Annotated in this window: 48 protein-coding genes, 3 rRNA genes and 2 pseudogenes (1 of these 53 running past the window's edge); 28 read left to right on the top strand and 25 right to left on the bottom strand. The window is 48.7% G+C overall.

Annotation, left to right across the window (positions count from 1 at the left end; genetic code table 11):
• The 4 genes from MJO57_RS07540 to MJO57_RS07525 all read right to left on the bottom strand — a co-directional run.
• Nucleotides 1-14: the 5' end (the start) of a transposase gene (locus MJO57_RS07540; protein WP_252024190.1), read on the bottom strand. The gene continues 790 nt to the left of window position 1, outside the view; only the first 14 of its 804 coding nucleotides appear in the window; the start codon lies at nucleotides 12-14; the stop codon falls past the left edge of the window.
• Between the two features lie 21 nt (nucleotides 15-35).
• Nucleotides 36-836 carry a hypothetical protein gene (locus tag MJO57_RS07535; protein WP_252024188.1) on the bottom strand — a complete coding sequence of 267 codons (801 nt, stop codon included), beginning with the start codon at nucleotides 834-836 and terminating at the stop codon, nucleotides 36-38.
• 210 nt (nucleotides 837-1,046) lie between these two features.
• The gene (locus tag MJO57_RS07530; protein ID WP_256491761.1) at nucleotides 1,047-2,324 is read right to left on the bottom strand and encodes an IS4 family transposase; all 1,278 of its coding nucleotides are present in this window, start codon (nucleotides 2,322-2,324) and stop codon (nucleotides 1,047-1,049) included.
• 212 nt (nucleotides 2,325-2,536) lie between these two features.
• Nucleotides 2,537-3,211 (bottom strand): hemolysin III family protein, encoded by a 675-nt coding sequence (locus MJO57_RS07525; protein WP_252024186.1) that lies wholly within the window; start codon nucleotides 3,209-3,211, stop codon nucleotides 2,537-2,539.
• Nucleotides 3,212-3,670: 459 nt separating this feature from the next.
• Between MJO57_RS07525 and MJO57_RS07520 the strand changes: the two genes are divergently transcribed.
• On the top strand, nucleotides 3,671-4,402 hold the full coding sequence (locus MJO57_RS07520) for an META domain-containing protein (RefSeq protein ID WP_256493249.1): 732 nt from the start codon (nucleotides 3,671-3,673) through the stop codon (nucleotides 4,400-4,402).
• A gap of 163 nt (nucleotides 4,403-4,565) precedes the next feature.
• Here MJO57_RS07520 and MJO57_RS07515 read toward each other — a convergent pair whose 3' ends face one another.
• On the bottom strand, nucleotides 4,566-5,174 hold the full coding sequence (locus MJO57_RS07515) for a C-GCAxxG-C-C family protein (RefSeq protein WP_252024184.1): 609 nt from the start codon (nucleotides 5,172-5,174) through the stop codon (nucleotides 4,566-4,568).
• 278 nt (nucleotides 5,175-5,452) lie between these two features.
• Between MJO57_RS07515 and yedF the strand changes: the two genes are divergently transcribed.
• From yedF to MJO57_RS07460, 11 genes are all read left to right on the top strand, one after another.
• On the top strand, nucleotides 5,453-6,163 hold the full coding sequence (gene yedF, locus MJO57_RS07510) for a sulfurtransferase-like selenium metabolism protein YedF (RefSeq protein WP_252024182.1): 711 nt from the start codon (nucleotides 5,453-5,455) through the stop codon (nucleotides 6,161-6,163).
• Nucleotides 6,160-7,356, top strand: a complete 1,197-nt coding sequence (locus MJO57_RS07505) for an aminotransferase class V-fold PLP-dependent enzyme (protein ID WP_252024180.1) — start codon at nucleotides 6,160-6,162, stop codon at nucleotides 7,354-7,356. Before yedF ends, MJO57_RS07505 begins: the two co-directional genes overlap by 4 nt.
• Nucleotides 7,353-7,571, top strand: a complete 219-nt coding sequence (locus MJO57_RS07500; protein ID WP_252024178.1) for a DUF3343 domain-containing protein — start codon at nucleotides 7,353-7,355, stop codon at nucleotides 7,569-7,571. Before MJO57_RS07505 ends, MJO57_RS07500 begins: the two co-directional genes overlap by 4 nt.
• A 21-nt stretch (nucleotides 7,572-7,592) precedes the next feature.
• Nucleotides 7,593-8,096 carry a selenide, water dikinase SelD gene (selD, locus tag MJO57_RS07495; protein ID WP_252024176.1) on the top strand — a complete coding sequence of 168 codons (504 nt, stop codon included), beginning with the start codon at nucleotides 7,593-7,595 and terminating at the stop codon, nucleotides 8,094-8,096.
• On the top strand, nucleotides 8,083-8,661 hold the full coding sequence (gene selD, locus MJO57_RS07490; protein ID WP_252024174.1) for a selenide, water dikinase SelD: 579 nt from the start codon (nucleotides 8,083-8,085) through the stop codon (nucleotides 8,659-8,661). The genes selD (MJO57_RS07495) and selD (MJO57_RS07490) overlap by 14 nt, the downstream gene beginning before the upstream one ends.
• Nucleotides 8,662-8,796: 135 nt before the next feature.
• Nucleotides 8,797-9,654, top strand: a complete 858-nt coding sequence (locus tag MJO57_RS07485) for a S1 RNA-binding domain-containing protein (protein ID WP_252024172.1) — start codon at nucleotides 8,797-8,799, stop codon at nucleotides 9,652-9,654.
• Between the two features lie 263 nt (nucleotides 9,655-9,917).
• The gene (locus MJO57_RS07480; RefSeq protein ID WP_252024170.1) at nucleotides 9,918-10,250 is read left to right on the top strand and encodes a PBPRA1643 family SWIM/SEC-C metal-binding motif protein; all 333 of its coding nucleotides are present in this window, start codon (nucleotides 9,918-9,920) and stop codon (nucleotides 10,248-10,250) included.
• A 185-nt stretch (nucleotides 10,251-10,435) separates the two neighbouring features.
• Nucleotides 10,436-11,644 (top strand): aromatic amino acid transport family protein, encoded by a 1,209-nt coding sequence (locus MJO57_RS07475; RefSeq protein ID WP_252024168.1) that lies wholly within the window; start codon nucleotides 10,436-10,438, stop codon nucleotides 11,642-11,644.
• A gap of 90 nt (nucleotides 11,645-11,734) precedes the next feature.
• Nucleotides 11,735-12,085 carry a GIY-YIG nuclease family protein gene (locus MJO57_RS07470; RefSeq protein WP_371924799.1) on the top strand — a complete coding sequence of 117 codons (351 nt, stop codon included), beginning with the start codon at nucleotides 11,735-11,737 and terminating at the stop codon, nucleotides 12,083-12,085.
• Between the two features lie 129 nt (nucleotides 12,086-12,214).
• On the top strand, nucleotides 12,215-13,930 hold the full coding sequence (locus MJO57_RS07465; RefSeq protein ID WP_252024166.1) for an AMP-binding protein: 1,716 nt from the start codon (nucleotides 12,215-12,217) through the stop codon (nucleotides 13,928-13,930).
• 677 nt (nucleotides 13,931-14,607) lie between these two features.
• A complete protein-coding gene (locus MJO57_RS07460; protein WP_252024164.1) occupies nucleotides 14,608-15,042 on the top strand; it encodes a hypothetical protein in 435 nt (144 codons plus the stop codon).
• 76 nt (nucleotides 15,043-15,118) lie between these two features.
• Here the strand turns inward: MJO57_RS07460 and MJO57_RS07455 are convergent, their stop codons facing one another.
• Nucleotides 15,119-15,856 carry a DsbA family protein gene (locus tag MJO57_RS07455; protein ID WP_252024162.1) on the bottom strand — a complete coding sequence of 246 codons (738 nt, stop codon included), beginning with the start codon at nucleotides 15,854-15,856 and terminating at the stop codon, nucleotides 15,119-15,121.
• A gap of 324 nt (nucleotides 15,857-16,180) precedes the next feature.
• On the opposite strand from MJO57_RS07455, the gene MJO57_RS07450 reads away from it, so the two are divergent.
• Nucleotides 16,181-16,453: a hypothetical protein gene (locus MJO57_RS07450; protein WP_252024160.1), complete on the top strand. Its 273-nt coding sequence runs from the start codon at nucleotides 16,181-16,183 to the stop codon at nucleotides 16,451-16,453.
• Between the two features lie 268 nt (nucleotides 16,454-16,721).
• On the opposite strand, the pseudogene MJO57_RS07445 reads toward MJO57_RS07450, so the two are convergent.
• The 3 genes and pseudogenes from MJO57_RS07445 to MJO57_RS07435 form a co-directional block, all read right to left on the bottom strand.
• Nucleotides 16,722-18,080: pseudogene (locus tag MJO57_RS07445) on the bottom strand (DUF1302 domain-containing protein); the annotation flags it as partial.
• A 27-nt stretch (nucleotides 18,081-18,107) separates the two neighbouring features.
• Nucleotides 18,108-19,553: an IS4 family transposase gene (locus tag MJO57_RS07440; RefSeq protein WP_252024158.1), complete on the bottom strand. Its 1,446-nt coding sequence runs from the start codon at nucleotides 19,551-19,553 to the stop codon at nucleotides 18,108-18,110.
• Nucleotides 19,534-20,118, bottom strand: coding sequence for a DUF1302 domain-containing protein (locus tag MJO57_RS07435; protein WP_371924796.1), 585 nt, complete (start codon nucleotides 20,116-20,118; stop codon nucleotides 19,534-19,536). The genes MJO57_RS07440 and MJO57_RS07435 overlap by 20 nt, the downstream gene beginning before the upstream one ends.
• A 222-nt stretch (nucleotides 20,119-20,340) precedes the next feature.
• Between MJO57_RS07435 and MJO57_RS07430 the strand changes: the two genes are divergently transcribed.
• Nucleotides 20,341-21,690 carry a hypothetical protein gene (locus tag MJO57_RS07430; protein ID WP_252024154.1) on the top strand — a complete coding sequence of 450 codons (1,350 nt, stop codon included), beginning with the start codon at nucleotides 20,341-20,343 and terminating at the stop codon, nucleotides 21,688-21,690.
• Between the two features lie 314 nt (nucleotides 21,691-22,004).
• On the opposite strand, the gene MJO57_RS07425 is transcribed toward MJO57_RS07430, so the two are convergent.
• Nucleotides 22,005-22,469 carry a hypothetical protein gene (locus MJO57_RS07425; RefSeq protein WP_252024152.1) on the bottom strand — a complete coding sequence of 155 codons (465 nt, stop codon included), beginning with the start codon at nucleotides 22,467-22,469 and terminating at the stop codon, nucleotides 22,005-22,007.
• Between the two features lie 388 nt (nucleotides 22,470-22,857).
• Here MJO57_RS07425 and MJO57_RS33180 point away from each other — a divergent pair.
• From MJO57_RS33180 to MJO57_RS07405, 4 genes and pseudogenes are all read left to right on the top strand, one after another.
• A pseudogene (locus tag MJO57_RS33180) lies at nucleotides 22,858-22,992 on the top strand (LysR family transcriptional regulator); the annotation flags it as partial.
• 362 nt (nucleotides 22,993-23,354) lie between these two features.
• Entirely contained in the window at nucleotides 23,355-24,869 is a 1,515-nt protein-coding gene (locus MJO57_RS07415) for an IS66 family transposase (protein WP_252017330.1), read from the top strand.
• 9 nt (nucleotides 24,870-24,878) lie between these two features.
• Nucleotides 24,879-25,418, top strand: a complete 540-nt coding sequence (locus tag MJO57_RS07410) for a LysR substrate-binding domain-containing protein (protein ID WP_371924869.1) — start codon at nucleotides 24,879-24,881, stop codon at nucleotides 25,416-25,418.
• 324 nt (nucleotides 25,419-25,742) lie between these two features.
• A complete protein-coding gene (locus tag MJO57_RS07405; protein WP_252024146.1) occupies nucleotides 25,743-26,813 on the top strand; it encodes an MFS transporter in 1,071 nt (356 codons plus the stop codon).
• A 403-nt stretch (nucleotides 26,814-27,216) separates the two neighbouring features.
• Here MJO57_RS07405 and ilvM read toward each other — a convergent pair whose 3' ends face one another.
• The 3 genes from ilvM to MJO57_RS07395 all read right to left on the bottom strand — a co-directional run bounded on the left by ilvM (nucleotide 27,217) and on the right by MJO57_RS07395 (nucleotide 30,822).
• Nucleotides 27,217-27,477 (bottom strand): acetolactate synthase 2 small subunit, encoded by a 261-nt coding sequence (gene ilvM, locus MJO57_RS33175; RefSeq protein ID WP_371924795.1) that lies wholly within the window; start codon nucleotides 27,475-27,477, stop codon nucleotides 27,217-27,219.
• Nucleotides 27,474-29,129 (bottom strand): acetolactate synthase 2 catalytic subunit, encoded by a 1,656-nt coding sequence (ilvG, locus tag MJO57_RS07400; protein ID WP_252024144.1) that lies wholly within the window; start codon nucleotides 29,127-29,129, stop codon nucleotides 27,474-27,476. The genes ilvM and ilvG overlap by 4 nt, the downstream gene beginning before the upstream one ends.
• Before the next feature lie 361 nt (nucleotides 29,130-29,490).
• Nucleotides 29,491-30,822, bottom strand: a complete 1,332-nt coding sequence (locus tag MJO57_RS07395) for a BamA/TamA family outer membrane protein (protein WP_252024142.1) — start codon at nucleotides 30,820-30,822, stop codon at nucleotides 29,491-29,493.
• 196 nt (nucleotides 30,823-31,018) lie between these two features.
• Here MJO57_RS07395 and MJO57_RS07390 point away from each other — a divergent pair, with 196 nt between their 5' ends.
• Nucleotides 31,019-32,791: a SufS family cysteine desulfurase gene (locus MJO57_RS07390; protein ID WP_252024140.1), complete on the top strand. Its 1,773-nt coding sequence runs from the start codon at nucleotides 31,019-31,021 to the stop codon at nucleotides 32,789-32,791.
• 106 nt (nucleotides 32,792-32,897) lie between these two features.
• Complete coding sequence (locus MJO57_RS07385) at nucleotides 32,898-33,416, top strand: hypothetical protein (protein WP_252024138.1); 519 nt, start codon at nucleotides 32,898-32,900, stop codon at nucleotides 33,414-33,416.
• A 95-nt stretch (nucleotides 33,417-33,511) separates the two neighbouring features.
• Here the strand turns inward: MJO57_RS07385 and tcdA are convergent, their stop codons facing one another.
• From tcdA to MJO57_RS07370, 3 genes are all read right to left on the bottom strand, one after another.
• Nucleotides 33,512-34,309, bottom strand: coding sequence for a tRNA cyclic N6-threonylcarbamoyladenosine(37) synthase TcdA (tcdA, locus tag MJO57_RS07380; RefSeq protein WP_252024136.1), 798 nt, complete (start codon nucleotides 34,307-34,309; stop codon nucleotides 33,512-33,514).
• Between the two features lie 58 nt (nucleotides 34,310-34,367).
• The gene (locus MJO57_RS07375) at nucleotides 34,368-35,393 is read right to left on the bottom strand and encodes an ankyrin repeat domain-containing protein (RefSeq protein WP_252024134.1); all 1,026 of its coding nucleotides are present in this window, start codon (nucleotides 35,391-35,393) and stop codon (nucleotides 34,368-34,370) included.
• A gap of 400 nt (nucleotides 35,394-35,793) precedes the next feature.
• Entirely contained in the window at nucleotides 35,794-38,187 is a 2,394-nt protein-coding gene (locus tag MJO57_RS07370) for a Lon protease family protein (RefSeq protein WP_252024132.1), read from the bottom strand.
• A 207-nt stretch (nucleotides 38,188-38,394) separates the two neighbouring features.
• On the opposite strand from MJO57_RS07370, the gene dacB reads away from it, so the two are divergent.
• The 4 genes from dacB (at nucleotide 38,395) to rrf (ending at nucleotide 46,195) form a co-directional block, all read left to right on the top strand.
• Nucleotides 38,395-39,804, top strand: coding sequence for a D-alanyl-D-alanine carboxypeptidase/D-alanyl-D-alanine-endopeptidase (gene dacB, locus MJO57_RS07365; RefSeq protein WP_252024130.1), 1,410 nt, complete (start codon nucleotides 38,395-38,397; stop codon nucleotides 39,802-39,804).
• Nucleotides 39,805-40,390: 586 nt separating this feature from the next.
• Nucleotides 40,391-41,942, top strand: a 16S ribosomal RNA gene (locus MJO57_RS07360).
• 322 nt (nucleotides 41,943-42,264) lie between these two features.
• A 23S ribosomal RNA gene (locus tag MJO57_RS07355) occupies nucleotides 42,265-45,884 on the top strand.
• 195 nt (nucleotides 45,885-46,079) lie between these two features.
• Nucleotides 46,080-46,195, top strand: a 5S ribosomal RNA gene (rrf, locus tag MJO57_RS07350).
• Together the 16S, 23S and 5S rRNA genes form the textbook arrangement of a ribosomal RNA operon.
• A 72-nt stretch (nucleotides 46,196-46,267) precedes the next feature.
• Here rrf and MJO57_RS07345 read toward each other — a convergent pair.
• The 3 genes from MJO57_RS07345 to MJO57_RS07335 all read right to left on the bottom strand — a co-directional run bounded on the left by MJO57_RS07345 (nucleotide 46,268) and on the right by MJO57_RS07335 (nucleotide 48,275).
• Nucleotides 46,268-46,528 (bottom strand): helix-turn-helix domain-containing protein, encoded by a 261-nt coding sequence (locus MJO57_RS07345; protein ID WP_066017891.1) that lies wholly within the window; start codon nucleotides 46,526-46,528, stop codon nucleotides 46,268-46,270.
• A 106-nt stretch (nucleotides 46,529-46,634) separates the two neighbouring features.
• Entirely contained in the window at nucleotides 46,635-47,882 is a 1,248-nt protein-coding gene (locus tag MJO57_RS07340; protein WP_252020720.1) for a hypothetical protein, read from the bottom strand.
• A 69-nt stretch (nucleotides 47,883-47,951) separates the two neighbouring features.
• Complete coding sequence (locus MJO57_RS07335) at nucleotides 47,952-48,275, bottom strand: hypothetical protein (RefSeq protein WP_066017883.1); 324 nt, start codon at nucleotides 48,273-48,275, stop codon at nucleotides 47,952-47,954.
• A 165-nt stretch (nucleotides 48,276-48,440) separates the two neighbouring features.
• Between MJO57_RS07335 and MJO57_RS07330 the strand changes: the two genes are divergently transcribed.
• Nucleotides 48,441-49,970, top strand: coding sequence for a transposase (locus MJO57_RS07330; protein ID WP_252024127.1), 1,530 nt, complete (start codon nucleotides 48,441-48,443; stop codon nucleotides 49,968-49,970).
• Between the two features lie 201 nt (nucleotides 49,971-50,171).
• On the opposite strand, the gene ssb is transcribed toward MJO57_RS07330, so the two are convergent.
• The 6 genes from ssb to MJO57_RS07300 all read right to left on the bottom strand — a co-directional run bounded on the left by ssb (nucleotide 50,172) and on the right by MJO57_RS07300 (nucleotide 55,276).
• Nucleotides 50,172-50,684, bottom strand: coding sequence for a single-stranded DNA-binding protein (gene ssb / locus MJO57_RS07325; RefSeq protein WP_252020718.1), 513 nt, complete (start codon nucleotides 50,682-50,684; stop codon nucleotides 50,172-50,174).
• A gap of 27 nt (nucleotides 50,685-50,711) precedes the next feature.
• Nucleotides 50,712-51,272, bottom strand: a complete 561-nt coding sequence (locus MJO57_RS07320; protein WP_252024125.1) for a transposase — start codon at nucleotides 51,270-51,272, stop codon at nucleotides 50,712-50,714.
• Nucleotides 51,245-52,285 carry an IS1595 family transposase gene (locus MJO57_RS07315; protein WP_252024123.1) on the bottom strand — a complete coding sequence of 347 codons (1,041 nt, stop codon included), beginning with the start codon at nucleotides 52,283-52,285 and terminating at the stop codon, nucleotides 51,245-51,247. Before MJO57_RS07315 ends, MJO57_RS07320 begins: the two co-directional genes overlap by 28 nt.
• A gap of 60 nt (nucleotides 52,286-52,345) precedes the next feature.
• A complete protein-coding gene (locus tag MJO57_RS07310) occupies nucleotides 52,346-53,242 on the bottom strand; it encodes an IS66 family transposase (RefSeq protein WP_252024121.1) in 897 nt (298 codons plus the stop codon).
• Nucleotides 53,239-54,501, bottom strand: a complete 1,263-nt coding sequence (gene ltrA / locus MJO57_RS07305; protein WP_252017357.1) for a group II intron reverse transcriptase/maturase — start codon at nucleotides 54,499-54,501, stop codon at nucleotides 53,239-53,241. Before ltrA ends, MJO57_RS07310 begins: the two co-directional genes overlap by 4 nt.
• A gap of 565 nt (nucleotides 54,502-55,066) precedes the next feature.
• On the bottom strand, nucleotides 55,067-55,276 hold the full coding sequence (locus tag MJO57_RS07300) for a DUF6444 domain-containing protein (RefSeq protein ID WP_252017356.1): 210 nt from the start codon (nucleotides 55,274-55,276) through the stop codon (nucleotides 55,067-55,069).
• On the opposite strand from MJO57_RS07300, the gene MJO57_RS07295 reads away from it, so the two are divergent.
• The 3 genes from MJO57_RS07295 to MJO57_RS07285 all read left to right on the top strand — a co-directional run bounded on the left by MJO57_RS07295 (nucleotide 55,275) and on the right by MJO57_RS07285 (nucleotide 57,657).
• Nucleotides 55,275-55,415 carry a hypothetical protein gene (locus MJO57_RS07295; RefSeq protein WP_252024119.1) on the top strand — a complete coding sequence of 47 codons (141 nt, stop codon included), beginning with the start codon at nucleotides 55,275-55,277 and terminating at the stop codon, nucleotides 55,413-55,415. The genes MJO57_RS07300 and MJO57_RS07295 overlap by 2 nt on opposite strands.
• Nucleotides 55,366-56,400, top strand: a complete 1,035-nt coding sequence (locus tag MJO57_RS07290; RefSeq protein ID WP_252026978.1) for an IS110 family transposase — start codon at nucleotides 55,366-55,368, stop codon at nucleotides 56,398-56,400. Before MJO57_RS07295 ends, MJO57_RS07290 begins: the two co-directional genes overlap by 50 nt.
• Before the next feature lie 99 nt (nucleotides 56,401-56,499).
• Nucleotides 56,500-57,657 (top strand): IS4 family transposase, encoded by a 1,158-nt coding sequence (locus tag MJO57_RS07285; RefSeq protein WP_252024117.1) that lies wholly within the window; start codon nucleotides 56,500-56,502, stop codon nucleotides 57,655-57,657.
• The last annotated feature ends 14 nt before the right edge of the window (nucleotides 57,658-57,671 follow it).

Genomic DNA, 57,671 nt, shown 5'->3' with positions numbered 1-57,671 from the left:
AGATCATTTTTCATGCCACCAATAATGGCTGATTTTCAGCAAGGTGCGTAACTTGAGTATTTAATTTCAATTTTCCTGACAAATTCACTTCTTACTGGTTTGTGCTCTGTTAAAATTTCATGGTCACAATATGAAAGCCCATAACCATGAGCTCCAGAAAATGATATGTTTCTGAGAATGTGGTCTTCTTGAAAAACATAATGAACAACAATCTCCAGAAGATTGTATGGAGTATCCCACATAAAAGATTCAGGGTTAAAGGCTCCTGACAACTTTTTAGATAGTAGATAGTGATTAAATTCCCTGTCCTCCCATAGCTGATATTGATGCATAATATCTTTAACCATATTTCTGATCGGTTCTGACCGTAGATAGCTGCTTACATTTCGAGTGTCACAGCTAGCATGGTTTGGGAATTGTCTCTGGTACCTGGAACTGGGGATGCCAGCCAGTGTTATCAATTTATCCCTAAGTGCTTTAGTTGCCTGGTCATCGGGTTTGTTAATGGTGGCAGAAGGTAGAATTAGCTGATGAGAATGGCTGATTTCGGCGGGTGTCAGTTTTGGACTTTGTTGAGCAGATCTGCCTGAAAGCTCCCCGGTAATAATCCGAATACCCGGCAGTCCGGAATGGTGTGGCCGTGTTTTTTCATCAAATAAGTCAAAAGATGAAGGTGGCATAGCTTGTTGCAAGGTTGAAGGTATCGGTGACATCTGTTTGACAAGGTGGCCATTAGAATCTGTTGTCTCTTTACAAGAAGCAACCTGTTCATTTTTTAAAGAGACGTCTGTCCACTGAGCAGTATAATTAGTCTGAGGTTTCTCTGAGGGGTTCATATAAATTAGGCTCTTTTCGGGTTACAGACTGCTCTGCAATGAAAATTGGCCAAAGGCCTTGATATACAATGCCTTCAGGAAACTGCTGGCTAAATATTGCCAAGCCCTGCCACAGGAGGATTCCAGCCTGATTTATGAAATCAGCAGTCTGCAATACGAAAAGAGCCATAAATTAATGTTCTCACTAAGTACGTCATCTTAAGGTAGACATTAAGCTCCACCCACTGCACAGAAGCCTAATCTTGTACGCCCTGAACAACCATCCCGTGCAGGGTGTTCTCGTTTCGCATTATTTCCCCAGAAGTCCAGTAGCTTTTTAATGCATGAGACCAATGACTTTCCTGCATTCATCAACGATGAAATCACATTACCAAACAGGTGAGTCCCACTTTTCATCACCTTGTGCGTCGAGATTTCCTCAATGCTCCCACTTTCACAGAGGTTCGCCTGTGCAGCATGGGCAAGGTACCTTTTCAACGTCACAACCACAAAGGACATCAGAATCAGGCTAAACACCAGTGTCGCTGATTTGGTGTTAAAACGATGCCACCCTGAATAGGATTTGATCTCTTTGAAAATCAGCTCTATCTGCCACCGTAGACGATAGGCCTGGAGCACATCACTCAAGGTGAACTCCACCCGGTTCAGGTTGGTCACAACGAAAACCCACTTCTGTTTTTTGTCATTCCAGCGGACAACCAAGCGGAATGGCCAGGCTTTGAATCCCGGCCATTCTACATCCAGGTCGAGGCACTGGTCTTTGGGGAAGCCAGACAGTACATCCTTCAGTTTTTGTCCTTTGTAGCGATTGAGATTCTTGCCATCCTCCCGTACCGCGCTGAGTATCGTCGGGTTGATACTCTGAGGTGCCTTGCAGATAAAAGAACCCTCCCTGTCATCAATAGCGGCAAAGAGTTCCAGCTCAAAATAACCGGCATCCATTAGCATCAGGATATAGGCCATGGATGTTGGCAGTGGTGGCAGACAGTCTCTTTCTGAACGGGTATCTTCAGTCAGCTGCACCCGCACCAGGTTGTTGGTGAGAAGATCCATTGTCGTATGAAGCTCGACGGCAGCAGGACTGACCGTTGAGAACCTGCCGGGAAATGCTTCTTTCAGGGCATCATAGACAGCTTGTGACGAACCGTCCTGAATCAGAATGTGCTCAAACTCTGAAAATGGACTGTCTTCATCAAACGCCATGACTTTGCGGGAAAATATTTCCAGACACTGCACCCATAGCCACAGGATAAGAGTAGGCAGCGCGTCCTTTTTAGCTTGATTTGCCCAAGAACGATAAGAGACATTCAGCCCCGTCAACTCGTTAAATTTACGGTGTAGATCCGCCTGGGTATCGCAGTTTCCATCACCAGCGAGGGCATCGATCAGTGAGAGGATAAAATCCAAAGGACGGATATCTCGCTGTCGTATAGTAAAACCAAGCTGTTCCGCCATACTTAGGAGTTCTGACCGGTCGAAACAGGTCAACAGTTTTTTTCAACTAATCTACTATTTGCAGTACTCATCTTGTTCAGCCATTGATAATGGTTTCGAAGCTTTATTGTGGCTGTTCAAGGTGGGTTCTGCCGCCGGAAACGAACCTTTTTTGAGCTTAATGTCTACCCTAAGAGTACGTCATTACTATACAGACTGAGTGATCATCAAAAAGTTTCCAGAGAAACTGAAAAAAACATTTTTAGTCAAGCGGCTGGTAATACATGAAATAAAACCGAAAAGAAGTGGCAGGCCGAGCCACCTAATACAAAGAGGTGCCAGATGGCGTGATTAAAGGGCAGCTTTTTCCATAAATAAAAAACAACGCCAGCTGTATAAAGAAATCCACCGGCAACCAGCCAGTATATTCCACCGGTTGACAAGTTATCCGCCAGCTCTCCGGAAGCAATCAGCACCAGCCATCCCATAAGAACGTAAGTACTGACTGATAACTTTTTGTATTTTGATCCAAACACGACTTTAAAGATGATACCCGCTACTGCCAGCGTCCATATCACAGCAAAAAGAATCCAGCCTGTGACGCTTCTCATGCTCACCAGAAGAAAAGGCGTGTAGGTTCCGGCAATCAGCAGATAAATGGAGCAGTGATCCAGTATTTTGAAGACTTTCTTGGTTTTTGGATGCTGAAAGCTGTGGTAAAGCGTAGAGGCAAGAAACAGCAGAATCATGGTAGCGCCGTAGATGCTGAAGCTGACGACTCGCCATACATCAGCCTGATGAGCAGCAAAGGTAACCAGCAGCGTCAGACCGGCAACACTCAGCAGCGCTCCCAGACCGTGAGTAATGCTGTTGGCGATCTCTTCAGCCAGACTGTAGCCCCGGCTGATAAGTTTGTTGCCTGCTGTAGATTTCGGAACCATATATCGGGTGTTTATCCAGAGTTTGTGTTTCTGATCATACTGAATCTTACGTTGAACTGCATATTAATTATACTCATCAGTTTTCTGAGTTAATAGCTGTCATGACTGACAGTGGCAAGTCAACGGTCGGGTTATACTGAATATTCGTCAATACACGAGTAATTGATAAACGAACGTACAAGATAATCGACTTTCAGCAGACCCCCTGGCTAATAAAATAGAATGGCGGCAATACCTGATGATCGACTACTTTAATTCTGTCAGTTTGTGATTTTCCGGTTGATCAAAGGGTCAGGTTTTGTGGAGGTCAGGCCACTCTTTCCCGGACCGTCACCCCCTACAGGCTATCGCTGATGGCCTTCCCGCAGGAGGCCTTTGAACTTAAGACGATCCTCGCTGCAGACGCTTAAGTCCGACAGTCTTCAGGTTTATCTTTTATTCCCGTAGCTGGAGTATGACATGAAAAGGTTGATCCACTCTTGTATTGTTTTGGCGGCAGGTATTGCTCTGATCGGGTGCAGTTCCCATCAGCTGAAAGGCGTTGACCCCCAGTTGGTTGAGAACAAAACCTGGGTCTTGACGTCAATGAACGGCTTGGCGGCATCGGGACCAAGAGTAACCATGGAACTTCGGCCTGCGACTGCCCAGGATGGACGTATTGGTGGTCAGGCCCAGTGTAACCGCTACTTTGGCAATTATCAGGTTGCCAACAACAAAATTATCTTTACCCCAATGGGAGGCACCAGAGCCGGCTGCCCCGCACCATTTATGACCAAGGAGGCAGAGTATCTGGCAACCTTCCCAAAACTGGACAACATTGTAATCAAAGGTAATGGACTGATATTGAATAATCAAAGTGGTAACCAGAGCCTGACTTACGTTGCTGAGTCAGCCAGTGTGAGTGGTCAGATTGCAGCCAGTGCCGGTACTTTTGCACCGGGTTCTGAAATTATTGTGGTTCTGCAGGATAGCGCCATGCCCAATGACCCGGCTGGCATCATTGGCATTGAGCGAATCCAGGTCGGCAGAAATGTGGATGTGGTGGATTATATGGTTAACTATGCGCCCGAGCTGGTGAATCCGGGCAGCAACTATGAGCTGTTGGCGGAAGTGATCCAGAATGGCCAGGTGATGTTTATTACGGCTGTGAAGCCCTCTGTTCAGCTTAAGTCTGCTCCGGTACAGCAATGAATTGGTAAAAGTGAATCGGTAAAAGTGCATAAAGTGCGCCCTGTTCTGGTGCGCACTTGCTGTTATCTTCACTTCACTCGGCCAGTGAGGCCCTGCCGGTACGGACTGCTTCAAGGCCGGGTGCCATAATCTCACCACAGGTCATTCAGAAAGGGTGATTGTGTCACTCACGCCGGGTCTCCGGTTCGCAACCGGCACAATCTGCTGAGCTTTCTGTTTTACCTTCATTGGTCATATCCACCAAGGTGATACCGTTCTCAATCAGGTCGATCACATCGGCGGCCACTTCTCCGGTGAAGCGAATGCATTGCTCCCGATGTGCCTGAGAGCCAAATTCCACATCCTTGATCAGTTTGCGGCAGCAAGTGCTTTTATTACGCCTGATAAAGCGGTCATGCAGCTCGGCGGAAATGGGAAACATATCCTTATCTATCTCGGCACCGGCCTGTTCCCGGCCATGGCTGAGTCCGAGCGCCATAACCCCGCCGGAGAGTGCGCCACAGAGGCAACCAGCCATCCCCATACCGACCGGGAATCCCGATGCCATTTTGACCATTCGGGCATCAGCGGGTTGTCCTAAATAATCATTAACTGTCGTGAATACCGCTTCTGAACAGAGGAATTTGTCGTTGCGATAGAGCGTTTCGGCCTCGATGCGAATTTTGTCGCTGGCCTCGGAATAACGTCGCAACCCTTCGGCCCTGCGGTTGGCAATGGCCTGTTCTTTTGCGGGCAGATGGCTGTTGGGTTGGGTTCTTTTCGGGATAGGCATAATAGATTCTCCACAGGACATTCTCTAAAGGACCTTCTCTAAGAGACACGGAGCCTGTGCTACGTTCAATAGGCAGCAAGCTGGAGCTTGAATCAGGGGGCAAAGAGAGGGATTCTCTTTGAAGCGGGGCTCAATTAACACTGACGCAGATCATTAATTGTGCAATTTGCCACGGCTAACGGGTAAGAATTCTATCCCTTCGGGTCGCTTTTTCGTATATCGTTTCTGCCAGTAGAATTGCTGTCTATTGAACACAGCGACATGAGGTTCCCGTTTCAATGCAAGATCAATTACAAAAGCCAACAACATCATCATCAGCATCAGCAACCCCGGAGCTCTACACGCTCGATATGCGGGGGTATCTCTGTCCCCAGCCATTGATAAAAACCCGGCAACTCTGGAAAACGCTGGCAGCCGGTGAGCAGTTTCAGGTAGTGGTGGATAACGATATTGCCCATCTCAATCTGGTCAGTTTCCTGAGCGATCAGGGTGCAGAGCCGAGTGTGCAGAAGGAAGGCGACGATTGCTGGGTCATCGTTGCTACTCGTGCAACAGATAGCGCCATATCCAACGCAACGGTTATAACAAAACCAGCGGCAAACACCGCTCCCGAAGTAAGCGTTGCTGTTGGGCAGCAAACAGCTAACCAGACAGCCAACTATATCGTCGTGTTGAAAAGTGACGGTATGGGACATGGGGATGATGATCTGGGCCGACTGCTGGTCAAGGGTTATCTCAATACACTGCGTGAGTTAGAGAACAAACCCACGGCCATTATTCTCTACAATGGCGGTGCCTTGATAGCCAATCAGGGCTCTGGCTCAGAGGCAGCACTCAGGGCACTCGAAGAGGATGGTGTTGATGTGATCGTTTGTGGAGCCTGTGTCGATTTCTTTGCCATCAAAGAGACGCTGGCGGCAGGGCGTATCTCCAATATGTATGAGATTGCTGAAAAGATCGCACAGACTGGCCATGTCGTTTATCCATGAACAGTCGTTTAACTAAGCCCAGCTTAACCTATTTCGACAACAGTGCCACCACTTTTCCCAAACCGGCTGCTGTCGCGCAGGCGATGACCCGCTACCTGCTAGAGGAAGGTGGCAGTTATGGGCGTTCCTCCCATGCCCGTGCATTTCGGGCGAGTGCTGTGGTGGAGCGTTGCCGGGAGCGTCTGGCGCAGCTGATGGATATCAGCCAGGTTGAGCATCTCTGTTTTACCAACAATGCGACACACGCTGCCAATGTGATTTTGCAGGGCATCGACTTCGCCAGTTCTAAAGCGGTTACCAGGGCTGAAGTGTTAATTTCGCCCCTGGAGCACAATGCTATCGCACGACCATTGGCGCATCTGGAAGGATGCGGGTTGATAACTGTTCGGCAACTACCGACGGGTTCTGATGGTGTCGTTCAGACTGATCTGATTGCTTCGGTTTTGACCGAAAACACAAGACTGGTGATTGTTAATCACCAGAGTAATGTCAACGGTGCTATTCAGCCACTGGCGAAGATCAGGCAGGCGATTGGACAGGTACCTTTGATGGCGGATGTCTCTCAATCATTGGGCAAATTGCCTGTACGAGTGGATGAATGGGGTATCGATTATCTGATATTTACCGGACATAAGGGGCTGTTTGGTCCACCGGGTACCGGCGGTTTGTTTATTCGCCAGCCCGACACGGTAAAGCCGTTACATCTCGGTGGCACTGGGAGTAATAGCGAGCATCTGACCATGCCGGAGAGAATGCCCGACCGTTTTGAAGCGGGTACACCCAATATGGTCGGTATTTACGGGTTATTGGCGGCACTGGACAATGTGCCCGAGCCGCAACACAGTCGTAGCGACTTTTTTGCGTTAATGGCGGCCATCGAGGCGCTGCCGGGTTATCGTATTCAGCGCACCGAAAACCAGGATGCCCAGGGCGAAGTGATCTCGCTGCTGCACGATTGTATTGATGCGGCGACTCTGTCGTGGAAGCTGGAAAAAGAGTTTGGTATAGAAACCCGTCCGGGACTGCATTGCGCACCACTCGCTCATCAATTCCTGAACTCCTTTCCTGATGGCACCTGTCGTTTGTCACCCTCACCTCTGCATACGACAGCTGATTTCGACTACCTGATCACTGCCCTGGCGGCTATTTCCAGGGAAAGCGGCAGAGAGCACGTCAGGAAAGGCCGCGTATGAAACGATCCTTTTTGCTGCTGCCTTCCATGCGTCTGGCGATCAAGGCTGAGGCTTTTTGCCGAGTCAACAATATTGCCTGCGAAGTTGTACCTGTGCCCCGGCAGATTTCATCTGAGTGTGGTATGTGCCTTGAGGTGGACAACGGCGCAGCCGAACAGGTACAGAGGCAACTGGAGCAGGCTGGTCTGGCCGCGACCCTGGCCAGTACGGAATAACAGGAAGGTTGAGAGCGTTTTATGTCTTCGCAAGTGTTAACAGACAGCATTGATCTGCTGAAAACCGTCGAGTATGGCGGCTGCTCTGCCAAGTTGTCACCGACGGAATTGGCCGGGATTTTGACTGAGTTGCAGTTTCCCGGCCACCCTGATCTGCTGGTGGACATCTCCACCCATGATGATGCCGGGGTCTATCGGATCAACGACGAGACAGCGCTGATCTTTACCACCGATTTCTTCCCGCCCGTGTGCAGTGATCCGGAGGAATTTGGTGAGATTGCCGCCGCTAATGCCCTGAGTGATGTGTTTGCCATGGGCGGTAAGCCACTGATGGTGCTGAATCTGATGATGTACTCTACCAGTGAGCTGCCGGTGAGTGGTTTCGCCCGGATTCTGAAAGGCGGGCAGAACAAGACCATGGAGGCGGGGGCTCTGGTGGTTGGTGGCCACACTATTGAGGATCATCCCCCCAAGTTTGGTCTGGCCGTGATCGGTACAGTCCATCCGGAACGTGTTATTCAGTAACAGTCAGGCACAGGTTGGCGATAAACTGATACTGACCAAACCCATCGGTATTGGCGCGCTGATCTCTGGCCACCGGGAGAAAATGGCCAGCACCGAAGCCTATCAGAAGGCACTGGCGCAGATGAAACTGCTCAACAAAACCGCTGCTGAAATCATGGTGAAATACGGCACTCGTTGTGCAACCGATATCACCGGTTTTGGTCTGCTCGGACATGCCCGTGAAATTGCCAATGGGAGCGGGCTGACCTTGCACCTTGATATGCAGCAAGTGCCGCTGTTGGATGAAGCCTATGAGCTGTTTGACGATGGCTGTATACCGGGGGCGGCGTTCCGCAATTTGCAGTATGTCAGTGATGATGCCCGCTTCCGTGAAGGAATGGACTACAACCTGAAGATGCTTTCCTGTGATGCGCAAACTTCCGGTGGGTTGTTAATCTGTGCCCCTGCGGCCTCAGCGAATGACATACTGGCAGAGTTGCACGCTTCTGGCCTGCATCCGCAGGCGGCGATTATCGGTGAGGTATTACCGAGAGATGCCGAAGATGTTGCCCTGGTTGTAGAGTAACAGATTGCGGAGTAAATCGTGGAATAACCTGTCACTGGCAATAGCCCGACTGCAGCATTATTTTTGCTGCTGATGACAGCAGAGCCGCCACTGGAATGATATAATTCGCGCCCGCTTTTATTGCCGGACAGGTTCATGGTTAGAATAGGTCGAATGAACCACCTGAAGGTGGTCAATCTTCTGGATTTTGGTGCATTTCTTGAGGGAGGTATGCTGGACGACATCCTGCTGCCAAAACGCTTTGTGCCAGCAGGGTGTCAGGTGGGGGATGAGCTGGATGTTTTTATCTATCTGGACTCTGATGATGTCCCCATTGCCACCACACTCCGCCCCAGGGCTCAGGTCGGGCAATTCGCCTGCCTGAAAGTTACCGATACCAATCGTATTGGTGCTTTCCTTGACTGGAATATGCCAAAAGAGCTGCTGGTTCCATTCAGTGAACAGAAAGAGCGCATGGTCAAAGACCAGTTCTATGTGGTTTATGTCTATCAGGAGCAGCAGAGCTACCGGATCGTTGCGTCTTCGAAAATCAGTAAGTTTCTGAGTACTCTCCCATCACACTCGTCAAAAGCGCCACATCAGTACAGTAATGGTCAGGCGGTTTCACTGATGATTTGTGACCGGACAGATATTGGTTATACGGCAATTGTCGACAATAAATACCTGGGGGTTATTTTTGACCAGGATATCAACAGGCCAATCCGGATGGGAATGAAGTTTGACGGATTTATTAAACGGGTCCGGCCTGATCAGAAGCTGGATGTATGCCTGAAAAAGCCAGGCTTTGATAAACAGGGAATGAATGACCTGAGCACGGTGATTCTTGCCAAGCTGAAGGCAGAGAATGGCTTTTTGCCTTTCAATGATCGTACTGACCCTGCTGTCGTCAAAAGGGAGTTTTCAGTCAGTAAACGGGTGTTCAAAATGGCGATTGGCGGTCTTTATAAAGAACGCCGGATCAGTATTGATGACGATGGCATTCGTCTTTTATAGGCTTTTCTGAGAAACATGGCTTTATAAACATAGCGGGTGGAGCGTTAATCGCTCCACCCACGCTCCTCAATAATCCGGCACTTTACCATCATGGTATCGCGGACGAAATTCCAGGTGAGGGAGGAGTCGCCTGTTTTTGAACACTGTCGGAAGGCGTTGTCGGGTGGCTAATGACCGGGACTTCCAGTAAAATGCTACGGTTTTGCATTTCCTCTTGCTCTCGTTCCGAGAGGTCAACGTTTCCCAGCTTAACAGGTGATCAAATGGGCAAATTTTATACCCAGACCAATCTTCAGATTGACGATAAGCAGGCCTACCGGGTTTTCGACGGTAAGAAGCAAGCTCGTCTCGGGACTGAAAAGAACCCTGCTGTTCTTACTGTTCAGACTGAAGAACGCAGGGCTGAGCTGGAAACAGAGTTTCTGGAGAATGGCTGGTTTTGCCAAATTCATGTGGATGAAGAAGCCGCAGAAGATACATTGGCTTTGCAGTTACTGAAGGATATTCCTAAAACTACAATACTTGAAAAAGTGCCGGGTCGAAATGATCCATGTCTTTGTGGTAGTGGGAAAAAATACAAAAAGTGCTGCGCTTGATGGCATAGCCAGCTCTTAAGATCTTTGATAAGAACATCTGATAAGTAGAAAAAATGCTAATTCGGTCCATTATTAGTACTTATAGGTTATTTATAGAGTGAGTTTGTCGACCTGTTTTATATAAGCCTCCCACGTTCAAAAGCCGCTTTTAGTGGCTTTTGCTTTATCAAAAAGGTGGACCGAATATGAAAAGTCAGACGTTGGGTAGCAGCCTTCTGGTCGCCGGTACTTCCATTGGTGCTGGCATGCTGGCGTTGCCCCTGGTGTCAGCATTGACAGGACTGGGGTGGGGCGTACTCCTGATGTTTTTGATGTGGGGATTATCAACCTATGGGGGGCTGTTGATTGCCGAGGCCTGTCGGGCCTGTCCGGAAGCAGAGAACCTGCATGGCGTCATGGGGCGTTTGATGGGGCCGGTTGGCCAGGGTATTGCGGTTGTCGCCATGCTGTTTCTCTACTACTCCCTGTGCGCAGCGTACATTTCCGGAGGTGCCAGTGTTCTGGGCAGTCTGCTGGCAAAAGAGGGAGTGCATCTGCCTTTTCGAATCACCGCGACGATGGTGGTTTTGCTGGTTGCTATTCTGGTCGTGACGGGTACCCGTGTTGTGGATCTGGTCAACCGGGCGATGTTTGCTCTGATGCTGGCCTCACTGCTTTATATTGTGTTGTCAATGTTGCCCGAGGTCAGTTTGAGTAACCTTGCGTTGGAGAGCAGTCCGCCGGGCATTCTATTCGCTGCGCTACCGGTGTTATATACGTCATTTGGCTATCATTGTGCGGTACCCACCGTTGTTCAGTATGTTCAGGGTAAACCCCGGCGGTTTCGCTATGCCCTGATTGCTGGCAGTGCCCTGCCGTTCAGTATTTATATTATCTGGATGGCGGTGGTGATTGGTGTGGTGTCCTCTACGGTGGTGGTGACCATGGCGCACAGTTCGGACGGTGTCACGTCGTTGATGAATGTCATTGGCAACCATTCCGGTACGACCAGTTTTGATTATATGATCAGTGCATTTGCCGCCTTTGCCCTGGGGACCTCATTCCTGGGGGTGGCTCTTGGGCTATTTGACTATCTGGCAGAAGTTTTTGGCCGCTCTCATGGTCTCTGGGGGCGGATTGAAACCATTACTCTCACGCTGTTGATCCCATTGCTGGCGGCTATTTTTATGCCGGGAAGTTTTGTCACAGCCCTTGGCTACGCTGCTGTGGCCTTGGTGATTCTGGCGGTGTTTATTCCCGTGGCACTGGTCTGGAAGGTTCGTAAGCTCCATATGGAAGAACCCTATCAAGTGGCAGGGGGGATTCCAGCACTGGCCATTGCCATCATGATTGGATTTATGGTGATTGTTGCCCAGTTTGGGGTGATCGGTGGTGTATTACCGACTATTGGCTGACGGGCAATGGTTGAAAGAGATATCCGCACACTGAGAAGGTGAGAGCCTGCTGAAAGTACATTGCTACAAGTTACTACAATCGATGGCCAAATGGATCTGAAGCTTTTTGCAGCCGTCCAGGGAGAGCAGAGAATGTCGGATGGATGTTGGTCGGTTTACATAATTCTTGCCAGTGATAATAGCCTTTATACCGGCATTACGACAGATATTGAACGGCGTTGGTATCAACATTGCCGTACTGCCAGGGGGGCCAGGTATTTCCGGGGACGGAAGCCACAGCAGCTGGTATATCTGGAGGGTGATCATGACCGCCCATCGGCTAGCCGACGGGAGGCCGCCATCAAGAAGCTGACGCGCCGACAAAAACTGAATTTGATTGCTTCACCCGGGAACTGCTGTGGGCTTTGGGCCGGGAAGTTGGCATTACCTGTTAATTCATGAATTTTCCGCAAATCACACCCCTGAGAGCTTAATGGCTTTGATAACAAAAAGGAGCAAAAAATATCATTTATGGTTCAAGGTTGAACGTTTAGAGAGTATGATTCAGAAAAAAATAAAGATGAGGTGTTCATGGAAGCCAGTTTTTGGGATGGCAAGCGTGCCCCCGGTGTTACTGATCAAATTGATCTTGAAAAGTTCAAAAACCTGGGTGAAGTCATTGAACATGCAGTCCATAAATACGGCGGCCGGCCAGCCTATACCAGCATGGGCAGAACGGTTTCCTTCAACGAAATAGATCAGCTCAGTACTCAGTTTGCAGCCTACATTCAGAATCATACGACACTGAAACCGGGTGACAGCATTGCTATTCAGCTACCCAACATTATTCAGTACCCCGTTGTCGTTTATGGGGCGATCAAGGCGGGCCTGATCATTGTCAATACAAACCCTCTCTACACGGCCAGGGAGATGAAGCACCAGTTTACTGATTCAGGGGTGAAGGCACTGGTTTGCCTGAACGTTGTGGGTCACCTGGTAGAGGAAATCATTGGCGATACGCCAATCAAGCATCTGATTGTCACTGAGTTGGCCGACCTGCTTCCCTGGCCGAAGCGATCGCTGATTAATCTTGCCGTGAAGCACGTCAAGAAGATGGTTCCCGCCTATAAGTTGCCACAGGCAGTGAGTTTTAATCAGGCCATGAAGTCAGGGGCCAAAGCCCGGTTCAGTAAACCGCATCCTGCAAATCCAGATGATGTCGCCGTGCTCCAGTACACCGGTGGAACGACAGGGGTAGCCAAAGGCGCCATGCTGACTCAGCGTAACCTGGTCAGTAATGTACTGCAGACGGCCAGTGTCTTGTCTCAGACCGATGATCAAGGTGTGCCTCTGGCAAAACCCGATGGCAATACGGCGATTGCGCCCCTGCCTCTTTATCATATTTACGCTTTCACAGTGCATCTGATGGCGTTTTTCCAACTGGGCGGGCACAGTGTTTTGATTGCCAACCCACGGGATATGGATACGTGTGTTAAGGCTTTGCAGCCCCACAAGATGAATATATTCATCGGCTTGAATACGTTGTTTGTTGGTTTGATGAATCATCCTGACTTTAAAGACCTCGACTTTTCGGAGCTGAAGTTGACCATGTCGGGAGGTACCGCTTTGCAGGCAGCGGTTGCCAACCGATGGCAGGGTATGACGGGATGTACTATTTCTGAGGGTTATGGCCTCTCTGAAACATCACCCGTGGTATCCCTGAACCCTGCTGGCAGTTATTCAAAACTGGGTACGGTAGGCTTGCCTATGTCCGGCACGGCTCTTAAGACCATTGATGATCAGGGGGTTGAGCTGCCATTGGGCGAGCGTGGGGAGCTGTGTGTGAAAGGGCCCCAGGTCATGAAAGGGTATTGGCAGCGCCCTGAAGCAACGGCCGACGTGATCGATCATGACGGTTGGTTTAAAACCGGAGATGTTGCGGTTATCGATAAAGAAGGTTATGTCAAAATCGTAGACCGGGTTAAGGATATGGTGCTGGTTTCGGGCTTTAACGTTTATCCCAATGAAGTTGAAGATATTGTTTCCAGGCATGACAAAGTGCAGAACTGCGCTGTTATTGGTGTGCCTGATGAGAAAACCGGTGAGGCAGTCAAACTGTTTATTATTCCGGGAGACAAGAGTTTAACCGTCGAGGAAGTCAATGAGTACTGCCGACTGAACCTGACCGCTTATAAGATACCGAAGCAGGTTGAGTTCAGGGAGGTTCTGCCAACGACGCCTGTCGGTAAAATTCTGAGAAAGGATCTTCGTGCCGAGGAAATGAAGAAGCGCGAAGCGGTTTCCTGATTGCAGAGCGTCTTCAAAGCCTTGGGACTTTCCGGGGCTTTGAAAGTAAACTGATTTTATAAACGTTGATTTTCAAACCTATTTGTCTCGCACTGTTTTTCTGTAAGTAATGCCCTTGTTCTTTGGCTTGGTATTGTTTTGATCGTTTTACTGTCAGCTACTTGCGCATAACATCTTGATAAAGGGCGTTGGCTATAAAGGCAGTACCGTGTTTCTGAGGAGTTTTTTTGGCGTATTTTTAAATATGAATTAAACTCAGTGATTAAGTTTCATGATGTGGCAGGTCGCTGTTTTTAATTTATCCCTGAAATGAGACTGAATTATTATGTTGGTAGTACTTTGATCAGTGTTGCGGCTTTATTTAATCTTCCCTGTTTTATGCTGCTGATTTCTGCGTTAATCGTTAACCATTACTGATTTTCCAAACCATGCGGTGAGGAACCAGATTCTTCGTTTTACCCCTTGTGATTCACGACTTTGTCGTGAGGTAATCGGTTGTTAGGTAAAACGATGTATGGAAAAACATTTTTTGAGAGGAGGTGAGATAACATGCTCATTTTTTGTCAACAATGCACGGAGTTTTGTCTATTTACAGGCAGATGTGTCGATGTTAGTTTTTTCCGGATTTCAAACCTTACGTTTAATTGTTCTTTTGATTGATAAGATTGGTTCAAACAATGAATATTTTTGATGAAGCTCTCGGTGTCCTGAAGTCTAAAGTTCAGGTACGCAAGCTCTTTCATGATATGCATGCTGAAGATCTTCAGCGCATCATTGGCCGCATTGAAGCCATTTACGAAGAAAAGTTGATGGCTCAAATGGAGGTTGCCGAGGAGCAGGCCCGCAAAAAAGAGGCACTGGATGCGGTTGTTAAACAGATAAAAGCGCTTGGGCTCTCGTTGGTTGATATTAAAGACCTGACGGAGGATAAGGGCAACAATGGCCGGAAAGGAAAAATACGCCAGCGCTATCTGTTCCGCTACGAGGCAGTTGATGGTTCATCGGTAGATTGGGAAGGGGCTACAACAGGACGTATTCCTGCAGACTTTGCCGCCTACCTTGAGCGGACCGGTAAGGATCGCAAGGCCTGTATTGTTTCTGAAATCGGATAATTCAAGCACCTGCTCAATAAAGGCCCTGCAGGTCAGCAGGGTCTTTATATTGGATTCTGTCCTACCTTTTCAGATGCTATTTGATTTGTTTGAGCCTTTGATCAATCATCTCTTTCAAGGCATCTTCATCAGTAAATCCACCAATCACTTCATCGGGGAACACCAGTGCCGGGGTGCCGGTAATGCCCAGCCTCTCAGCTAACCTGATATTACTGTCCAGTTGCTGGTTAATATCATTATCAACAGCGCTTTTCAGTGCATCCAGATCCAGCCCCTGTTTGCTTACACTACTGGCAATGGAATTTGAGTCATGTCGGGCAGGATGTGATATGAATTGTTTGTGCAGTGCAAGGTAAGCGTCATTACCTTCAGCCCTGGCCGCTAATGAAAGCGCTGCCGCTTCTCTTGAGCTTGGCCCAAGAATAGGAAGGTCTTTATAGATAATTTTCAAGTCCGGGTAATGTTTTACCAGAGCTTCCAGGACAGGGTCCTGCTGTTTGCAAAATCCACAGTTCACATCACCAAAGTAAACAATGCTCAGTTTTGGGTTTGAAGAACCGGCAAAGGGGTCCTCACTGTTGTTAAAAAGCTCAGTCACACTCTGGGTGAGCACTGAGTTTTGGGCTTGTGTTCTGGCTAGCTCTTCTCTTTTTTTTAACTCACTGACCACTTCAATGAAAATTTCAGGGTTTTCCAGCAGGGCTTCACGTACCAGCGCTTTGACCTGTTGTTGCTGTTCCCGGTCCAGTGATGCGGCTTGACTGGTTATCGGAAGGATGAGTGCGGTAGCGGTAATGGCTAGCAGTTTTTTCATGGTTAACGTCCAATGTAATGATCAGTGCTGTTTTTTTCCATCATACCTTCTTGACGGGCTGGAATGGAATGGAGCCGCCATTGGATAAGGTAAGAACATTGTAAGTATCGTTCTTTTTGGACGGCAAGTATCAAGACTGCTAAAGTGCCCGGAAGAACAGAATATCGATATCAGCCAGTGAGACTGGAAAAGCCAAATATACTTTACTGCAGGCGTTGTTGCTGGCTTCCCTGATTGTTCAGAAAAGAACAATTACCTGCTAAATGATTGCTGCAGGGGCCGATAACAACAGTTCCTTAAAATCACACGTAAAGGATTGAAGTAATGAAAGTAATTGCTGTTGCTGTAGCGGGGATGTTATTGGCTGGTATTGCTCAGGCTGCTGATCAGGTGGAAGATGTTCAGAAACAGGGTATGGTTTGTTATTCAATGGGTTCCGTAAATTCTGAAAGGCAGTCCAATGGTCGTGGAATGGCCCCTGATCTTTCGGTCAATGTTGCGCCTGCCTTTTACATTACCAGTGATCGTGACTACAAGGCCTGTCGTAAGGTGGCTGCTGAAAAAGGCGCTCATGTGATTATTGATCCAAATGCCTGATGCTGATTCCTGCCAAGGGGCCAGGATAAGTGTGGCTGTGTGAATTGTTAAAAAACCGGTACCATTAAGAGGTGCCGGTTTTTTTGATGAATGAAATCCGTTCAACACCGGTTATGGTTCCCATGATTCCGAGGGTGTCGCAAAACCCTCCGGAGTATGGGAGCGAGGGGCGTCATCAGAAGGTATAACCAATGGTTCCGGTAAGGGTGCCATTGCTCAGTACATCGTCCGCATCGCCACCCCAGGTCAACTTGGCCATCATATCGTCTTATTTGGCGGTCAGGCCCATATTGATCTTCTTTTCGCCTTCTTCGAAGCGGCCGGTAAAATGGGAGTTGCCATTAACGTCATGGGTAAAGCGGAAAGTGGACTCAAGGTTCAGGCCCGGCATTGTGACATCATTCCAATTTGCACCGACCATTACGTTGTAGCCCCAGCTGTTACGGTCGAGGCGCTCTTCCTCATTGATTCCGGATCCAGCTCCCTTTCCTAAAATGCGGCCATAATATTCATCGTCCAGGCCAGCTACTTGTTCAAACGCCGCTTCACCAACAACATACATCAAATCAGTGCCAAGCACGGCCCCGAATGGTTGGATCACCGATAAAGAAGCATCCCACATCGGTGTCCGTTCTATATTCCGGTACCATTGGTCAGCTTTGATGGTTTTTCCCGTAGCCTGAGAAATTTCAACATCACCACCGGTTGCAAAGCTTCCGATACCAGCAGCACCGCTACCAAGAATGTCATCGGGGTGATCAACCCAGATTGGAGCATTTTCTCTGTAGGTGATTTCGCCGGCAATTTGTGTATAACCCCAGACTTTAGTATTAAAGCTGGCACCCCAGAGTTTAATGTCTTCCGGGTAAATTACTCGGGCATCAACTCCATTGGCAAGCATATTAAGAGTTGCGATGCCTCCTGCAATTTGTTGTGCTGCTGCAGCCCCTCCAAGTAATGAATTTCCGTTAATTGTTGTAAGTAAATTATTTATCGCTCCAGAAGCAGAGTTTGCAATATCAAATATTGGGTCTCCAGTTGGATCTGCAGGGTTGGTAGTAAAGCCACCAACTAACCCAATGCCTCGTGCTGCTTCGCTTTGAGAAACTTTAGCTTCAATGAACGGAAGGCTCGAGTGGTAGTTTGCGTAATATAAAGCAAATTCGGTATCAGGTAATGCCTCTGGTGTGAATGTGAACTTCACTCCCCACTGGCCAGAATCCCTGGCTGCTTCGACACCACTTACATTTGCAACTTTTCCGTAGTCGGCGGCTTGCATGATACCAGCTTGTTCCAATACAGCATCCTGTCCTTTAAGACCGAATTCCGACAGTTTATAGTAGGCAAAGTCAGAGCCCGGAACAAAGAGATCTGAGCCAGAGTCGTAAGTACCACGTCCCAGCATAATGGAGCGTTCCCAGTCATATTGGGCAAAAGCAGACAGTTTCATTTCATCATTGAACTGGAGGTCTGCCATCAGCATGCCCTGGGCAATGTTCAGATCGCCATCAGAGCCGGGAAGGCTGGCGAGCGCAACATCATAGGCGTTTAAATCCCTCATACCACCGGCGTAGAAAATAGTTTCACCCCAGTTATGGGTCTGATCACCCAGTTTAAGACTGAGTTTCTGACCGCCTTCAAATCTGACTCTTGATCACATCTCTCCAGCGCTGAACTGCCGGGCTATCTGCCAGGTTTTTACCCGATCCTGCAATTTCGCCCAGCCTTCCCATACCACTAACCAGCCGGGCTGCCCTGTATGCTTTGAATCACCCCAACCACCAAGCCGAGCAATCGTTTGAAGCAGCCAAGTGACTGTTGGCGGCTTATCGGGCAACGCTTTTTTTTCATAGGTTAGCCAGAGAACCTGCCATTCATCATCACTGACCACCTCATTCGCGAGTGTTTTTTCACTCCAAAGCTTTCTGTCTTTGTGCTGCCTGTCATTCGGTAACATTAATGCTTCACGGATTTGCATTAGTCTGACAGCGACAAACATTAATATGACCGCAAGTCGTTCAATGTTATCCGGAGATTGCAGACGAAGCCTTTCTACTCCTGCTCCCGATTTCCAAGCCTTATGGAACTCTTCTATTCGCCATCGGAGCTCGTAAAATCGAATGATAGAGCGACAGTCTTCGAATGTTTCAATATCTTCAGTTGTCAATAGTACCCAGTGCAAACGGTCTTCGGAGTCATTGCCAATCTCTTCAGCCGACACAATATTCATAGTTACCGGTTCCGGCCTGCCGCCTGGCCTTTGCGGCGCCTGTATTGTCATCTTCTTTCTTTTGACCTGCAGCGTTGCCTTTCGCTTCTTTCTACCTCCTTTTTGAGGAACCACTATCGTATATTTCCCCAACACTTCAGTCTGAGCTAAGGAATCAAATAATAAGAGTTCGCCATCCACCAGGATTCTGTTTTGTGTAGCTCTTACAACAAACCGCTGTCGGTTATCCAGTTTGTAGTGCATATATTCGTATATATCCGCCTCCCGGTCGCAAACACTGATGATGTCAGGCATTTTACCCCCCATCCTTTGTTCTGTGTTTTCAGAGGCTCTTTGCCACTTAAAGCTTTCCTTTCCCTCGTAAGGTAGCTGACGACTGTAAGGTAGCTGACGACGTTGGTTCTTTTTCCCCCGCTGAACGTCCTCTCTAACCCATCGTTCTTGATCAATAAGCCCAATGCTTCGCTCTGTATCCGCATCAACCAAGAAGACAGAGTGGACGTGGAATCCTCTGGTTTTAGAGCCTTCAGGACCTCCAAGATCACCAAGCTCGGATCTGACAGCATGTTTATAACCCAGGGTTGTTGTATCTTCGAGAGCCAGAAGTAGGCGAGACTGTCTCGCTATTTTGGCAGTTGCCTGAAAGCCTGCCTCAGCTATTGCTTCAGGCTTTACGGCCTCATTCTCAATCAGCCGGTAAGCTCCAGTTACCAGTGCGGTATAACCTTCGCATGAAGATGACAAAGAATTACCGGTATGAGCTGAAAGCTCGGCAGCAACTTTGACAAGTCGTTTTGTACGTCGAGTATCGCCCAAATCAGCACATCCAAAAGTTAGTTCTGACCATGGTTTAGGAGAAAGTGGAAGCATGACCTGTTTTATCAGTGAGAAATGATAGAACAAGGTAGCTATTTGTGATCAAGAGACAGCCTTCAAATGTCCAGTCGCCGTATAAATAAGCGCTTTGTAACTTGACTCCCCGACCCTGATTATCCTTTACTTCATCAGACCAGCCATTAAATGTACCGGTTTCATCGTCGAAGCCTTTTGCAACATCAGCAGCGTTATTGGACTCCCACTGGTTGCTTCCATTCATCAGTACATAGTCATAGAAAGCAGTAGCACGGCCAAAGAAACCGTAGTTATCTTTTTTCAAGTCCAGCTCAGAAGTCAGTTTGAGAGCCTTACTGACAAAGCCTTTATCAAAAGAGCGATCACCGTCGTTTTCATTTTGCTCAGCATCATCTGGCGTCACATAACCCTCAAGGTCATACTTAGCACCCAGAGTAATGGTGGTATTGAGCGTTCCCTGTACTTCACCATCCATTGCCTCAAACTCAAAAGCCCGGGCAGAAGCAGAGAGAAGCAGTGTTCCGGATAAAATAAAACCAGCGGTTGCAGGGGCGAGCTGCAGTCGTTTTTGTGGTGTCAACATGAAAGGCTGTATCCTTGCCGTTTATTATTAGAATTAGTGTTTTTTATTGTTGTTCTGTGTTTCGGCTTGTCTATTTGTACTAAAGTGCATATTAGTATGCAAGAAATTTATACCCTGTTTTTTTCTTATTTTTGTTGATATCCATTTGTCATCAACCCTTCATCATCGCTATGGTATACGCACAATAAATTTAATAAAAACCCTATGTTACAGAGCCTGCTTATGCGTACCTTATGTTTTCTACTCGCTTTGCTGATATCTGCCCAGGCATTTTCCTGGTCCAACCACACGTTGGTTAGTCACCAGCTGCTGGCTACAATTCCGCAGGTTCATGATGCCGCCCCGGCAAAAGTTGAAAGCCTGGAAAGTTTTCTGCTGGCTAATGAGAAGGCACTGGAAGCATTTCTGGATCAGCAGGAGCGATGGATGCAGGAAAATTTATGGCACTATGCACCACGTCCGCCAGAACTGGCCTTCAAGGCGACGGGCAGCAAAGACAATATTCGTACCCGCTTTGCCCATGCCATTCGTGTGAATCCAAATACCAAATGGCCTTTGTACTTACAGCTTCTTCCCGGGGAAAAACGACAGTCTCCGCCCATTAAGCCAAGGTCGATCAGTACTCTGAACCGTTTTGGTCATCTGGCTTCTGTGCAGTTGGTTCAGTTAAAACCGGGGGATAAGGCTTCAGCTGTTGATATCGTTACAACAGCCACGGATGAACCTGATCATGGCCTGGATATAGGCCTGTTTACCGACAGTGATACCGATTATGGCAAGATTTATGGGTTTGGGAAGCAGCCCTTCGGAAATCCCAACCTGGAATACGGAACACAGGCGCCTTTCCACATGGGCTTTTACCATGAATCTTCAATTCTTTACGCCCTGGGTGGTTTTTTAAAGCAGACCTATCCGGAGTACCGAATCCAGCTGTTCAAGCAGCTTTCCGAGTTTGCCTTCCAGCAGGGGCATGAATATTGGGGTTGGCGTTTTATGGGATGGGGGCTCCATTATCTGGGTGATTTTTCCAACCCCTATCATGTGACGCCGATACCGGGAAATAATGTCATGACAACCCTGTGGGTCGGCTTAAAGGGCCTTATTGGTTTTCCGGAAGCGCAGAACCGGGCGATTCAACTGGCATCCAATCGGCACACCGTTCTTGAGGATTTTCAAAGCCTGGTCATGAGCCGGGCTTATAAAGAGAACAACATTCAGCACCCAACCATTCAGGCCCTGACGAGGCAGAAGCCAGCCAGAGTGTATGAAGATGGTCATATTGTCACGGTAATTTCCCAACAGGCTTATGATAAAGCCCATGATCTTTATAAGGTACTGGAACAGACCATGCCTGAACAATACGTTGATAATCCATTGGTTGAATACTCTAAACTGAATGCCAGGTTTTCATTGCAGAAGACAGTATTAATGACTTCTGGTGAGGATGGCTATAACCAGTTGGTCACTATTATTTCCGATTTGTTGGGTGGGTTTTCTGAGAACGGCGCTTCCTATGTTGAGGCTATTCTATCGGCTAACACATTTCAGAGTGATCAGGCCAATCTGGATTGACTGAAGAGCATCATCACGATCACATAAGTGAGCTTGAGTGTTATCCCGTTGTTTTCAGAGAGTGGCTGATAGGTGTTATTGAATTGTGTAAAAAATAACCAAAATTCTGTAAGGCATGCAAATAGTGCGATTCAGTCAGTTATCCACAGGTCATTCAATGGTTTGATCAATGAATCTGTTGATGACTAAAGAATGAGCTATATAAACAGTATTAGTTATTCATTTTATTTGCCAAAAATAAGCCCGGAACCTGCCGGGCTTATTTTTATAAGTTGATAAGGAGTTGAGAGGATGAGATGAAGGCTATTGCTTTATCAGTGCCGCGTTTCGCTGGCGGGGAGAATGTTAGGATGATCCAGCCAGTCTTCAGGATGGTCATCAATCGTATCGATGGCTTCCGCTTCTTCCAGCTCACCACGTGTAGCCAGCACAGCCAGCTCCTTGGCAAATTTTTGCAGCAGGTTAATGACGTCGTCACGATTACTGTTCAGGCTTTCATCGATTTCTATACTGAATAGCGGAGAAGTGTCATCAGCAGGCTCTTCCTCTTCCTTGCGCATAAGAACCATGTGCAGGCCGGAAAACCCGTCATCACTGACTTCGGCCAGTTTAAAGGTAATGGACTGTGCTTCCCGAAGAATCGACAGCAGTTTCAGGGCTTCGGCAGCACTGAGATCTCCGGCATCCACACGGGCTTCCACATACTCTCTGGCAGAAAGGCCAGAAGCAATGTAGTTGTCCACCAGATCTTGAATACTCTTGTACTTGTTTTGGCTCATAGACCCTCCTGACAGCTGTTTCAGCTGATGCCTGACAAGCAATTTGTCAGACGCCAAGGCCAGATTCACCAGAGGCAGGGTGCGCTCTCAATTAGCCATGAAACCAGTACTTCAAATGAGCATTCAGGCATCGCCTGATACGCAGGGTGTAGTGGTCAACTGTCTGATTGAGAATGTCCTCTCACTCTGATTCCTGTTTCCAGTGTACCTGATTAACGATGAATGTATAGGGATTAATACGGATGAAGTTGAAGTGATATGACTATAGTCTCACTATGGGATTGCCTGAGCCTTTATCAGCCAGCTGTTTTATTTCTCTTTGAGCTGATTTATCAGGCTCTGTTGTTTAGATGGTGCTTTCAACCGTTGGGGCGCTTGTTACAAAAATATGAACTTGTACAGACTTAACCTGAACCTTTTGCCAGGCCTTAAGGCGTTACTCGATACACAAAGTGTCTCCCTGGCTGCGAAGCAGATGCATGTTACCCAGTCCGCCATGAGCCGGACGCTGGCGCAACTGCGGGAAGCCTTGAATGATCCGATTCTGGTCAGGCAGGGCAATCGTATATTCCTCTCTGAAAAAGCACTGGCGTTGAAAGATGATGTGAACCGTGTGGTGACTGAAGCCAGCACCATATTTGAGAACCAGCAGTTTGATCCCTGGATTACCGAAAAAAATTTTACTATTGCCGGGACGTACATTGTTCTTGAACAGATAATGCCACAGATTCTTCACCAGTTCTGGAAGCAGGCACCTCATTTTAACTTTGAGTTGTTACAGTTCAGCCCGCAGCTGGTAACTGTTCAGCACCCCCACATAAATCTGGAATTTTCTGATTTTTATACCATCCTCTTAAGCACCATTTTTCCACAATATTCGCCAGCATGATTCCAGAACTACCCGCAACTATGTCGGCTGAGATTCTCTTGAAAGAGAATGCAGAGCTGCGGATGAGAGTTGCCTGTCTGGAAGAGCGATGTCGAGAATTGGAAGAAAAGGTTGGCAAGAACAGTCAAAACAGCAGCAAGCCGCCATCGTCTGATGGTTATCAAAAACCTTGTAAAAACAGTAATTCTCCAGATCATTCTGACGACCTTTCCGCAGATAAAGGTACCGATCCATCGGATGAAAAACCCAATCCTAAAAGTCTGAGACAGTCTTCTGGTAATAAAGCCGGTGGAAAGAAAGGGCATCAGGGCACTTGTCTTAAACAGGTCGATATCCCTGACTATATTGAGTACCTTCCGGTTAAAGAATGCAATAAATGTCAGGCGTCTCTTCTTGATAGTGAGCCGGTCAAATATATTGAACGACAGGTGTTTGAACCAGGGAGACCGGGTGAATTTGAAGTAACGGCCCATAGAGCTGAAGTAAAAATCTGCACTTGTGGTTGTCGGAATCAGGCTGAATTCCCGGAAGGTGTTACCGCTGCCGCACAATATGGCTCAGCCACACAGGCTATGGCCGTCTATCTTAACCAATACCATTTCCTGCCTTTTAAGCGCGTGTCAGAGTATTTTAATACTCTCTATAAAATGAGTGTAAGTGCAGGCACTGTCGCCAATTTTGTGGCCAGAACCTATGAAAATCTGGCTTCTACTGAAGAGGTTATTCGTGACGCCTTGCGGGAATCGTCTGTTGCCGGAGCCGATGAAACGGGTATGCGGGCCGAGGGCTCTTTGCACTGGCTACACGTTATGCGGGATGAACAATGGACGCTCTACTACTTGTCTGAAAAGCGAGGTCGTGAGGCCATGGACACGATGGGCATACTGCTAACATTTGCAGGCGTTCTGGTTCATGATCATTGGAAATCCTATTTTGCATATGCGGCAACTCACGTACTTTGCAATGCCCATCACCTGAGGGAGCTTTTGGGTGTTGTTGATAGGGACAGCAATCAACTGGCGTTGCGATTGATGAAGCTACTGAGGCTTTCCTGGCATTACTGCAAGGGCTTTAAGACCATAGGTATGCTACAGATGCCAAGTGTTGTCTGTGAACGAATCGAGAAGATTTATGACCGGTTGCTTCAGCGGGCTCTAATGAAAGAAGTCGTCTATATGGAGAAGCAACGAGAGGAGCTTAAGCGCAAGAAAGTCAAGAATACTAAAGCTTACAATCTCTTCAAACGACTCACTGAGTTCAAGGCTGAGACACTGCGCTTCATGTCAGATTTTACCATTCCCTTCGATAACAATGGCAGTGAGCGGGATGTTCGAATGGCCAAGTTAAAGCAGAAAATCTCAGGCTGCTTCAGGAGTGCAGACGGTGGTTCTATGTTTGCACGGATTCGCAGCTATTTGTCGTCTGCCAGAAAACAGGGAATGGACATATATCAATCACTTCATAGAGCTGTTCGGAATTACTGTAATATGCCTTTGCTCAGTGCTGAATAGTTACCGCAGCTGGATAAAAAGCTGGAGGCTGGCCAGGTCGACCTGGTGCTTGGGTATGTAGGAAAGCCGCCAGCCGGATTCAGTTATGCACCATTAATGGAAGATGGGATCTGTGCCCTGGTGCATGAGGATCACCCTCTCGTGGATCAGGAGATTGCTGTTGAAGATCTTGAGCAGTATTCGGTGATTCGCCACTCTTCATGGATGGGAAGCCCCCATTTCATCAGGGATTACCTGGAAAGTCTCAGTGCAAATATCCGTGTCGTTGCCAAAACACCCAACCTGCCCATCGGTTTGCAGCTGGTAAAGGACACCTGTCATCTTCTGATTACTATGGAGAAAGCGGCTCGTTCCAATACCTATGTACAGAATATGAAGATGAAAACCCTGCCGGTTAAACTGCCCAGGGTCAAATACTACGCCGTTTGGCCGGAGTATTGGGAGCATAACCGGGCACATCGCTGGTTCAGAGAGTTCATCATCAACCGCTTCCGTCTCAAACTAAAGGAAATAGACAGGCACAATGCAGTGATCAACGATCGGACGTGAGCATGGTGGCTATCTCGTCAACCATCTTATCAACCATCTCGAACCTTATGGTCAGGGATGGTTGTTACTGGCCGGTTATTCGCTAGCTTGCAGATAGACTGTGGTACTTTAGGCACTCCACAGTCGAGTATCAGTTCTATACTTAGCAAATTTTGTGATGAGCTGGTTTTCGGGTACATTGCCAGGAGCCTGGTCATGAATAGTCAGTCTATTCCCTGACAGCATTCCGGGCGATCACTTCTCGTTTTTAATCCCGCATTTCTTTATCTCTGGGGGTTGCCCCGTGTGAAGACAATTCCTACTGGCCGGGGCAGTATATCGCCCATGACTTTGCTGGCAATATGGTCTGTTTCAGCTATTACCTCGCTGCCCGGGCTGGCGGTTTCCCCCATTATCGGGCAACTGGATACCATCTTTACCAGCGTATCCAAAACAGAAATCCAGATGCTGACATCATTGCCTTCAATGTTGATCATCCCTTTTGTCCTACTGTCCGGAAAGCTGGCAGTGTCCGGGAACAAGCTGTTGATTCTGATAACCGGCCTGATGATCTTTATGGTCAGCAGCGTACTCTATTTCTTTGCTGAGAGTATTCATGCACTGTTGTACATCAGTCTGTTGCTGGGGGTTGGTGCAGGCATTGTTATTCCCCTGTCTACTAGCCTGATCAATGATTTTTTTGCCGGAAAGTATCGAATCCGCCAGTTTGGTATCAGCTCTTTCATCACTAATTTGACGCTGGTTTTAGCGACAGCCCTGACCGGATGGCTGGCCGGGATTAACTGGCACTATCCTTTTATTATTTATCTGTTACCTGGTGTTGCCATTGCCCTGTCTTATTTTTTAACCAGGCGTTATGTCCAGAAGTTTGCAAAATCATCACCGGGAGTTGGAAAGAAAGCTATCGATCATTTATCCGAAGAGTCAATAAAGCATGATCCCAAACCCATTCAGAAAAAACCGCTGGCCTGCGTCATGCTGCTTTATTTTCTGGCAACCACTATTGTTTTGATTATCCCATTTAATGTCCCTTTTTTAATTCAGGGGTATCATTTATCCAGCGTCTGGGCAGGGTGGATGTTATCTCTCTTTTTCCTTGCCATGATGCTGCCGGGACTTGTTGTTAAAGAGCTGGTTGATCATTTATCCAATTACACTACGGCCATATGTTTTGGGAGTATTGCCCTGGGACTGATAATGATCACGGCAACTCGTCATCCTGCCCTGACGGCCTTGGGAATATTTATCGTTGGTTTCAGTTACGGCGTTATCCAGCCGTTTATATACGATAAGACGTCATCGTTCTCCAACGTTCGTCAGGCTAATCTAACACTGGCTATGGTTATGTCGATGAACTATACGGCTATTGTATTATTTCCTTTAAGGCTCTTGTAGGATTTCAGACTGCTACTGGGTTGAACATTGCTGAAGCCCTTTATCTACAAAGGTTGTCAGCATATTGTCCGGTAATGTTGCTCAATCCTTGTTTTTCGTGACCTACAGTCAGTTTTCACTGTAGAGCAGTTCGTAATCAAAATAGAGCCTCCTTTAATTATGAACATTGTCGATTTTACCTTTCAAGCCGGAAGCAGTTCGCGGCTACCTTTTGGTTTTTTTGTACTGGTGTCAATACTAATGTGCCTGTCTTGTTTTTATAAACGTGACAGCGTCGCTTTGTCGGCAAAAGGAATATAGTAAACGTCAAATGGTTTCTATATCCCTCAACGCTCTACAAACAAATCCATAGTGAAAAGATATGACGGTTACCGGCCGGGCCGTGTAAGGCTGGCCGGGTGAATCAATAGCCGGTGGCAGCAGTATTTGACGCTACATCAACACATCTTAATGCGACCACATCATGGAGCTTCTCAACCTGGGTAATGAGCAGATGTGCCGGCCGACGGCTGGAGACGGTCATGGATAATTCAATTTTCTCACCGCAGTTTGATGGTGCCATGCTCATGCTGTTAAGAGTGAACCCCCGGTGCCTGATGACTCTGAGTACCCGTTCTACAACGTCTGGCTGTTGTTGGCATTGCAGATGTAACTGGAAACTCATGAGCGTTGCTCCAACATTTCGTGGTTAGCGGCTCCCGGCGGCACCAGGGGCCATACGTTTTCCATGGCATCGATACGCACGTGAAGCAGCCATGGACCGTTCACCTTCAACATCTCATCCAGGGCTGAATTCACTTCATCGCGAGTGGTTATGGTTCTGCCACCGATACCGAAGGCATTAGCCAGGGTAATAAAGTCGGGATTATCACAAAGGTCGGTTTCGCTGTAACGACCTTGATAAAATAGTTCCTGCCACTGGCGAACCATGCCCAGCTTCTGGTTATCCAGCAGTACTATTTTGATCGGCAGCTGTCTTCTTCTTATGGTGTTCAGTTCCTGAACATTCATCATGAATGAACCATCACCGGATACCAGAATGACGGTGTCTTTTGGCCGTGCCATGGCTGCACCGATGGCCGCAGGCAGACCAAAGCCCATGGTACCGAGACCGGCACTGGTCAAATGGTTACGGGTGTGGTGAAAGGCCATATGCTGGGCAACCCACATTTGATGCTGCCCGACATCGCAGCTGATGATGGCATTATCAGGCAACTGCCGGGATAACTGGTTGAGCAGATGTGGTGCATAAATATCGGTACCCGGTTTGTCGTATTGCCATTGATGTTCTGTTTTCAGTCGCTGACAGTGGCCAAGCCACTCCTTGACGGGCAATGCGATCGACAGTTCTGTCAGTACCCACTGCATGGGCTGATGAAAAACGACATTGGCAGCTCTGCGTTTGTGGACTTCTGCAGGGTCAATGTCGATGTGAATAACCTTCGCATCCGGGGCAAAGGTGTCCAGTTGTCCGGTCACCCGGTCATCGAAGCGCGCACCCACAACCATTAATAAGTCACACTGTTGTACTGCGGTGTTTGCTGCCCGGTTGCCATGCATGCCCAGCATGCCAAGATAACCATCGTTATCGGGGCTGACAGTACCCAGCCCTTTTAACGTGCAGACACTGGGCAGGCCAGTCGTTTGCAGAAAATAACGTAACGCTTCCGTAGCGTGAGCCATATTCACACCACCACCGATATAGGCAATGGGACGGGATGCTGATCGCATGAGCTCCAGAGCTTGATGAAGGTTTTCATGGTCGGTTTTGTCAGGGTGGTAACCATTCTCAACCAGGTCAAGCGGCGGGTGCCAGCTGGCGGGAGCCTGTTGTATATCTTTGGGAATATCCACGAGGACAGGCCCCGGTCGTCCGGAATTCGCCAGAGTGAATGCCTGATGAAGGGTTTGGCAGAGCATGTCTGGTTCGGTGACCAGAAAACTGTGCTTGGTGCAGGCCATGGAAAGCCCCAGGATATCGATCTCCTGAAAGGCATCGGTACCCATAGCATTAGTGGGTACCTGGCCGGTAATGGCAACAATGGGGACGGAATCCATCATGGCATCCGCCAGTGCAGTGATCAGGTTTGTTGCACCGGGGCCGGAGGTGGCAATACAGACACCGGTTCGGTGGCTTGAGCGGGCATACCCGATAGCGGAGAAACCGGCACCTTGTTCATGGCGGCAGAGAAGATGCTCAACAGGGGAGTCAAGAAGAGCGTCATACACCGGCATAATGGTACCACCGGGATAACCAAAAACGGTCTCAACACCTTGGTGAATCAGGGTTTGTACGATTGCTTCAGCACCATTCATATCGGTTACCCCCTGGCTGCCAGCTGTTGAGGGTAATGACTTCAGATAGTATGACAGGCAGGGTAATGACATTCAGGGCGATCAGGTTGAGCATGACTTTTCTCCTTCATCAGGCATAAAAAAACCCCCGGACCTTGCAGTGCGGGGGTTTTGTCGAAGCTGTTTCTTCAGTCCACAAAGCCACCCGCAGCGATAATAATCGCTACGTTGAGAATGACTGATTGGCTAAGGGCTGAAGACATCATTTGTTTGCCACGATTTGTTGGTAAGATTTAATTAAATAGTTAGTACAGAGTTTTATAGCACAGCATTATGTGCAGTGCCAGAAAGATGTTGCTAACCAAACCGTGACCCAGACCGGTTAAAAGGGCTGGTTCACGAAGACCCGGAAAAAAGTCTCTTCATCACCACTGGCAATTTCGGTTCTGACGACAATGCCCTCAACCCGGAACCGGATGCCGCCACCAACGCTGGTTTTCATGTCCTGATGCAACGCTTGCGCGTCGAAGTCATCCGCAACTCGCCCTGCATCCATGAACAGGGTCCATTGCCACCAGGGCATATCATAGAGTGGACCAATAATTGGCATGTCCTCCAGTGGTTGCCACTTGGGCATCATGCGATATTCGATGTTGTAGGAAACGGCTGAACGGCCATAAAAGCGGTCAGACCTATATCCGCGCAGTTTGTTCCAGCCACCGAGGTTTATGCCCGCAAAAGAAGGGGGGCGTCGGAAAACGTCTGCGCCATTAATGGTTGTGGTATCGTTCCATGTTGGCGTATCGGCTACCCACGCATTCAAGGCCAGCACCTGCTGGCTCATCAGGTCGTTGCTGCCCAGACTGAAAAATTTGCTGAATTCAAACTCAGCTGTGGACCAGTCCGGCCGGTCTTCACTGCCCCAGTCCCGGGTATAAGTGAAGGATGCCCGACTGCCACGGGTGGGCAAATGGCGGGAGTTACGATTGTCATACTCCAGAGTCAGCCGGATGCCCACGGACTTATCGGCTTCATTGCCCGGCTGGAACTCATCAAGTCGTTGACTCTGGTAATAGGGTTGCAGCTCCAGAGAGGTGATTCCGGTGGTTAATGGATTCCAGTGGGTTCTGCTGCTTTCATAGCCTCTGGTTTTTTTCGCCATGGCCGCAAGCGCACCGTCCTGACCATCACCGATCGGGAGGGTGTACTGGAAGCTAGCCTGATAATGTCGCTCACGTCCTCCGGCGCGGATTGAATTCTCAAGACTGGAATCATGACTCCCTGGTTGCTCATCGGGGTAGTTCGGGTTACCGGGCAGGAAGTAACTGGTTTCAGTCAGGCTGGATTCCAGCACACTGAAATCCATCTGCCAATGGTCGAGGCCGGGAACCATAACGTTATAAAGGCCCAGATAGCCCATTTTGGTGCCATTGCTTGAGCCAATCACGGTTCCGAACAGTGTCATCTGAGGCTGTATCAGACCTTTTACCACACCCGCTCCACCAAACGCCTTGCCCCAGTCTTCAGAACTGAAAAGAAACGGTATGCCAATGACCTCCTTATAAAGAGATCCTGATTCTCTACTGGCTGAATCATCAGCTGAAACAAGGCAGCTGTTCAATATAGCGAGAAGCCCCAGAGTTAATGTTCTGATTGTTCCAATCATTCCGCAAAAAAGTCCTGATATTCCATACTGGGTAGTGCTGACAATCATTTGAATGTTCGAATCGGCAGGTTTATTTGTTGGTATGTCACCAGAGCCTGAAGCGTTAATCAGCCAATGAATGCCTGAAGTAATGATTGATGTTCATGACTCGTATTATAAATACTTAGTGGGATATCTAAATACGGTATTGCCTCAGTTTATCTGCCCTTTAAAATGACCTGCTGATTTCAGGGGCATGCTTATCATGAAGGTCACTATGAAAGGCCAGGCCAACGCTGTATCCACTTTTCCGGATCTTGATAATATCCGGCAACAGTTTCCATTGCTGTCGCGGACAGTGCACGGTCAATCACTGGTATATCTTGATAATGCGGCAACCACACAGAAACCGGTGTCGGTTATTGAGTCGGTTGACCGGTATTATCGAGAGCAGAATGCTAATGTGCATCGGGCATCGCACTTCCTGAGCGGCTGCACGACTCACGCTTTTGAAGCAGCCAGAGAAACCACCCGCCACTTTCTTAATGCCCGCTTTGCACAAGAGATTATCTGGACCCGGGGAGCGACTGAAGCCATCAATCTGGTGGCCAACAGCTGGGGGCGGAGCCAGTTAACGTCTGGCGATGAGATTATCCTGAGTCGCCTTGAGCATCATGCCAATATCGTTCCCTGGCAACTGCTGGCTGAAGTAACCGGAGCTATCATCAGGGTTGTAGAGCTGGATGAGGCTGGCAATCTGGATAGGCAACACTTCCAGCAATTGCTGTCGGAGAAAACCAGGCTGGTGGCCATCGCTCATACATCCAATGCCATTGGTACGATTTTACCTGTTAAAGAACTTATTGCGCTTGCCCATCGTGTCGGTGCTCTGGTTTTGGTGGATGGTTCTCAGGCTGTTGCCCACCAGAAGGTCGATGTTCAAGCGTTGGGAGCCGACTTTTATGTGTTTTCCGGACATAAAGTCTATGGCCCCACGGGAATAGGTGTTTTGTACGGACGACGGGAGTTGTTGGAAAACATGCCGCCCTGGCAGGGTGGTGGCGAGATGATTGAGCGTGTCAGTTTTTCAGGCACTCGCTTTAACCACCTGCCTTTCAAATTTGAAGCAGGAACCCCCAATATTGTTGGTGCTATCGGGTTAGGCAAAGCGTTGGAGTTTTTGGCAGGTATCGATTTTGCCGCCCTGCATGCTCATGAATGTCAGCTGCGCACGCTGGTGGAGGAAGGATTATCCCGAATAAACGGCATCCGTTTGATTGGACAGGCAGAGCAGAAAGCGCCCGTAGTGTCATTTGTCTCCAGTGAACTTCATAATCAGGATATCGGGCTAATGCTTGATCAACAGGGAATAGCCGTTAGAACCGGCCATCATTGCACCATGCCTTTGATGGAGAGTCTGAATCTCAATGGCACTGTCAGAGCCTCTTTTGCCCTCTACAACACCGTAGATGAGGCCAATGCTTTTGTTGTTGCCATGGAGAAGCTCCATCACTCGCCAGTGTATGATGCTCACCCAGAGATGAAAAACAATAGAGGCGGCGTATCGGGCAATGCTCAGGCAATGATCAATGAGGTAAACGGTTTGCCAGAGATCTTTTGTCAGCAGGCTCCGGAACTTGTCGCGATAGCAAACCGGTTGAATGGGCTTTCAGGCTGGCAGGAACGCTATCGGCAGATCATGTTGCTGGGCAAAGAGCTGCCTGTGCTGTCGGGTGAATGGAGAAGCGATGATGCTCGACTGCATGGTTGTGAAAGTAGTGTCTGGCTGCATTACCACTATGATGATGAAACCATGCGCCTTTACTTTATTGCTGACTCCGACGCGAGAGTGATCCGGGGACTGATCGCTATTGTTCTGGCCGTATTCTCCGGTAGAACACCGGATGAGATTGCAAGAGAAGATATTGACCAGTGGTTCCGTGAGTTGGATCTGTTCAATCATTTGAGCCCATCCAGGGGCAATGGGCTCAAGGCGATTGTCAGAGAGATTCAGGCGATTGCCCATCGTTATCGCTGATGTGGTCGGATCATGACAATAGAGGCTGAACTTTATTTAAGGGGAGGAGTCTATGACCGCGTAATCAATTGAACCTTGATTTGGAACATTAGTTAGGAGTTGTGCCATGTTGCCATCTGAAAGTACAACGAGTCAGTGTTCTGCAAATGTTTTTACGGCTGCAGGTGGGGGAAAAAACGATAATAGTGGAGCTTCAGAAAGTTCCTTTGGCAGTCGTAAGGTGTGCATTGAAAAACTTGATAAGGCTTTACTTCTGAAGTGCCTTTATGATCATGGGCAAGGTAAAGGAGATATTTTGCCCAAAAAGACAGCATTTACAATGCAATTGCCCAAAGAGATGAGTATCGACGTTGCTAAAGAGCATATTGCTAAAAGGCAAACGGAGGATAAGGAGAGTACAACCCTCTATTTTGACTACGTTGATTGTAAGCCAATAAAAGCCAATATCGGTGGTGATTTTATGGATACCAGGAGGTACGACCAGTACCATGGCGTTGGTACAGCTAGAATAGCCATTGCATATGCAAGAGTTATGGATTGTTGTCAGAACATTACAGAGGGAAACCAACAGGTTAATCTTAATCAGGTTTTGCAAGAATATGACAACCTGACCCAAACTCGCTGAATCATGATCAGCTTTATTAAGGGGGCTGGAGTGACAATGACCAAATAGACTTGTATTTGGGTACTGGTTTATCAGGTAGTTTTGGGCAAGTTCTGTCAGGTTTTGGCTAATTTTTCAATAATCCGCGCGGCGGCAACAAAACCGAAGGTCGCAGTCACTGCGGTGGCCGCGCCAAAACCACTGGAACAGTCCATCTTCATTGAGCCTTCTCCCATTGGTTTGGTTTGGCAGATGGTGCCGTCAGCCTGTGGATAAACTGCCTGCTCTGTTGAAAATACGCAATCCACACCAAATTTCCGTTTGGAATTTTTGCTGAAGCCATGACGGTCACGAAGCTGATTACGTACTTTTCTTGCCAGAGGATTATGCAAGGTTTTGGTTAGATCGGTGATCTGAATCTGTGTCGGATCCATCTGTCCGCCAGCACCCCCGGTAGTAATGATTTTGATTTTGTTACGTTTGCAGTGAGCGATCAGTGCCGCCTTAACCCGGAAGCTGTCGATAGCATCCAGCACATAGTCAAACTCGTTGTTTATCAGTTCCTGAAGGTTGTCCTCCGTAATAAAGTCTTCAATAGTCTGACATTCACACTCAGGGTTTATCTGAGTGATGCGCTCGGCAATCACTTCAACTTTCGAACGACCAATGGTGTCCGTAAGCGCATGCAGCTGACGATTGATGTTCGTAACACAAATATCATCCAGATCGATCAGTGTGATTTTACCCACCGCCGTTCTGGCCAGAGCTTCTGCTGCCCAGGAGCCAACACCACCGATACCGATGACGCAGACATGGGATTGACGAAGTTTTTCAACGGCACTGTTGCCATATAAGCGGCGAATGCCGCCGAACCGGTCATTGAAGTGGGTACTGGGGGAAGAGACTGCTGGCATTGGAAACGTCTGAGGTAAAACATCACCGGCCGATTATACAACGCAAAGTGATACAGTTTTAATCAAATTTTGCCCTGGTGTTTGGGAACAGTTCTGTTTGAACGGAACGCAGCTCATGCAGAATTTTCTGGTTTCTCTGCCATTGATTATGATTATAAGAAAGAACAAATTGAGGTGGTTCCTTATGGTCATAAAAGGGTTCAAAGGTCGCACCTTTACTGATCAGCAGGCGGGTAAGCCTATTATCCCCTGTTCCATCCCATTGCACTGCCTTGCAAATTGGCTTCGGAGCACCTCTGTTAGGGTCAGCACCGTATTCGAGTAACAACTCTAACTCGGCAAAACGGTTACGGCTTGCAGCACAGGCTAAGGGAGTGCAATCATCCGACTCAGGCGCAATACCTCCATTTGGGTCAGCTCCTGCTTTAAGCAATGTACTAATCACTTCTTGGCAATACCTTCCCGAATCAAGCGAAGAGAGCATTACATCCAATAACGATTCAGATTTATGCGCCAATAATAATTCGCAGGCTTTTACATTTTGGCTGGCAGCACAAAAGCCCAATGCATTCCAATTATTGCCACCATAAAATGAAAAATTGACATTCAGATGCGGACTGTGCGGTACGGGGTAAATTTTATCGATATTGGCACCGTTTTCCACGAGTGCCGCAACAACCTCTCGATAATGATGATAGACAGCGTAGCACAGTGGAGTCCAGCAACCGGTACTTGGTGAGTCAAAACCGGTATTTGGATTAATTTTATGGGTTTTAATTAATGTATTGATTTTAACAATATCTTGCGACTTAACCGCCTTCCATAATTCAATTGGAGCGGGTGCCTCGCTTCGACTCCGACTGACTTGTCTGGCAGTGATACTGGTTGGGTCACCGGGAAGGCTTTGTTTTTGACGGTGCAAATAAGGGACCTTATCCGGAAGTGACTGTACCCCGTAATGTTCAGTTTCAGGCAAGGCATGACCTGAAGCGGCTGGGGTCTCAGTGGGTGGGTAGTTTGGGGTTAATGAGGAAGCAACATTAGGCAATAAGGGATTCGACATGTTGTTCACCTGTTCATCCAAAAATCTGTCGGATTTAACGCTGAACCGACAGCAACAGCGCTTGCCTTGATCTGGCTATTCATAAACGCCGTCGAGCGATTAAAGTTGGATTTGGCCATTTTTGTCGCTTTTCATTGAGTTGAACTACGGTTCAATGGCCTCAAATTAACATAAAGAAAGAACCGGAGCGCACCACTTATTGCAACAGTCAATTAAGTCCGACAGGCTCTAAATTTTAATTAATGCTATGACTCTGACCTCTTTAATAAAGTTCCCCGGTAATGCGATCCAGGTCCGTGTTAAGTAGCCAGAAATATATGATTTCATATGGTTAGCTACTTATTTCCTTGATCTGAATTAACCGGAAAACAAAACAGCCAGACAAGAGTCTGGCTGTTTTGTATAAGTGCAGCCCATTTACTTAATTGGGGTTTTCCTTGGTCAGCTCGGCGATTTCTTTCAGGCGTTCCAGTACTTTCTGGTTGATGGAGCCTTTTGGGTAATTGCCTTTACTGTTCATGACACCTGGTCGGTGGCCGGTCAGTAGCTCAAGTGCTTCTTCAACGTGGGAAACGGCATAAACATTAAACTTCTTGGCTTTCACCGCATCCACAACCTTACTGTGCAGCATCAGGTTACGAACGTTCGCCTGAGGGATAATCACTCCCTGCTCGCCGGTCAGGCCTCTGGCATTACAGAGATCAAAGAAGCCTTCTATTTTCTCGTTTACGCCACCAATGGCCTGAACTTCACCGTGCTGGTTCATTGAGCCGGTTACCGCAAAACACTGTTTGATCGGGGTGTTGGTCAGTGCTGAAAGCAGACAGCATAGCTCTGCCATGGACGCACTGTCGCCATCGATATAACCGTAAGACTGCTCCATGGCCAGACTGGCAGAGATCGCCAGGGGGAATTTTTGTGCATAACGGCTGCCAAGATAACCGGTCAGGATCATGACTCCCTTCGAGTGAATAGCCTGACCCAAGGCTACCTCGCGCTCTATGTCAACAATACCCTGGCTACCGGGATAAACCGCGGCCGTAATTCGGGCGGGAGAGCCAAAACAGGCATCACCCACGGAGAGCACCGTTAACCCATTGATCTTGCCAATCTGTTCGCCATCAGTATCAATCAGGATGCTGCCTTCCAGCATATCATCCAGAATCTGCTTGCTGACCCGGCCAGTACGCTCAGCTTTGGCATCCAGTGCCCGATCGATATGCTCGTGGTTGATTTTACGGCCATTACTGGTTCGTCGAATAAAGTCAGCCTCGGCCAGCAAATCAAAGAGTTCACCGATTTTTGCTGATAGCTGAGTCTGATTTTCGGTCATCCGGGAGCTTTGCTCCACCATCCGGGCAACGGCGGATGCAGACAGTGGCGGATAGTTTTCATCAGCCGCACGATTTTTTAGCAGCTGGGCAAACGCCCGGACGGTTTCAGTGGAGCGTGGCAGCTGGTCATCAAAGTCCACCAGTACCCGGAACATCTCGTGGAAATCCGGGTCAAGTTGCTGCAGGATGTAATAAATATCCCGGGATCCGACCAGAATCACTTTTACATGCAGTGGAATAATTTCCGGAGTCAGGGTGATGGTATTCATCAGGCCCATCTCGGAATAAGGGGATTCAATTTTCAACTGCCGCTCTTTCAGAGCACGTTTCAACGCTTCCCAGACGAAGGGCTCTTCCAGAAGCTTGTTGGCTTCCAGCAATAGATAACCACCATTGGCCTGGTGCAGAGAACCGGGGCAGATTTGCCGGAAGTTGGTCACCAGGGCTCCCATCTCACTGGCGTATTCTATTCGGCCAAAGAGGTTCTTGTAGTTGGGATGAGACTCATAGATCACCGGTGCCGCCGCATCATTCTTATGGCCAACCACAAGATTGGGTGAATAGAGTTCTTCCAGTGCAGACCGTTTGCTGGCATCTTCTTTGGACTCCATTACCCGATCATCGGCCAGGTATTCAATCACCGTTCGGTGCAGATGCTGTTTGACGGCTTCCAGGTAATCCAGAAGATTCTGTTCTTTGCTGTATTTTTTCAGTATTGGTTTCAGCAGCGGAGCCAGAGCCTGGTCTATGGTGTCCTGATTCAGGTCTTGCAGCTTTTCGTTGGATTCCCGCTTCCACTGTGGCAGTTCAACCAGTGACTCATTCAGTCGCGTTTCCAGTTCACTGATATCGTTATTGAACTTTTCCCGCTTTTTATCCGGCAATTGAGCAAACTCGGTTTCATCCATCGCTTTGCCACCCGACATGGGCGTGAAGCTTAATGCGCCGGTGTCCCGGTATAAGGCGATATCTCTTTTTAGCGCTTCCTGTTCAATTTGATCAATGGCCTGGTCATAACGTTTATTAAAACTACGCTCAATGGCAGTTTTCTTTTGCTGATAAGTGGGGTTTTCAAAGGCCGCTGGAAAGGTCATCAGAAGCTTGTCAATAAAACTCTCGAAGTCCTTTTGAAGGTCGCTGCCCAGACCTGCGGGCAATTTCAGGGCTTTTGGCTCACGGGGATTGTCAAAGTTATTGACGTAGGCCCAGTCATCAGAGGAACTCTGCCTCTTGGCTTCTGTCTCAAGGTACTTACGGAGATAGGACATCCGACCGGTGCCGGACTCACCCATGACATAGATGTTATAGCCCGAGCGGTGCATGGCGACACCAAACTGAATCGCACTGGTGGCTCGCTCCTGGCCCAGGATACCGACGTAACTTTCCAGTTCTTCTGTGGACTTGAAACCCAAATCCTTCACTGGTTGCTTGGCGATGAGCTGATTCGCTGTTAGTTTGAGTTTTTTCACAAGTCTTGCCATTTCCCGCAAAATGCTTTCACCATGGGAGTTAAGTGAAGCTTTTGTTATAAAAAAAGTGGTCAACGATTTTCTTTTGCAGACCCTATAGTACTCTCATTAATAGTACTCTCATTAAAAAGGTTTGTCGGCCTTGGAGCCAGTGTGTTGATCTGTGAATCTTTAAATTGCATAGTGATTTTATTGTTGTCAGTGGTTGCAGAGCTTTTTATGAACTTCTGGAAAAAATGTCTGCCCAGCATCCTTATTACTTTTGGCGCTAACCAGGGGGTTGCGTCCATTGACGATGACCTTGACCGACTGATCTCCACATTACCACCCGGACATATTCATTCCATTAAAGTCATTGAAGCTGAAACTGGGAAAGTGCTGTTTGACCGGAATAGCAGCTTTAACCTGCTACCAGCAAGCACGGTCAAAGCCATCACTGCCATCTCAGCTTATCGGGTGCTGGGCGATGAGTACAGATACCAAACCTCCTTATTGAGTAACAAGCCTTTGTCAGAAGGGAAGGTATATGCCGGAGATCTGGTTTTAAGGTTTTCAGGTGATCCTTCGCTGACAAGGGCGGATCTTTCTGCATTGCTGGGAAAACTTAATGATAAGGGGGTGAAGGTAATACGGGGCACTATCTGGCTTGATGGCTCTGTCTATGATGGATACCCAAGGGCCGGTGGTGCGAGCTGGGATGACCATAATATCTGCTTTGCCGCGCCAGTCAGTGCGATGATACTGGATCGTAACTGTTTTTTTGGCTGGCTGGTGCCTTCTGGAAAAGAGGGGCAGCTGTCAAAGATGGTTTACGATGAGCCACAATGGCAGCTCTCCATTGATAATCGAGTAGCGATTAGAAAAAGCCCGCCCCATGAGTCAAACGGTTGTGTTCAGGAAGTTTGGCCATCATCAAAACATGAGTACCGTCTGGAAGGGTGTATTGCCTCTGATGCCAAACCAATGCGCATGGCATTTTCAGTGCGTGACCCGGAGCGGGCTGCAGCAAGGTTTGTTGAGTCGTTTTTGCAGGCGAATAACATCAAACTTGAAGGCAGGATTGTGATTGAAAAACCACAAGGTGATTTTAAATGGCTTGTGGCCAGTCATCATTCCGTACCTGTTCCGGATCTTTTACAGCGAGTACTGGATAAATCAGACAATCTATACGCTGATAGTCTGCTGAAAACCATAGGGTCATCGGTAAAGGGTGAAAAGGGCTCTTATTCTTCAGGCACTGAGGCAGTTCTGGCCATGTTAAAGGAAGAGGGTGTTGACTTGACCAGGGGTAGATTGGTGGATGGTTCAGGGTTGTCCCGATATAACATGCTCAGTGCTGATAACTTTACTGAAGTGTTGCAGACCGGTTGGAGAAGCTGGAGGGAGAGTGCGCCCTGGCTGGCCTCACGAGAAGATGAGCGTCGCTGGCTGAAAACTGGCCACATGAGTGGGGTAAACAGTATGGTGGGTTATGCCTTTCCGGAAAATAGTGCACCTTTGATATTTGCTGTACTGCTGAATGGGCTGAGACCGGTTCAGCCAGCGACGAATGAAGAGAAAAGAGCATTTCATCAGGAAATCAGACTATTCCACCGGGCATTTCTTGAGCGACTGACGGATACTCGATAAAGCAACAGTCAGCCTGTTGGTAACTTGTCGTATATTGTTCTGAAAATTAAATGATGGAGTATTGCCTTCATCCGTTTTCTCTTTATAATACATGGCTCTTCTAAGGGCACTCACAAAAGATTGTCAGGGATCAGCGGAATAAACCTTCATCGCTGACCCGGAAGTGCGGTTTGAAAACAGGTTGTTTGGATTGAATGAAAAACAATCGGTTGACAAATCAAACCGGCGCGGTAAGATGCGCCTCCGCTGACAGGGCTTGAGAGCGACGTTAGCGAGTTGGAAAGCTTCTTTCTTCTTCGGAAAACGAATGCTTGACAACGAAAGCCGTCACGGTAAGATAAGCGGCCTTGCTGATCGGCGCTGACTGCTGAATCAGCGATTAAATCACCACGATTTAATCAGTTCTTTAACAAGATATCAGACAATTCGTGTGGGCGCTTGTGCGATGGCATCGGTAACAAAGCTTCGGCTTTGAACACTTTAAGATGCTTAATTGATCAAGCGAACATACCTGTAAATTCATGTACGTTTAATTGTGACATTGAGCCGTTGTTTTGTTCTTCGGAATAAAATGACAAACCGATTTAAACTGAAGAGTTTGATCATGGCTCAGATTGAACGCTGGCGGCAGGCCTAACACATGCAAGTCGAGCGGTAGCGGGAAGAGCTTGCTCTTTGCCGACGAGCGGCGGACGGGTGCGTAACACGTAGGAATCTGCCTGGTAGTGGGGGATAGCCCGGAGAAATCCGGATTAATACCGCATACGCACTAGCTCTTCAAGAGCGGTGGAAAGGAGGGGATCTTCGGACCTTTCGCTATCAGATGAGCCTGCGTCGGATTAGCTGGTTGGTGGGGTAAAGGCCTACCAAGGCGACGATCCGTAGCTGGTCTGAGAGGATGATCAGCCACACTGGGACTGAGACACGGCCCAGACTCCTACGGGAGGCAGCAGTGGGGAATATTGCACAATGGGCGAAAGCCTGATGCAGCCATGCCGCGTGTGTGAAGAAGGCCCTAGGGTTGTAAAGCACTTTCAGTGGGGAGGAAAGGTTGCTGGTTAATACCCAGCAGCTGTGACGTTACCCACAGAAGAAGCACCGGCTAACTCCGTGCCAGCAGCCCGGTAATACGGAGGGTGCGAGCGTTAATCGGAATTACTGGGCGTAAAGCGTGCGTAGGCGGCTACCTAAGTTGGATGTGAAAGCCCCGGGCTCAACCTGGGAACTGCATCCAAAACTGGGTGGCTAGAGTACGGGAGAGGAGTGTGGAATTTCCTGTGTAGCGGTGAAATGCGTAGATATAGGAAGGAACACCAGTGGCGAAGGCGACACTCTGGCCTGATACTGACGCTGAGGTACGAAAGCGTGGGGAGCAAACAGGATTAGATACCCTGGTAGTCCACGCCGTAAACGATGTCTACTAGTTGTCGGTTGTCTTGTACGACTGGTAACGCAGCTAACGCGATAAGTAGACCGCCTGGGGAGTACGGCCGCAAGGTTAAAACTCAAATGAATTGACGGGGGCCCGCACAAGCGGTGGAGCATGTGGTTTAATTCGAAGCAACGCGAAGAACCTTACCTGGCCTTGACATCCTGCGAACTTTCTAGAGATAGATTGGTGCCTTCGGGAACGCAGAGACAGGTGCTGCATGGCTGTCGTCAGCTCGTGTCGTGAGATGTTGGGTTAAGTCCCGCAACGAGCGCAACCCTTGTCCTCAGTTACCAGCACGTGATGGTGGGCACTCTGGGGAGACTGCCGGTGACAAACCGGAGGAAGGTGGGGACGACGTCAAGTCATCATGGCCCTTAAGGCCAGGGCTACACACGTGCTACAATGGTGCATACAGACGGTTGCCAAGCCGCGAGGTGGAGCTAATCTGAGAAAGTGCATCGTAGTCCGGATTGGAGTCTGCAACTCGACTCCATGAAGTCGGAATCGCTAGTAATCGTGAATCAGAATGTCACGGTGAATACGTTCCCGGGCCTTGTACACACCGCCCGTCACACCATGGGAGTGGGTTGCTCCAGAAGTAGTTAGTCTAACCCTCGGGAGGACGATTACCACGGAGTGATTCATGACTGGGGTGAAGTCGTAACAAGGTAGCCCTAGGGGAACCTGGGGCTGGATCACCTCCTTAATTGATACTAACCAACCGCCGTCCATAAGCGTTCACACGAATTGTTTGATAATAAAACTGCATTCGCAGTTATGTCATTGTTCTTTAAAATGTGGAATCCAAATTAAGCTGAATTGATTTAGAAACTTCGGTTTTTAATGAAAATTCTTGCTGAGACACTCTCAAGTTAATTACCGAAAGGTAATAGCTAATGTGTATGGCGATGAATTCATAGCGATATGAATTCATTTGATCGTTAAGGTAGTTATTTACCATTGCTTTTACGGGCCGCGGGTAGCGGGTGGCGGGAAGCGAACCTGAAACAGATTGCTTCGGGTTATATGGTCAAGTGACTAAGCGTACACGGTGGATGCCTTGGCAGTCAGAGGCGATGAAGGACGTGGTAATCTGCGATAAGTCTTGGGGAGCTGATAAACAAGCTGTGATCCAGGAATTTCCGAATGGGGAAACCCAACGGCATAAGCCGTTATTCCTTAGCTGAATACATAGGCTTTGGAAGGCGAACCCGGGGAACTGAAACATCTAAGTACCCGGAGGAAAAGAAATCAATTGAGATTCCCCCAGTAGCGGCGAGCGAACGGGGACCAGCCCTTAAGCAATTTTTGGTTTAGTGGAAGACTCTGGAAAGTGTCGCCATAGTGGGTGATAGCCCCGTACACGAAAGGCCAATCATTGTGAAATCGAGTAGGACGGGACACGTGAAATCCTGTTTGAACATGGGGGGACCATCCTCCAAGGCTAAATACTCCTGACTGACCGATAGTGAACCAGTACCGTGAGGGAAAGGCGAAAAGAACCCCGTTGAGGGGAGTGAAATAGAACCTGAATCCGTGTACGTACAAGCAGTGGGAGTCGGTGGACAGTTGACAGTGGACAGTAGACAGTTAATGTGCAAAAGCACGGTTGACTGCAAGGCTGAAACACCGTCGCTGGATGATAGAACGTCGGAATGGAACAGGGAGCCAGAAACAGGCACTTCCTGAACCGTTCACCGTCTACTGTCAACTGTCCACTGATGACTGCGTACCTTTTGTATAATGGGTCAGCGACTTACTTTCAGTGGCAAGGTTAACCGCATAGGGGAGCCGTAGGGAAACCGAGTCTTAATAGGGCGTGTTCTTCGGAACAACAGTCGCTGGGAGTAGACCCGAAACCGGGCGATCTATCCATGGGCAGGTTGAAGGTTGAGTAACATCAACTGGAGGACCGAACCGACTATCGTTGAAAAGCTAGCGGATGACCTGTGGATAGGAGTGAAAGGCTAATCAAGCCCGGAGATAGCTGGTTCTCCTCGAAAGCTATTTAGGTAGCGCCTCGTGTCTCACCATCGGGGGTAGAGCACTGTTTGGGCTAGGGGGTCATCCCGACTTACCAACCCCATGCAAACTCCGAATACCGATGAGTGCAATCACGGGAGACACACGGCGGGTGCTAACGTCCGTCGTGGAAAGGGAAACAACCCAGACCGTCAGCTAAGGTCCCAAAGTAACAGTTAAGTGGGAAACGATGTGAGAAGGCCCAGACAGCCAGGAGGTTGGCTTAGAAGCAGCCACCCTTTAAAGAAAGCGTAATAGCTCACTGGTCGAGTCGGCTCGCGCGGAAGATTTAACGGGGCTCAAACTGTTCACCGAAGCTACGGGGTTCAGTGGGCAGTTGACAGTGGACAGTACACAGTTTGTTGAGTAAGTCATGCAAGGTTTTGAGCAATTGGAAGTTTTCAAAAAAGCGTATCGGACTTCACTTGAAGTTCATAAGCTAACATTTGACTTTCCAAAGCATGAACAAGTGCGTGGGCTTGCTGATCAAATGCGCAGAGCCAGTAAAGGCATATGCGCAAATGTTGCTGAAGGCTATGGCAAAATGAGTATTTCAAAAGCTGAATTTCGAAGGTTCTTATTAATGGCCATCGGATCAGCCGACGAAATGCGAGTATGGATCAGATACTCACTGGATCTCGGATACATCGAGAAAAATCAGTGGGAACACCTGAAAACTGAATACCAGACAATTGCCAAAATGCTAACGAATTTGCACAAAAGTCACCAATGACTCAAGGCAAAACCGTCCACCGTCTACTGTCAACTGTCTACTGAACCGGTAGAGGAGCGTTCTGTAAGCCGTTGAAGGTGCATCGGGAGGTGTGCTGGAGGTATCAGAAGTGCGAATGCTGACATGAGTAACGACAAGGGGAGTGAGAAGCTCCCCCGCCGGAAGACCAAGGGTTCCTGCGCAACGCTAATCGGCGCAGGGTGAGTCGGCCCCTAAGGTGAGGTCGAAAGACGTAATCGATGGGAAACAGGTCAATATTCCTGTACCCCTTCTGACTGCGACGGAGTGACGGAGAAGGCTAGGTCAGCGCAGCGTTGGTTGTCTGCGTTTAAGATAGTAGGCAAGGGATCCAGGCAAATCCGGATCGCTCTCTTAATTGAGAATGCCGAGAATTGATGACGAGGTTCTACGGAACTGAAGTGATTGATGCCATGCTTCCAGGAAAAACTCTAAGCATCAGGTCAGAAGGGACCGTACCCCAAACCGACACAGGTGGTCAGGTAGAGAATACCAAGGCGCTTGAGAGAACTCGGGTGAAGGAACTAGGCAAAATGGCACCGTAACTTCGGGAGAAGGTGCGCCGGCTTTGGTGATCGGACTTGCTCCGTAAGCTGAGGCTGGTCGAAGATACCAGGTGGCTGCGACTGTTTATTAAAAACACAGCACTGTGCCAACACGAAAGTGGACGTATACGGTGTGACGCCTGCCCGGTGCCGGAAGGTTAATTGATGGGGTTATCCCACCCCCAAATTTTTTTTGCTGCAAGGCAAACGGCTGAGCGAGTGAAGGAGTTTACATACAAGTAAATGACTGAACGAGCGAAGACGTTTAACGCAGTCAGCAAGAAAAATTTGGAGGTGGGAGAAGCTCTTGATCGAAGCCCCGGTAAACGGCGGCCGTAACTATAACGGTCCTAAGGTAGCGAAATTCCTTGTCGGGTAAGTTCCGACCTGCACGAATGGCGTAACGATGGCCACGCTGTCTCCACCCGAGACTCAGTGAAATTGAAATCGCTGTTAAGATGCAGCGTATCCGCGGCTAGACGGAAAGACCCCGTGAACCTTTACTACAGCTTCACAGTGGATCTTGATGTTGCTTGTGTAGGATAGGTGGGAGGCTTTGAAGCGGTGACGCCAGTCATCGTGGAGCCAACCTTGAAATACCACCCTGGCAATATTGAGGTTCTAACCCGGGTCCCGAAACGGGATCGGGGACATTGTGTGGTGGGTAGTTTGACTGGGGCGGTCTCCTCCCAAAGAGTAACGGAGGAGCACGAAGGTGTGCTAAGTACGGTCGGACATCGTACGGTTAGTGTAAAGGCACAAGCACGCTTGACTGCGAGAGGTACATCTCGAGCAGGTACGAAAGTAGGTCTTAGTGATCCGGTGGTTCTGCATGGAAGGGCCATCGCTCAACGGATAAAAGGTACTCCGGGGATAACAGGCTGATACCGCCCAAGAGTTCACATCGACGGCGGTGTTTGGCACCTCGATGTCGGCTCATCACATCCTGGGGCTGAAGCCGGTCCCAAGGGTATGGCTGTTCGCCATTTAAAGTGGTACGCGAGCTGGGTTTAGAACGTCGTGAGACAGTTCGGTCCCTATCTGCCGTGGACGTTGGAAGTTTGAGAAGAGCTGCTCCTAGTACGAGAGGACCGGAGTGGACGGACCACTGGTGTTCGGGTTGTGTCGCCAGACGCATTGCCCGGTAGCTATGTTCGGACGGGATAACCGCTGAAAGCATCTAAGCGGGAAGCCCCCTTCAAGATGAGACTTCCCTGAGACTTTAAGTCTCCTAAAGAGCCGTTCAAGACCAGGACGTTGATAGGTTGGGTGTGTAAGCGCTGTGAGGCGTTGAGCTAACCAATACTAATGACTCGTGCGGCTTGACCATATAACGCCAAAGCGATCTCCAGTAGACAGTAGACAGTAGACAGTAGACAGTAGACAGTTTACTGTGAACAGTTAGAGCCATACATGTAGAGTGTTATGCAAGAATATAAAGCTTAAATAGTGGATTCCTGGTTAATAGTGATAACTGATAACAGTCAACTGTTCACTGTTCACTGTTAACCGACAACCAGATAAGCCTGGCGACCATAGAAAGTTAGAACCACCTGATCCCATCCCGAACTCAGCAGTGAAATGACTTATCGCCGATGGTAGTGTGGGGTTTCCCCATGTGAGAGTAGGTCATCGCCAGGCACCCAATTTAAAGTGTAGAAAAAACAAAGGCTTCCCTACGGAAGCCTTTTGTGCGTTTGGTCAGGTTCGGAATCAGTTCGGATAGTCGCCGAAATTTTTATCCGACTCAGCCTGTGCCAGGGTTTCATAGGATTGCTGCTGGTCCAGCCACGCTTTCAGGTCTTCGACCCGGTAGCGGATGGAACGTCCGAGTTTGAGAAATGGGGGCGGGGTCTGGCCAAACAGCACGCCCGATACTCTTGATTTATCCAGAGCACTTTTACAGACCCCGATGTACAACGCGGCTTCGCGGGTTGAGTAATTGATGCATTCGATGGGGGATTTCACGTCCATGCCATGGTCTCCTTTCCTGGCGATCGGATAACAGGGTTCTGTTATCCCGTAAGATGCTTCAACTGCCATGAAGCGTGTTCTTCTGCTTCCTGAATCATCTCCGGTTTTAATGGAAAAATTTCAGGATGTCATAACCCAGTACCGGCTGTGCGTTACTGGTGGTCAGTCGCTTGCTCTGTCGGTTATGAAATAGGGTTTCGGTGGGGTCGTACATCAGGCCGTACTGCCAGCCCCTATCGGTGAGCAGGTATTTCCCTTTTTTCCCCTGTCCGGTCCATTTGATGATACGGTGTTTCTCCAGCACCTCGACCACATGCTGACGGCTTCTGCCAATAAATTCCCCCAGTTCCACCAGTGAGAAGTAATCGTCCAACTCGTAGCGGTTCCGTTTGCGCTTTGGTTTTCTTGGCACGGGCTCGCAGTCTTCGTCTGACCCATACAGTGGTGGGTCAGCATCGTGGCTATTCCGATCCATTGGCACCGTTTCGGGGCCGGCATCGGTCCTGGGAACTAAACGATCCAGCACGGTCTGATACCACTTCACCTGCTTTACCGGAGTACCGCTGTGGTGGGACTTCCCGGTGTCGAGGATTTCACAGAACGGCGTTCCAAGGTCGGTCGGTATCCACTGCCGGTCGATCTTGGTTTGCAGTCTTGCTGCTTCCAGCCGTCGGTTTACCTCTCGGGCGTCCTGGGGTGATGTCATCATCTGCCCGAGCTGGGTTGGGGTAAATGTCATTTGCTGAACGGGTGCGATCAGTTGTCTCTGACCCATGGCTTCCAGCGGGGAGAAACCGATCTGGCTTTTCAGCAGCCGGTCAGCGGAGAGCAGTTTCTGGTTGCCGGTAAAGCCCAGTGCTTCGGCAAAGGCGATGGCTTTCAGGGAAGTGGCCATGTTGATTTCGAGCAACACCTGCGGTGTGTCGTTCTCCCGTTGATCCAGCGCTGGCTTTTCGGATGACGGATGTATATTGAGCGCATCCGTGAGTTGCTGTTTCCGCTTTTCATCAATGGCCTCTTGTCTGGCCTGTTTGCCTTCCTGGGTCATGGCGGACAGCAGAACATGGTTCGCGGCATTCACCGAAAAGTGATAAACCCGTCTGGGACGGCCTCCAGAACTTTGCAACATCGATGTTGTAAAGTCCTTTCCTTCGCAAAACTCATGCTTTGCGATCTGTCGTTTAATCGCCTGAGCCACGGTTTTGGATTCCAGGTTAAAGCCACAGACGGTTTGCAGCAGCTCCTCACCTTCTACCTGCTCATGCCCTTCAGGGTTGAGTCGAATGATACCGGCGCGTCGGATTTTCAGTTCAGCCTGATCTAGGCTGGTGATGGTGCTGTTTTTATTAAGCACTGTGTTGTCCATAGTCAACGTCCTCTCGCTTCCTTGCTCTTCAGCGTTGTGTGACTGCTCTGGTGTCTATCAGTGAATGCGTTCCGTTGAATGATGGTTAGGGTACGGGTCATTTTCCTGCAGGCGTTGCAGGATCAGTCCGGTGACCAGCATGGATTGATCCCTCGCTAGAGGGCTGTGAATACCCACGGTAATGGCCACGATCAGGGCGGTCATTTCGATCATCACGGTTTCAGCATCCAGTGGCAGTCCTCCCATTCGATCGCCGATCCGATCTGCAATGCGGATTTTTTCCGAGAGTTCCGCTTCCTCTTTGCGGGTGTTGATGCCCGCTGCGCGTTTATGTTTGATCTCCAGGGCCAGAGCCAGGTCATCGGCCGTTAATCCATCCATGGGCTGCCATTCTCCGTTGGGTTAGAAAGTTCTCGTCCAAAAACACAACCAATTGAAAACTGTAGATTTTATCCTGAAAAATTAAGTGGAGCCCTACTGCTATCTGGCGACTAAACTTCCCAAGAGCAAGAAACATAAGGGATTGCCAAAAACAGAGGACTCCAAATGCGCAAAAAACGCAACCCGCAGTGTAGTATGGAACTCCATTACGTACCTCATGAAATCTGCTCCCAGCTTTCCGGTATCTCGCAATGGCTTGACGCCCATCCACAGTTCAATGACTGGATTTATGAGGACTTAAGTTCTGGTGATAAACAGAACACTGGGCGGAACGGACTATCAGCAGAATCCGTTCTTCGTGCGGCACTCCTGAAACAGTATTTGAATTGTGATTATGACTACTTGTCGTTTGTTTTGATGGACTCCATGCTCTTTCGAGACTTTTGTCGCCTCGAACCAAACCAGCGCCCCAGTCGCTCCAGTTTGCATGGGCTCATCAGCCTTCTTACTGCATCTACATGGGAACGGATTAATAACTGTCAGCTAATGACCGCTAAAGATCAGGGTATTGAAAAAGGGCGCACTGTGGCTATTGACAGCACAGTCACCGAATCGGATATCAAACCTCCTTGCGACAGTGATCTTTTAGCCAGTTCCGTTAAAGAAATTTGTCGGCTGCTGGAACGGGGACAAACACTGACAGCGACACCGCTTTATGAATATACCCATCACAACCGAGCCGTAAAAGATGCGGCCAGAAAATGCATCTACGCTGGCAAAGAAGAGCGGCATCAGCATTATAAAAAACTGCTGCAGTTGACCCGAAAATCCCGGAAGGTACTTATCGAAGCTACTGTCACGCTAGCAAACGCCCGTCAGCAGGGGCAGTGTCTCCTGGCTGATGATGCCGACAAGTGGCAGGCCGATGTGGATCACCTGTTACCCCTGGTGGATGCAATAGTCTCCCAGACAGAGCGCAGGGTCTTTAAGGGTGAAAAGGTGCCAGCCCAGGAAAAAGTGGTTAGCCTGTATGAACCCCATACGGATATCATCGTAAAAGACAGGCGGCAAGTACAGTATGGCCATAAACTGAACCTGGTTCAGGGAAAAAGTCGATTGATCCTGGACCTGGTTATTGAGGAAGGTAACCCAGCGGATTCGGACCAATTCATTCCGATGATGGAAAGACAAAAAGAAATGGCTCTTATTGGATTACAGACTGTTCCCAGATTGAACCTGGCTGAAGCACTTATCATTAAAGGCTCTCAGAGCTTTGCTCGGCAATTTGCCCTCAAGCCTTACATTGCGTGGTCCACATCCAATTTTCACTGCAGAGCAGTTCGGAAATCAAATAGAGCCAAAGAAATTTATGGTCGTGTACCTCGCCAGACAAGCGGTGACGGCGGATACGCGTGTCGCGCTAATTTGGAAAAAGCCAAGGCCATGGGAATCAGCGATGTAGCTTTTAATAAGAAGCGCGGACTTGAAGTCGAAGAGATGACTAAAAGTCAGTATGTGTATAAAACGCTCTTTCGCTTCCGGGCAGGTATTGAAGCGGGAATTTCGTGGCTAAAGAGATGTTTTGGGCTATCACGTTGCCACTGCAAGGGTTCTGAGCGTTTTGATTCTCATTGCTGGTTATCGGTGGTCTGTTACAACCTGGTGATTCTGGCCAGACACCCGGCACCATCCTGATAGCCACCTCCACGCTACATGAAAGTACCTTTCCAGCATGGTGGGAGGATGTTTTCTGCCTGCTTTTCGCGTTTTTCTCCAATATCCGTCCCAGATTAGAGAAAAAAAGGGAAGAGTTTTTGCGGCTCTCTGGAATTTCAGGAAATATCAAAACGCACGTACAATCTAATTATGATTGCCTGATGCGTTTTTGGACGAGAACTAGAAAGGAATCGAGTCATCGTAGTCGTCATACCCCTCAGCGGGTGGCGATGACGGCGGGTTCGTCTTGGTTGGGTAGCGGGTGTTCTGTGGCTGGTGATGGTTGCCGTGGTGAGCGGCGTGTTGTGGTGGCTGATGCTGTTGTTGTTGCTGGGCAGGCTGCTCATTCAGCTTGTCCAGGATCTGAATCTGTCCGTTGAAGCCGGTGACCACGACTTCCGTGGTGTATCGGTCCTGGCCGTGATTGTCCTGCCACTTGCGGGTCTGGAGTTTGCCTTCGATGTAGAGCTTGCTGCCCTTGCGCACCAGCTGCTGGGCAATGTCTGCCAGCTTGCCGAAGGTGACGATGCGGTGCCACTCGGTTCTTTCCTGTGGCTGTCCGTTCCGGTCCTTCCATTTCTCCGAGGTAGCAAGACTGATGTTGGCCACCGCTTCGCCACCGGGGGTATAGCGCACGACGGGGTCCTGCCCGACATGCCCAACCAGGATGACTTTATTAACGCCTCTGCTCATTAAGGTTCTCCTTTAGTTCAGGGGTAACTATTCAGCACTGAGCAAAGGCATATTACAGTAATTCCGAACAGCTCTATGAAGTGATTGATATATGTCCATTCCCTGTTTTCTGGCAGACGACAAATAGCTGCGAATCCGTGCAAACATAGAACCACCGTCTGCACTCCTGAAGCAGCCTGAGATTTTCTGCTTTAACTTGGCCATTCGAACATCCCGCTCACTGCCATTGTTATCGAAGGGAATGGTAAAATCTGACATGAAGCGCAGTGTCTCAGCCTTGAACTCAGTGAGTCGTTTGAAGAGATTGTAAGCTTTAGTATTCTTGACTTTCTTGCGCTTAAGCTCCTCTCGTTGCTTCTCCATATAGACGACTTCTTTCATTAGAGCCCGCTGAAGCAACCGGTCATAAATCTTCTCGATTCGTTCACAGACAACACTTGGCATCTGTAGCATACCTATGGTCTTAAAGCCCTTGCAGTAATGCCAGGAAAGCCTCAGTAGCTTCATCAATCGCAACGCCAGTTGATTGCTGTCCCTATCAACAACACCCAAAAGCTCGGCTAAGTTACCGTTAATGGTTGGAAGCACCAATGTTCAGTAATTCTGCTGATCAACCGGCCAACAGTTAATTTTTTTGCTGCCGTCAGTTCTCGCCTCCAGGCCAGATAATGGGGAAGGTAACGAGTTGCAACCCCTTGGAATACGCCACCAATCCAGCGTTTTAAATGACTGTGATAAGAATTTACAGTCTGGATGTGGTAGATGCCTTCAACAACATGTTGACCTGCTGATGTCACCAGCTCCTTGAAGACAAATCCAAGCTTGTCAGCAAGTTTTTCGTGAGCGAGGTGTGCATCCGCACAGACCGTGGCCTGTATCGATATGCGGCCATTTAAATGCCTGCACAATTCATTAGCACTTTCGTTTTCTAATACACCGTCAACGGTATTTCGATTACGGTCCCGAGCCACCATTACCGGGACTTTTCGGGCTTTGTTGGGATCATTACCCCGCTTTCGGGTTGGCCGTGGAAGGCCTTCTCTTTGCCCTTTGAAGGATTCACGGAAAAATGTTTCATCAAGCTCAGTAATGCCACAAAGCTCTTCTGCTTGATCATTATTAATCACTTCAAGAAAGCGGTGACGCCAGCGGAACGCAGTTTTCAAGTCAATGGCATTCTCAGCAGCAGCTGGTCGCAAGACCATAGAGTGAGTCATACCTGCGAGGTACTTGTTCCATTTTTCAGGGTGCCTGAGCCTTGCCAAAGGCGTTCCACTAAAGGCGTTAAACGTTGAGTCGCAAGTCTTGCAGTGGTAGCGCTGTCGGCCATTTCGTATGCCCCAGCGACCAACGCTATGGCTTTTGCATTTGGGGCACCTGGGGTTTTCGGCAAATTGGGCAAGTATGCTCTTTTCTACGTCAGGTGTTGCATTATCGTTATTGGGTATAGATTCACTGTAAACAGGTTCAGAGTCAGTGGTTTCTACTACCTCGGTAACCTCTATTTGAGTACTAAGGAGCGAGTTGTTAAGAATGTCTCGCTGTTCACTGGTTAATGTTGAAATGGAATCAATACAATTCTGGAAGAGTTCAGATTGCATATCACTCCCCTACAACGTAGATTTTATGGGAGTTTAGCTGATTCAACCATTAACGGTAACTTAGCCCAAAAGCTCCCTCAGGTGATGGGCATTGCAAAGTACGTGAGTTGCCGCATATGCAAAATAGGATTTCCAATGATCATGAACCAGAACGCCTGCAAATGTTAGCAGTATGCCCATCGTGTCCATGGCCTCACGACCTCGCTTTTCAGACAAGTAGTAGAGCGTCCATTGTTCATCCCGCATAACGTGTAGCCAGTGCAAAGAGCCCTCGGCCCGCATACCCGTTTCATCGGCTCCGGCAACAGACGATTCCCGCAAGGCGTCACGAATAACCTCTTCAGTAGAAGCCAGATTTTCATAGGTTCTGGCCACAAAATTGGCGACAGTGCCTGCACTTACACTCATTTTATAGAGAGTATTAAAATACTCTGACACGCGCTTAAAAGGCAGGAAATGGTATTGGTTAAGATAGACGGCCATAGCCTGTGTGGCTGAGCCATATTGTGCGGCAGCGGTAACACCTTCCGGGAATTCAGCCTGATTCCGACAACCACAAGTGCAGATTTTTACTTCAGCTCTATGGGCCGTTACTTCAAATTCACCCGGTCTCCCTGGTTCAAACACCTGTCGTTCAATATATTTGACCGGCTCACTATCAAGAAGAGACGCCTGACATTTATTGCATTCTTTAACCGGAAGGTACTCAATATAGTCAGGGATATCGACCTGTTTAAGACAAGTGCCCTGATGCCCTTTCTTTCCACCGGCTTTATTACCAGAAGACTGTCTCAGACTTTTAGGATTGGGTTTTTCATCCGATGGATCGGTACCTTTATCTGCGGAAAGGTCGTCAGAATGATCTGGAGAATTACTGTTTTTTAATCGGGTAAGGGCCGGTCTTTCTCCAGCCCTCCCCACAGCACCCGGCATGCGGGTCCGCACCGGGCGGTTCAACGATGATGGTGAAACCTGATCCATAAGTCTTTCAATGAAACAAGCCCAATTTTCGCGAGGTAACTGTTATTCAGTGCCTGTTGTACCGCATAGGTTTTACTCAGACGGTAATACCCTTTGCTGCTGGCTGCGATCTTGGCGGCGTTAATTTTATCAACGCCTAACCTGACCAGATTCTTAAAACGGGTTTTCGGCTTGCGCCATTGCTTCAGAAAGCAGCAACGGATTCGCCGACGTATCCATTGATCCAGCAGGGGAATTGGTCGGTGATATTCCGATAACCGGAAATACCCCATCCAACCCCGGATATATTGTGCCAATTTGCGTAACCGATGTTGCATTGAGACACCCCAGCGACGACTGGTCAACTTGAGTATCCGGTATTTGAATCGGTCCAGACACTTCTGGGCCCAGCGAACTTTCTTCCCTGTGAAGGTGAAACTCAGGAATTCGCTTTCTGTTGCTTTCACAACTTTACTTTTCCGGGAGTTAATCTTCAGTTTCAATTTGCGTTCAATGAATTGGGTAATGCTGTGCATCACCCGATCCCCTGCACGCTGACTTTTGACGAGAATCACAAAATCATCACAGTATCTTGCAAAGCAATGACCCCGATATTCAAGCTCCTTGTCGAGTTCGTCGAGGACCACATTAGACAGCAAGGGTGATAAAGGCCCACCCTGTGGCATGCCAACCCTGGTCGGGTAGACATTGCCCTCAATCATGACACCGGAGCGCAGGTAGCTACCAATCAGTTTCAGAAGGCGTTTGTCGCGGACCTTACGGGAGACCCTCGACATCAAAACGTCGTGATTAACCGTATCAAAGAATTTACTCAGATCAACGTCAACAGCGTAATGAAGCCCCCGGTTGATCAACTGCTTAACCTGACGGACTCCGTCGTGTGCTGACCGTCCCGGTCGGTAGCCGAAGCTGTTTGGAGAGAAACCCGGATCAAAGACAGGGGTCAGCACCTGCACAATGGCCTGCTGTATGACCCTATCCATCACGGTAGGGATTCCCAGCAAACGCTCACCGCCGTCCGGCTTTTCTATAACATGTCGGCGCACGGGTGATGGCTGGTAGGTTCCGTCCAATAAGGCTTGACGCACTGAAGGCCAATGCTGTTTGGCAAAGTCTGGATAAGCTTCAATAGTGACTCCATCAATACCCGGAGCACCCTTGTTGCTTTTGACCTGTTTCCATGCACTTGCCAGATTAGCCGGTTCAAGTACGCAATTTAGTAGATCATGGTTCAAAGCTGGTTAAAGATTCTGTCGCCAAGTACGGTGAGTCGCCGGACGGCTGCATCGCCTTGAGGGAATCAGTCTCCTCTTTGTCGTCGATGTTCGGCCCTTCGCTAACGACTTCCCATCCGTTAATGGCTTCTGTCGTACAGCTACTATGGCCTCTGCTGACTTCTGTCCAATCACCACGCGGAGTTACCTCTGCTGGCGCTATTGGTTGCCATCGGGTTTGCTCGAACAGGATGATGAGACCTGTTCGCCGAGCCTGTTGTAACCAGTGGCTGAGAACTGGGAATTACCAATCGCATGTTGAACAGATCTCCCCGGATAAGGACATGAACTTTCAGTGCACAACCGCCGCATTTACCGTGTCTCACGAACCATAGGGCTTTGTGATCCTTGGCTCACTCGCCCAGAGACTCAGCCTTATATGCGATTTCTGTACGTCGGCTCGCACCTTTGCACTCAGACTGCCTCCGCACAGCCCCTCGCGGGACTGCACTTGCCTTAAGCTAGTGGTTGTCATCAGCAGGCGTCTTTACCGCCAGTCAGATGTAGGTTCTCCCACAGGGGACTTTCACCCCATCAGTTCATGCCCATGCCGGGCGTACCAAGGTTTTTGATAACCATCAGACGATGGCGGCTTGCTGCTGTTTTGACTGTTCTTGCCAACCTTTTCTTCCAATTCTCGACATCGCTCTTCCAGACAGGCAACTCTCATCCGCAGCTCTGCATTCTCTTTCAAGAGAATCTCAGCCGACATAGTTGCGGGTAGTTCTGGAATCATGCTGGCGAATATTGTGGAAAAATGGTGCTTAAGAGGATGGTATAAAAATCAGAAAATTCCAGATTTATGTGGGGGTGCTGAACAGTTACATGGAAAGTACCGGTGTCTACTGGAAAAGCATTTACGCATCTATCATTAGTTGCAACCTGAACCCTTGGGTAGTGAATGCCCGGCACGTCAAGAATGTGCCCGGCCGCAAGACGGATACATTGGACAGCCAGTGGCTCGCCCACCTTGCCCATTGCGGCCTGGTTCGCCCGAGCTTTGTACCTCATCCAGATCAGGAACAATTACGTTTACTGACTCGCCGGCGAGACACACTGGTCAAGCAAATGGCCAATGAAAAGAATCGTCTGCATAAAATTCTGGACGACAGCGGTATCCGGCTGGGTGGCCTGATCAGTGATATCAACGGCAAGTCTGGCCAGCGCATGGTAAACGCTCTGATTGATGGTGAATCCCTTCAGGACATTATCAAGAAGGCTGATAGTCGACTGAAGGCCGACAGAAAACAGCTGATGGCCAGTATGGATGAAGAGCTTTCCCCTTCTCATCGAATCGTATTGACAGACATTCGGGATCACATTGATTTTCTGAGCAAGCAGCAAGATAAGCTGGAAGAACAGATTCTCCAAGGCATTGAACCCTGGAAAGAAGCCTGGCAGATACTACAGACGCTGCCCGGAGTCAGCGAAATGAGTGCAGCCACACTGATCGCAGAAATCGGTGATGACATGGGCAAGTTTGGAGGCATGAAGGAAATTGCCTCGTGGGCTGGGCTGTGTCCGGGCAACAACGAGAGTGCTGGCAAATGCAAAAGTGGTCGAACCCGAAAAGGGAACAAGATGATCAAAACGATCTTGTGCGAGGTGGCTAATGCGGCCATCAAGACCAAGAGCCAGTTCAAGGGCAAGTACCAAAGCCTGGTCATTCGCAGGGGCCATAAGCGAAGCCTGGTTGCCATAGCTCACAAGCTCATTCGTGTAATTTATACCTTACTAAAGCTACGCCAGCCTTATATTGATCCTGACACTGATTACGAGGGTTTGATGGTCAGGAAGAATGCGGCACGCTGGTTGAACAAACTGGTCGATTACGGCTACCTGGCTCAGGCCCAGCAATAAGCCTGAGTTTTTATTAATACGAGAGTTCCTTGTTCTTTACAGGGCGGTTGCTTGCACCTTGAGTTCAGGGATTTTCACGGCAAAAAGCAAAGGACAGGCATGAAGCATAGTAACAGCGTTTTCCATCAACTGCTCAAACACCTTCCCCGCCACCAATTCCAGAAGGCTGTTGACCGTCACAAAGGTGATCACCGCGTACGTAGTCTGCCGTGCTGGACTCAGCTTATCAGCCTGATGTTTGCCCAAATGACGGGCCGAACGTCTCTCCGTGACTTGGAGGAGAACTTCAATACCAAGCGTAATCACCACTATCACCTTGGCGTAGAGCGTATAAAGCGGTCATCCCTGTCCGATGCCAATAACAATCGCCCTTCCGCTATCTTTATGGAAACGTTCTTCTACCTTCTCGGCAAAGTCAGGGGAGAGCTACCCAGAAAAGTGGAAGAAGAGATGGTTCGCCTGATTGATTCCACAACCATTGACATGAATCTCAATCAGTTCGAATGGGCAAGCTTCCGAAGTACAAAGGCGGGCATCAAGCTGCATACCGTTTACGATCCGGATGCAGACATACCGACCTATTTTGAAATGACGGCGGCCAAGATAAATGACCGAAAAGCAGCGCACAAACTTCCCATTATACCGGGAGCAACCTATGTCGTAGACCGCGCCTACAATGATTATGGCTGGTACTACAGCTTGACGCAGCAGGGCACACGTTTTGTTGGACGCATGAAATCGAATGCTATTTATGAGGTCATTGAAAACCGGGAAACCACCGCCAGCCACATTCTGGAGGATCAGATTATTCGTCTCTCATCGGTTAAGGCTCAAAAGGATTGTCCAACAGACCTGAGAAGAGTAACGATAGTCAGAGAGGACGATGGAAAGGTGCTGTCGTTTATCACCAATGACCTTGTCAGAACGGCTCAGGAGATAGCGGATCTCTATAAATCCAAGTGGCAGATAGAACTGTTTTTCAAATGGATCAAGCAGAACCTGAAGATCAAACGGTTCCTTGGGCAGAGCGAAAATGCAGTCAAAATCCAAGTGCTCTCAGCCATGATAGTCTACCTGTTGCTGAGGCTTACCCAGATCACAACACACTGTAAATTATCACTACAGCAAATAGCCCGCAGAGTCGGCCTGAACCTAACCAGTCGCTGCTCGTTGTTAGAGTTATTCACCGATCCGCCAGAGAAAAACAAAGTCAATTTACACCATAATCAGGGGAGCCTGGAGCTGGTTTATGCTTAACCGGACAGTAGTGG

This window comes from Endozoicomonas sp. SCSIO W0465 (assembly GCF_023716865.1).
Classification (GTDB): Bacteria; Pseudomonadota; Gammaproteobacteria; order Pseudomonadales; family Endozoicomonadaceae; genus Endozoicomonas.
The sequence above is the reverse complement of the archived record's forward strand: the minus strand, read 5'-3'. Positions and strand labels throughout refer to the sequence as shown.

Excerpts from the sequence above, each read along its gene's own strand:
- MJO57_RS07455 (WP_252024162.1), bottom strand. The coding sequence starts at position 15,856 with ATGAAAAAACTGCTAGCCATTACCGCTACCGCACTCATCCTTCCGATA.
- MJO57_RS07285 (WP_252024117.1), top strand. The coding sequence starts at position 56,500 with ATGAAGCATAGTAACAGCGTTTTCCATCAACTGCTCAAACACCTTCCC.
- MJO57_RS07335 (WP_066017883.1), bottom strand. The coding sequence starts at position 48,275 with ATGGATGGATTAACGGCCGATGACCTGGCTCTGGCCCTGGAGATCAAA.
- MJO57_RS07290 (WP_252026978.1), top strand. The coding sequence starts at position 55,366 with ATGGAAAGTACCGGTGTCTACTGGAAAAGCATTTACGCATCTATCATT.
- MJO57_RS07515 (WP_252024184.1), bottom strand. The coding sequence starts at position 5,174 with ATGCCTATCCCGAAAAGAACCCAACCCAACAGCCATCTGCCCGCAAAA.
- MJO57_RS07470 (WP_371924799.1), top strand. The coding sequence starts at position 11,735 with ATGGATCTGAAGCTTTTTGCAGCCGTCCAGGGAGAGCAGAGAATGTCG.
- ssb (WP_252020718.1), bottom strand. The coding sequence starts at position 50,684 with ATGAGCAGAGGCGTTAATAAAGTCATCCTGGTTGGGCATGTCGGGCAG.
- MJO57_RS07345 (WP_066017891.1), bottom strand. The coding sequence starts at position 46,528 with ATGGACGTGAAATCCCCCATCGAATGCATCAATTACTCAACCCGCGAA.
- yedF (WP_252024182.1), top strand. The coding sequence starts at position 5,453 with ATGCAAGATCAATTACAAAAGCCAACAACATCATCATCAGCATCAGCA.
- selD (WP_252024176.1), top strand. The coding sequence starts at position 7,593 with ATGTCTTCGCAAGTGTTAACAGACAGCATTGATCTGCTGAAAACCGTC.
- MJO57_RS07300 (WP_252017356.1), bottom strand. The coding sequence starts at position 55,276 with ATGATTCCAGAACTACCCGCAACTATGTCGGCTGAGATTCTCTTGAAA.
- MJO57_RS07460 (WP_252024164.1), top strand. The coding sequence starts at position 14,608 with ATGAATATTTTTGATGAAGCTCTCGGTGTCCTGAAGTCTAAAGTTCAG.
- ilvM (WP_371924795.1), bottom strand. The coding sequence starts at position 27,477 with ATGAGTTTCCAGTTACATCTGCAATGCCAACAACAGCCAGACGTTGTA.
- ilvG (WP_252024144.1), bottom strand. The coding sequence starts at position 29,129 with ATGAATGGTGCTGAAGCAATCGTACAAACCCTGATTCACCAAGGTGTT.
- MJO57_RS07465 (WP_252024166.1), top strand. The coding sequence starts at position 12,215 with ATGGAAGCCAGTTTTTGGGATGGCAAGCGTGCCCCCGGTGTTACTGAT.
- MJO57_RS07330 (WP_252024127.1), top strand. The coding sequence starts at position 48,441 with ATGCGCAAAAAACGCAACCCGCAGTGTAGTATGGAACTCCATTACGTA.
- dacB (WP_252024130.1), top strand. The coding sequence starts at position 38,395 with ATGAACTTCTGGAAAAAATGTCTGCCCAGCATCCTTATTACTTTTGGC.
- MJO57_RS07390 (WP_252024140.1), top strand. The coding sequence starts at position 31,019 with ATGAAGGTCACTATGAAAGGCCAGGCCAACGCTGTATCCACTTTTCCG.
- MJO57_RS07525 (WP_252024186.1), bottom strand. The coding sequence starts at position 3,211 with ATGGTTCCGAAATCTACAGCAGGCAACAAACTTATCAGCCGGGGCTAC.
- MJO57_RS07425 (WP_252024152.1), bottom strand. The coding sequence starts at position 22,469 with ATGAGCCAAAACAAGTACAAGAGTATTCAAGATCTGGTGGACAACTAC.
- MJO57_RS07475 (WP_252024168.1), top strand. The coding sequence starts at position 10,436 with ATGAAAAGTCAGACGTTGGGTAGCAGCCTTCTGGTCGCCGGTACTTCC.
- MJO57_RS07315 (WP_252024123.1), bottom strand. The coding sequence starts at position 52,285 with ATGCAATCTGAACTCTTCCAGAATTGTATTGATTCCATTTCAACATTA.
- MJO57_RS07485 (WP_252024172.1), top strand. The coding sequence starts at position 8,797 with ATGGTTAGAATAGGTCGAATGAACCACCTGAAGGTGGTCAATCTTCTG.
- MJO57_RS07370 (WP_252024132.1), bottom strand. The coding sequence starts at position 38,187 with ATGGCAAGACTTGTGAAAAAACTCAAACTAACAGCGAATCAGCTCATC.
- MJO57_RS07520 (WP_256493249.1), top strand. The coding sequence starts at position 3,671 with ATGAAAAGGTTGATCCACTCTTGTATTGTTTTGGCGGCAGGTATTGCT.
- MJO57_RS07440 (WP_252024158.1), bottom strand. The coding sequence starts at position 19,553 with ATGCTTCCACTTTCTCCTAAACCATGGTCAGAACTAACTTTTGGATGT.
- MJO57_RS07295 (WP_252024119.1), top strand. The coding sequence starts at position 55,275 with ATGCTGGCGAATATTGTGGAAAAATGGTGCTTAAGAGGATGGTATAAA.
- MJO57_RS07385 (WP_252024138.1), top strand. The coding sequence starts at position 32,898 with ATGTTGCCATCTGAAAGTACAACGAGTCAGTGTTCTGCAAATGTTTTT.
- MJO57_RS07430 (WP_252024154.1), top strand. The coding sequence starts at position 20,341 with ATGCGTACCTTATGTTTTCTACTCGCTTTGCTGATATCTGCCCAGGCA.
- MJO57_RS07450 (WP_252024160.1), top strand. The coding sequence starts at position 16,181 with ATGAAAGTAATTGCTGTTGCTGTAGCGGGGATGTTATTGGCTGGTATT.
- MJO57_RS07535 (WP_252024188.1), bottom strand. The coding sequence starts at position 836 with ATGAACCCCTCAGAGAAACCTCAGACTAATTATACTGCTCAGTGGACA.
- MJO57_RS07435 (WP_371924796.1), bottom strand. The coding sequence starts at position 20,118 with ATGTTGACACCACAAAAACGACTGCAGCTCGCCCCTGCAACCGCTGGT.
- MJO57_RS07505 (WP_252024180.1), top strand. The coding sequence starts at position 6,160 with ATGAACAGTCGTTTAACTAAGCCCAGCTTAACCTATTTCGACAACAGT.
- MJO57_RS07500 (WP_252024178.1), top strand. The coding sequence starts at position 7,353 with ATGAAACGATCCTTTTTGCTGCTGCCTTCCATGCGTCTGGCGATCAAG.
- tcdA (WP_252024136.1), bottom strand. The coding sequence starts at position 34,309 with ATGCCAGCAGTCTCTTCCCCCAGTACCCACTTCAATGACCGGTTCGGC.
- MJO57_RS07395 (WP_252024142.1), bottom strand. The coding sequence starts at position 30,822 with ATGATTGTCAGCACTACCCAGTATGGAATATCAGGACTTTTTTGCGGA.
- MJO57_RS07480 (WP_252024170.1), top strand. The coding sequence starts at position 9,918 with ATGGGCAAATTTTATACCCAGACCAATCTTCAGATTGACGATAAGCAG.
- MJO57_RS07415 (WP_252017330.1), top strand. The coding sequence starts at position 23,355 with ATGATTCCAGAACTACCCGCAACTATGTCGGCTGAGATTCTCTTGAAA.
- MJO57_RS07405 (WP_252024146.1), top strand. The coding sequence starts at position 25,743 with ATGACTTTGCTGGCAATATGGTCTGTTTCAGCTATTACCTCGCTGCCC.